This window comes from Ruegeria sp. BHSB058, assembly GCF_059613285.1.
In genome coordinates, this window is sequence record NZ_JBXWSF010000023.1 from 1 (window position 1) to 51,706 (window position 51,706).

Annotated in this window: 51 protein-coding genes and 1 riboswitch; of the genes, 23 read left to right on the plus strand and 28 right to left on the minus strand. The window is 58.2% G+C overall.

The window, feature by feature from the left end; genetic code table 11:
• Positions 1-84: 84 nt before the first annotated feature.
• Positions 85-3,498 carry an indolepyruvate ferredoxin oxidoreductase family protein gene (locus AC2FNB_RS08165; RefSeq protein WP_496745594.1) on the minus strand — a complete coding sequence of 1,138 codons (3,414 nt, stop codon included), beginning with the start codon at positions 3,496-3,498 and terminating at the stop codon, positions 85-87.
• A gap of 133 nt (positions 3,499-3,631) precedes the next feature.
• On the opposite strand from AC2FNB_RS08165, the gene AC2FNB_RS08170 reads away from it, so the two are divergent.
• Complete coding sequence (locus AC2FNB_RS08170; protein ID WP_496745596.1) at positions 3,632-4,102, plus strand: Lrp/AsnC family transcriptional regulator; 471 nt, start codon at positions 3,632-3,634, stop codon at positions 4,100-4,102.
• A gap of 10 nt (positions 4,103-4,112) precedes the next feature.
• Here AC2FNB_RS08170 and AC2FNB_RS08175 read toward each other — a convergent pair whose 3' ends face one another.
• Positions 4,113-4,493, minus strand: a complete 381-nt coding sequence (locus AC2FNB_RS08175; protein WP_480748089.1) for a DUF3307 domain-containing protein — start codon at positions 4,491-4,493, stop codon at positions 4,113-4,115.
• Positions 4,494-4,670: 177 nt separating this feature from the next.
• On the opposite strand from AC2FNB_RS08175, the gene AC2FNB_RS08180 reads away from it, so the two are divergent.
• Positions 4,671-7,715 carry a cyclic nucleotide-binding domain-containing protein gene (locus tag AC2FNB_RS08180; protein WP_496745652.1) on the plus strand — a complete coding sequence of 1,015 codons (3,045 nt, stop codon included), beginning with the start codon at positions 4,671-4,673 and terminating at the stop codon, positions 7,713-7,715.
• Positions 7,716-7,731: 16 nt separating this feature from the next.
• Here AC2FNB_RS08180 and AC2FNB_RS08185 read toward each other — a convergent pair whose 3' ends face one another.
• The 9 genes from AC2FNB_RS08185 to AC2FNB_RS08225 all read right to left on the minus strand — a co-directional run bounded on the left by AC2FNB_RS08185 (position 7,732) and on the right by AC2FNB_RS08225 (position 16,063).
• Positions 7,732-8,013 carry an ArsR/SmtB family transcription factor gene (locus tag AC2FNB_RS08185; RefSeq protein ID WP_480748087.1) on the minus strand — a complete coding sequence of 94 codons (282 nt, stop codon included), beginning with the start codon at positions 8,011-8,013 and terminating at the stop codon, positions 7,732-7,734.
• A gap of 109 nt (positions 8,014-8,122) precedes the next feature.
• Positions 8,123-9,355, minus strand: a complete 1,233-nt coding sequence (locus tag AC2FNB_RS08190; RefSeq protein WP_496745598.1) for a mandelate racemase/muconate lactonizing enzyme family protein — start codon at positions 9,353-9,355, stop codon at positions 8,123-8,125.
• A 20-nt stretch (positions 9,356-9,375) separates the two neighbouring features.
• On the minus strand, positions 9,376-10,479 hold the full coding sequence (locus tag AC2FNB_RS08195) for a Zn-dependent alcohol dehydrogenase (protein ID WP_496745599.1): 1,104 nt from the start codon (positions 10,477-10,479) through the stop codon (positions 9,376-9,378).
• Between the two features lie 153 nt (positions 10,480-10,632).
• The gene (locus tag AC2FNB_RS08200; protein ID WP_496745601.1) at positions 10,633-11,970 is read right to left on the minus strand and encodes a class-II fumarase/aspartase family protein; all 1,338 of its coding nucleotides are present in this window, start codon (positions 11,968-11,970) and stop codon (positions 10,633-10,635) included.
• The gene (locus AC2FNB_RS08205; RefSeq protein WP_496745603.1) at positions 11,970-12,683 is read right to left on the minus strand and encodes an alpha/beta fold hydrolase; all 714 of its coding nucleotides are present in this window, start codon (positions 12,681-12,683) and stop codon (positions 11,970-11,972) included. Before AC2FNB_RS08205 ends, AC2FNB_RS08200 begins: the two co-directional genes overlap by 1 nt.
• Complete coding sequence (gene pcaD, locus AC2FNB_RS08210) at positions 12,676-13,482, minus strand: 3-oxoadipate enol-lactonase (protein WP_496745605.1); 807 nt, start codon at positions 13,480-13,482, stop codon at positions 12,676-12,678. The genes AC2FNB_RS08205 and pcaD overlap by 8 nt, the downstream gene beginning before the upstream one ends.
• A gap of 96 nt (positions 13,483-13,578) precedes the next feature.
• Positions 13,579-14,553: a threonine ammonia-lyase gene (locus AC2FNB_RS08215; protein ID WP_496745607.1), complete on the minus strand. Its 975-nt coding sequence runs from the start codon at positions 14,551-14,553 to the stop codon at positions 13,579-13,581.
• Positions 14,550-15,377: an alpha/beta fold hydrolase gene (locus AC2FNB_RS08220; RefSeq protein ID WP_496745608.1), complete on the minus strand. Its 828-nt coding sequence runs from the start codon at positions 15,375-15,377 to the stop codon at positions 14,550-14,552. The genes AC2FNB_RS08215 and AC2FNB_RS08220 overlap by 4 nt, the downstream gene beginning before the upstream one ends.
• Positions 15,377-16,063: a haloacid dehalogenase type II gene (locus AC2FNB_RS08225; RefSeq protein WP_480747913.1), complete on the minus strand. Its 687-nt coding sequence runs from the start codon at positions 16,061-16,063 to the stop codon at positions 15,377-15,379. The genes AC2FNB_RS08220 and AC2FNB_RS08225 overlap by 1 nt, the downstream gene beginning before the upstream one ends.
• A gap of 126 nt (positions 16,064-16,189) precedes the next feature.
• Here AC2FNB_RS08225 and AC2FNB_RS08230 point away from each other — a divergent pair, with 126 nt between their 5' ends.
• A complete protein-coding gene (locus AC2FNB_RS08230; RefSeq protein WP_496745609.1) occupies positions 16,190-16,618 on the plus strand; it encodes an FKBP-type peptidyl-prolyl cis-trans isomerase in 429 nt (142 codons plus the stop codon).
• A gap of 57 nt (positions 16,619-16,675) precedes the next feature.
• On the opposite strand, the gene AC2FNB_RS08235 is transcribed toward AC2FNB_RS08230, so the two are convergent.
• The 4 genes from AC2FNB_RS08235 to fabA are packed head-to-tail and all read right to left on the minus strand — an operon-like array spanning position 16,676 to position 19,517.
• On the minus strand, positions 16,676-16,873 hold the full coding sequence (locus AC2FNB_RS08235; RefSeq protein WP_480747911.1) for a hypothetical protein: 198 nt from the start codon (positions 16,871-16,873) through the stop codon (positions 16,676-16,678).
• A gap of 59 nt (positions 16,874-16,932) precedes the next feature.
• On the minus strand, positions 16,933-17,724 hold the full coding sequence (locus AC2FNB_RS08240; protein WP_480747910.1) for an enoyl-ACP reductase FabI: 792 nt from the start codon (positions 17,722-17,724) through the stop codon (positions 16,933-16,935).
• Between the two features lie 5 nt (positions 17,725-17,729).
• On the minus strand, positions 17,730-18,959 hold the full coding sequence (fabB, locus tag AC2FNB_RS08245) for a beta-ketoacyl-ACP synthase I (protein ID WP_496745612.1): 1,230 nt from the start codon (positions 18,957-18,959) through the stop codon (positions 17,730-17,732).
• 48 nt (positions 18,960-19,007) lie between these two features.
• Positions 19,008-19,517, minus strand: a complete 510-nt coding sequence (gene fabA / locus AC2FNB_RS08250) for a bifunctional 3-hydroxydecanoyl-ACP dehydratase/trans-2-decenoyl-ACP isomerase (RefSeq protein ID WP_480747908.1) — start codon at positions 19,515-19,517, stop codon at positions 19,008-19,010.
• A 188-nt stretch (positions 19,518-19,705) separates the two neighbouring features.
• Here fabA and irrA point away from each other — a divergent pair, with 188 nt between their 5' ends.
• Complete coding sequence (gene irrA, locus AC2FNB_RS08255) at positions 19,706-20,125, plus strand: iron response transcriptional regulator IrrA (RefSeq protein ID WP_480747907.1); 420 nt, start codon at positions 19,706-19,708, stop codon at positions 20,123-20,125.
• On the opposite strand, the gene AC2FNB_RS08260 is transcribed toward irrA, so the two are convergent.
• Positions 20,126-21,022: a LysR family transcriptional regulator gene (locus AC2FNB_RS08260; RefSeq protein ID WP_496745614.1), complete on the minus strand. Its 897-nt coding sequence runs from the start codon at positions 21,020-21,022 to the stop codon at positions 20,126-20,128. It abuts the gene before it with no gap.
• An 89-nt stretch (positions 21,023-21,111) separates the two neighbouring features.
• Here AC2FNB_RS08260 and AC2FNB_RS08265 point away from each other — a divergent pair, with 89 nt between their 5' ends.
• Positions 21,112-21,909, plus strand: a complete 798-nt coding sequence (locus AC2FNB_RS08265; RefSeq protein WP_480747905.1) for a phytanoyl-CoA dioxygenase family protein — start codon at positions 21,112-21,114, stop codon at positions 21,907-21,909.
• A 37-nt stretch (positions 21,910-21,946) separates the two neighbouring features.
• On the opposite strand, the gene AC2FNB_RS08270 is transcribed toward AC2FNB_RS08265, so the two are convergent.
• Positions 21,947-22,813, minus strand: a complete 867-nt coding sequence (locus AC2FNB_RS08270; RefSeq protein WP_480747904.1) for a hypothetical protein — start codon at positions 22,811-22,813, stop codon at positions 21,947-21,949.
• 121 nt (positions 22,814-22,934) lie between these two features.
• On the opposite strand from AC2FNB_RS08270, the gene miaB reads away from it, so the two are divergent.
• The 9 genes from miaB (at position 22,935) to aroA (ending at position 32,900) form a co-directional block, all read left to right on the plus strand.
• Positions 22,935-24,254: a tRNA (N6-isopentenyl adenosine(37)-C2)-methylthiotransferase MiaB gene (miaB, locus tag AC2FNB_RS08275; RefSeq protein ID WP_496745617.1), complete on the plus strand. Its 1,320-nt coding sequence runs from the start codon at positions 22,935-22,937 to the stop codon at positions 24,252-24,254.
• A gap of 195 nt (positions 24,255-24,449) precedes the next feature.
• Positions 24,450-25,205, plus strand: coding sequence for an outer membrane protein (locus AC2FNB_RS08280; protein ID WP_496745619.1), 756 nt, complete (start codon positions 24,450-24,452; stop codon positions 25,203-25,205).
• A 157-nt stretch (positions 25,206-25,362) separates the two neighbouring features.
• Entirely contained in the window at positions 25,363-26,388 is a 1,026-nt protein-coding gene (locus tag AC2FNB_RS08285) for a PhoH family protein (protein ID WP_480747901.1), read from the plus strand.
• Between the two features lie 56 nt (positions 26,389-26,444).
• The gene (gene ybeY / locus AC2FNB_RS08290; protein WP_480747900.1) at positions 26,445-26,939 is read left to right on the plus strand and encodes an rRNA maturation RNase YbeY; all 495 of its coding nucleotides are present in this window, start codon (positions 26,445-26,447) and stop codon (positions 26,937-26,939) included.
• 37 nt (positions 26,940-26,976) lie between these two features.
• The gene (locus tag AC2FNB_RS08295; protein WP_480747899.1) at positions 26,977-27,864 is read left to right on the plus strand and encodes a hemolysin family protein; all 888 of its coding nucleotides are present in this window, start codon (positions 26,977-26,979) and stop codon (positions 27,862-27,864) included.
• Positions 27,861-29,375 carry an apolipoprotein N-acyltransferase gene (lnt, locus tag AC2FNB_RS08300; protein ID WP_496745621.1) on the plus strand — a complete coding sequence of 505 codons (1,515 nt, stop codon included), beginning with the start codon at positions 27,861-27,863 and terminating at the stop codon, positions 29,373-29,375. The genes AC2FNB_RS08295 and lnt overlap by 4 nt, the downstream gene beginning before the upstream one ends.
• Before the next feature lie 30 nt (positions 29,376-29,405).
• Positions 29,406-29,457, plus strand: a riboswitch (SAM-SAH riboswitch).
• Positions 29,458-29,462: 5 nt separating this feature from the next.
• Entirely contained in the window at positions 29,463-30,644 is a 1,182-nt protein-coding gene (gene metK, locus AC2FNB_RS08305) for a methionine adenosyltransferase (protein WP_496745623.1), read from the plus strand.
• 132 nt (positions 30,645-30,776) lie between these two features.
• Positions 30,777-31,487: a tRNA (guanosine(46)-N7)-methyltransferase TrmB gene (trmB, locus tag AC2FNB_RS08310; RefSeq protein WP_496745624.1), complete on the plus strand. Its 711-nt coding sequence runs from the start codon at positions 30,777-30,779 to the stop codon at positions 31,485-31,487.
• 66 nt (positions 31,488-31,553) lie between these two features.
• Positions 31,554-32,900, plus strand: coding sequence for a 3-phosphoshikimate 1-carboxyvinyltransferase (gene aroA, locus AC2FNB_RS08315; RefSeq protein ID WP_496745626.1), 1,347 nt, complete (start codon positions 31,554-31,556; stop codon positions 32,898-32,900).
• A 3-nt stretch (positions 32,901-32,903) separates the two neighbouring features.
• On the opposite strand, the gene bchE is transcribed toward aroA, so the two are convergent.
• On the minus strand, positions 32,904-34,412 hold the full coding sequence (gene bchE, locus AC2FNB_RS08320) for a magnesium-protoporphyrin IX monomethyl ester anaerobic oxidative cyclase (protein ID WP_496745628.1): 1,509 nt from the start codon (positions 34,410-34,412) through the stop codon (positions 32,904-32,906).
• Positions 34,413-34,534: 122 nt separating this feature from the next.
• On the opposite strand from bchE, the gene AC2FNB_RS08325 reads away from it, so the two are divergent.
• Positions 34,535-35,152 (plus strand): (d)CMP kinase, encoded by a 618-nt coding sequence (locus AC2FNB_RS08325; protein ID WP_496745630.1) that lies wholly within the window; start codon positions 34,535-34,537, stop codon positions 35,150-35,152.
• A gap of 52 nt (positions 35,153-35,204) precedes the next feature.
• Here the strand turns inward: AC2FNB_RS08325 and AC2FNB_RS08330 are convergent, their stop codons facing one another.
• On the minus strand, positions 35,205-35,684 hold the full coding sequence (locus AC2FNB_RS08330; RefSeq protein ID WP_496745632.1) for a YHS domain-containing (seleno)protein: 480 nt from the start codon (positions 35,682-35,684) through the stop codon (positions 35,205-35,207).
• Positions 35,685-35,904: 220 nt separating this feature from the next.
• Here AC2FNB_RS08330 and AC2FNB_RS08335 point away from each other — a divergent pair, with 220 nt between their 5' ends.
• Entirely contained in the window at positions 35,905-36,435 is a 531-nt protein-coding gene (locus AC2FNB_RS08335) for a polysaccharide deacetylase family protein (RefSeq protein ID WP_480747890.1), read from the plus strand.
• A gap of 1 nt (position 36,436) precedes the next feature.
• Here AC2FNB_RS08335 and AC2FNB_RS08340 read toward each other — a convergent pair whose 3' ends face one another.
• Complete coding sequence (locus tag AC2FNB_RS08340) at positions 36,437-37,912, minus strand: sulfatase family protein (protein WP_496745634.1); 1,476 nt, start codon at positions 37,910-37,912, stop codon at positions 36,437-36,439.
• A 288-nt stretch (positions 37,913-38,200) separates the two neighbouring features.
• Between AC2FNB_RS08340 and rpsA the strand changes: the two genes are divergently transcribed.
• The 5 genes from rpsA to trpB all read left to right on the plus strand — a co-directional run bounded on the left by rpsA (position 38,201) and on the right by trpB (position 42,856).
• Positions 38,201-39,877, plus strand: a complete 1,677-nt coding sequence (rpsA, locus tag AC2FNB_RS08345) for a 30S ribosomal protein S1 (RefSeq protein ID WP_480747888.1) — start codon at positions 38,201-38,203, stop codon at positions 39,875-39,877.
• Positions 39,878-40,148: 271 nt separating this feature from the next.
• Complete coding sequence (gene ihfB / locus AC2FNB_RS08350) at positions 40,149-40,433, plus strand: integration host factor subunit beta (protein WP_480747887.1); 285 nt, start codon at positions 40,149-40,151, stop codon at positions 40,431-40,433.
• Between the two features lie 7 nt (positions 40,434-40,440).
• Positions 40,441-40,791, plus strand: coding sequence for a lipopolysaccharide assembly protein LapA domain-containing protein (locus AC2FNB_RS08355; protein ID WP_480748086.1), 351 nt, complete (start codon positions 40,441-40,443; stop codon positions 40,789-40,791).
• Positions 40,792-40,800: 9 nt separating this feature from the next.
• The gene (locus tag AC2FNB_RS08360; protein WP_496745635.1) at positions 40,801-41,448 is read left to right on the plus strand and encodes a phosphoribosylanthranilate isomerase; all 648 of its coding nucleotides are present in this window, start codon (positions 40,801-40,803) and stop codon (positions 41,446-41,448) included.
• Positions 41,449-41,608: 160 nt separating this feature from the next.
• Positions 41,609-42,856 carry a tryptophan synthase subunit beta gene (gene trpB, locus AC2FNB_RS08365; protein ID WP_496745637.1) on the plus strand — a complete coding sequence of 416 codons (1,248 nt, stop codon included), beginning with the start codon at positions 41,609-41,611 and terminating at the stop codon, positions 42,854-42,856.
• Between the two features lie 97 nt (positions 42,857-42,953).
• Here the strand turns inward: trpB and AC2FNB_RS08370 are convergent, their stop codons facing one another.
• The 8 genes from AC2FNB_RS08370 to AC2FNB_RS08405 form a co-directional block, all read right to left on the minus strand.
• Positions 42,954-43,328 carry a DUF2237 family protein gene (locus AC2FNB_RS08370; RefSeq protein WP_496745639.1) on the minus strand — a complete coding sequence of 125 codons (375 nt, stop codon included), beginning with the start codon at positions 43,326-43,328 and terminating at the stop codon, positions 42,954-42,956.
• 9 nt (positions 43,329-43,337) lie between these two features.
• Positions 43,338-44,501, minus strand: a complete 1,164-nt coding sequence (locus tag AC2FNB_RS08375) for a serine hydrolase domain-containing protein (protein ID WP_496745640.1) — start codon at positions 44,499-44,501, stop codon at positions 43,338-43,340.
• A gap of 78 nt (positions 44,502-44,579) precedes the next feature.
• Complete coding sequence (gene pth / locus AC2FNB_RS08380; RefSeq protein ID WP_480747882.1) at positions 44,580-45,266, minus strand: aminoacyl-tRNA hydrolase; 687 nt, start codon at positions 45,264-45,266, stop codon at positions 44,580-44,582.
• 139 nt (positions 45,267-45,405) lie between these two features.
• Positions 45,406-46,056 carry a 50S ribosomal protein L25/general stress protein Ctc gene (locus AC2FNB_RS08385; RefSeq protein ID WP_496745642.1) on the minus strand — a complete coding sequence of 217 codons (651 nt, stop codon included), beginning with the start codon at positions 46,054-46,056 and terminating at the stop codon, positions 45,406-45,408.
• A 138-nt stretch (positions 46,057-46,194) separates the two neighbouring features.
• Complete coding sequence (locus AC2FNB_RS08390; protein ID WP_480747880.1) at positions 46,195-46,785, minus strand: hypothetical protein; 591 nt, start codon at positions 46,783-46,785, stop codon at positions 46,195-46,197.
• Positions 46,786-46,890: 105 nt separating this feature from the next.
• Positions 46,891-48,057 carry an alpha-hydroxy acid oxidase gene (locus AC2FNB_RS08395; RefSeq protein ID WP_496745644.1) on the minus strand — a complete coding sequence of 389 codons (1,167 nt, stop codon included), beginning with the start codon at positions 48,055-48,057 and terminating at the stop codon, positions 46,891-46,893.
• A gap of 160 nt (positions 48,058-48,217) precedes the next feature.
• The gene (trpA, locus tag AC2FNB_RS08400) at positions 48,218-49,009 is read right to left on the minus strand and encodes a tryptophan synthase subunit alpha (RefSeq protein ID WP_496745646.1); all 792 of its coding nucleotides are present in this window, start codon (positions 49,007-49,009) and stop codon (positions 48,218-48,220) included.
• A 79-nt stretch (positions 49,010-49,088) separates the two neighbouring features.
• The gene (locus tag AC2FNB_RS08405) at positions 49,089-49,574 is read right to left on the minus strand and encodes an acyloxyacyl hydrolase (protein WP_480747877.1); all 486 of its coding nucleotides are present in this window, start codon (positions 49,572-49,574) and stop codon (positions 49,089-49,091) included.
• 201 nt (positions 49,575-49,775) lie between these two features.
• Here AC2FNB_RS08405 and ychF point away from each other — a divergent pair, with 201 nt between their 5' ends.
• Positions 49,776-50,873 (plus strand): redox-regulated ATPase YchF, encoded by a 1,098-nt coding sequence (gene ychF / locus AC2FNB_RS08410; RefSeq protein ID WP_496745648.1) that lies wholly within the window; start codon positions 49,776-49,778, stop codon positions 50,871-50,873.
• A 175-nt stretch (positions 50,874-51,048) separates the two neighbouring features.
• Positions 51,049-51,706: hypothetical protein (locus AC2FNB_RS08415; protein WP_496745650.1), on the plus strand; the 658-nt coding region annotated here is incomplete at its 3' end.

The window sequence follows — 51,706 nt, forward strand, 5'->3', positions numbered from 1 at the left end:
GTTGGGTTCTATTCCCGCAAGCGCCCGATCAACGAGGACAGCAGTTTCTCTGTCCTGGGCTGACAGTTTGTCCCGAGCAGGGGGTTAGAATCCGGCCAGCGCCGCGTCGGCTGCCACGTGCGCCTTTCGGATGGCAACTTCGCGTACCGGGCCATATCCACGGATCTCATCGGCGCAAGTCAGAACTGCGGTCCAATCCTCGGCCCGCTCCGGCGAATAACCGGCCTGCGCCCGGTCGAGCAGGTCAAGATACCATGCCAGCGTTTCACGGTGCATCCGGGCCTCGGAATGATAGCGGAACGGGTTGAGAGGCGTCGGCCGCAGCGGTTTCATGCGGCCCAGTACACCCAGAGCAGCCTTCAGCCACGGCCCATAGCAGCGTTTTGCGGGCCGCCCGCGATTGTCGGTGCGCCGGTTCAGGAAAGGCGGGGCCATGTGGTATCGGAGTTTGAAGTCACCCTCGAACTGTTCGCCGAGTTCGCGAGCGAAAGCCTGACCCGACATCAGACGGGCCACTTCAAATTCGTCCTTATAGGCCATGAAGCGAAAAAGGTTGTGCACAGCGGCGCGGATCAGGGGATCAGGCGCGTCAGAGAGGGCGGCGCGTAAATCCGTGATACGGGCAGTGTATTTTCTTGCGTAGGCGGCGTCTTGATAATCGGTGAGAAATTCGGCGCGGCGGGCGATCATCTGATCCAGTGTATCCGGTTCGGGCTGAGGATCGGAATAGCCGTTCAGCCGCGTGGGATCGGCGGCCATGCAACGACCGATTGCAAAGGCAAGCCGGTTCTTTTCGACCGCGACCCCGTTCAACAGGATGGCCTGCGACAGCGCCACTTCGGTCACCGGCACCAGCCCTTTCTGCCAGGCAAAGCCCAACATCATTACGTTGGCAAAGACCGCATCTCCCAGCAGCGTTTCGGCTGCGGCGTTGGCGTCAAATCCAGTGACGTGATCTGCGCCAACCGCTGCGCGGATGGCGGCCTCGCGATGGCCGACGTTGAGCTGCGCATCGCGGCGCAAGACCAGATCGCCTGTCGGCATCTCGGCGCGGTTCAGCACCACCTGCGTACCCGGACGGTAATGCGCCGAGGCCTTTGGGGCGGAACTGACCACGATATCGCAACCGATAACCGCGTCGGCCGCACCCTGATCAATGCGAACCTGATTGAGCGCATCGGGTGTCGTGCCCAAGCGGATATAGCTGAGCACGGTTCCGAATTTCTGCGCAAACCCGGTGAAGTCGAGAACGGATGAACCTTTGGCTTCGAGATGCGCGGCCATGGTGACCAAGGCGCCGACAGTGACCACTCCTGTTCCGCCGACACCGGTGACAAGCAGGTCAAAGGGTTGGGCGAGGGAAGGCAGGTCGGGGGTTGGCAAGCCGGTTTCCAGCGCCGCGAGATCTAGCGAAACCGTACGTTTCCGACGCGTGGCGCCTTCGACGGTTACAAAGCTGGGGCAGAACCCGTTCAGGCACGAGAAATCCTTGTTGCAGGTGCTGAGGTTGATCTTGCGCTTGCGACCAAAGGGGGTTTCGCGCGGCTCGACGCTCAGGCAGTTCGACTCGACTGAACAATCGCCGCAGCCCTCGCAGACCAAATCGTTGATATACGCGAACCTCCTGGGATCTTCCATCGTGCCGCGCTTGCGGCGGCGACGTTTTTCGGTGGCGCAGGTCTGTTCATAGATCAGGACAGTAACGCCGGGGATGTCGCGCAACTCGCGTTGCAACCAGTCCAGATCGGAGCGGTCGTGAAACGAGGTTTGCGACGGGAAATCGGCGTGGTGGAACTTGGAAATGTCATCCGAAACGATGGCGATCCGTTCCACACCTTCGGCGCGGCAGGTCTGAGCGATGCCATGCACACTGACTGGCCCGTCGACCGGCTGACCTCCGGTCATGGCGACGGCGTCATTGAACAGGATCTTGTAGGTGATGTTGGTGCCTGCGGCGACCGCTTGCCGGATGGCGAGGCTGCCGGAGTGATACCATGTACCCTCGCCGAGATTCTGGAAGATGTGCTTGCCGCCGTTGAATTTCGACGCCACCACATGCGGCACCCCTTCGCCGCCCATTTGCGCATAGCCCACGGTCTGGCGGTCCATCCAAGACGCCATGACATGGCAACCGATGCCGCTGGCAGCCGTCGATCCTTCGGGCACCTTGGTCGAGCTGTTATGAGGGCAGCCCGAACAGAAATAGGGCGTTCGGGTTGCGCCAGGGATGTTAACTAGTTGTGGGGGCTGAGCTGTCAGCGCATTGGCTTTGGCCGGCAGGCCTTCCTCGGGGAAGAAGGTGTGCAGGCGCGCGGCGACGATGGGGGCCAGCATCAGAGGGCTGAGTTCACCGGTCCAGGGGATCAGTGGTTCGCCATGGCTGTCGTACTTGCCGACCATCTTGTGCGGCTTGTCACCCGGCCAGTCATAGAAATACTCCTTGAACTGGCTTTCGATGATGCCGCGCTTTTCCTCGACCACCAGAACTTCGGCCTTGCCCCTGACAAAGCGCAGCGCATTGCGACGGGCGAGCGGCCAGACCATGCCGACCTTATAGATGTCTATTCCCAGTTCCCGGCATTTTGCTTCATCAAGGCCCAGTAGTCGCAATGCCTCCATCAGGTCGAGATGGCCTTTGCCGGTGGTGACAAAGCCGAACTTGGCGTTCTTGATGCCATAGATGCTTCGGTCGATCGGATTGGCCTCGGCAAAGGCGCGCACGGCGCGCAGTTTTGCTTGAATACGGGTCTCGATCTCGGGGCTGGGCAGGTCGGCAGAACGCACGTGCAGGCCTTTTGCGGGCAACTCGATCTCAGGCAGGGCGAACTGCCGGTCCGGGCGAAGCTCAACCGAACGGGCACTTTCGACCGTTTCTGAAACGGCCTTGAAACCGACCCATGTGCCGGAAAAACGTGACAGGGCCAGCCCGTATTCGCCGAATTCCAGGTATTCCTCGACCGAGGCCGGGTTCAGCGTCGGCATGAACCAGGCCATGAACGCCACGTCGGATTGATGGGGCATAGAGGAACTGACGCAGCCATGGTCGTCACCTGCAACTACAAGCACACCGCCTTTGGGGGCCGAGCCATAGGCGTTGCCATGTTTCAGCGCGTCGCCGGAACGGTCCACGCCGGGGCCTTTGCCATACCACATGGAAAACACGCCCTCGACCTCGCACTGCGGATCCAGGCTGGCCTGCTGCGCGCCCAATACCGCGGTGGCGCCCAGATCTTCGTTAACGGCTGGCATGAAGGTGATGCGGTCGTGTTTCAGCCGTTCCTTGGCGCGCCACATTTCCAGATCCAATGCGCCAAGCGGTGAGCCCCGATATCCGGACACGAAACCGGCAGTTTCCAGCCCTGCCTCCCGATCCCGGCGGGCCTGATCCATCATGATCCGGACAAGCGCCTGGGTGCCGGTCAGAAAGACGCGGCCTTTTGTGAGGTCATAGCGGTCCTGGAGTCGATATGTTTGGAACTCGGGAATGTGGCGAGTCATCCATGAAGTCCTGTCAATTTTCGCGCGTTCTGGAAATTTTATCCCGATTGCAATGGAAATTTGATCCAGAAACAGTCAATTATGGACAGGTATTCGGAGGAAATAATCGAAAAATGATGAAAGTTCGAACAAAATGACCGTTTCATTTCAGCTCGATGAAAGAGACAGCCGCATTTTGACATTGTTGCAGAAGGACAGTCGAATCTCGAACGCGGATCTGGCCGAAGCGGTCGGTATGTCTGCATCTGCGCTTTGGCGGCGGGTGCGAATGCTGGAGGAAGCCGGGATTATCGAACGCTACGGTGCCGTCGTTAATCCGTCGGCAATGGGTTTGTCATTCGAAGCGATTGTGCATGTGCACCTGACGCGGCATGACCCGGAAAGAATCGTCGAATTCATTCGGGCGATCGAAAACAGCCCCGAAGTTCAGGAATGTTATGCAACCACGGGGCAGGCGGATTATCATCTGAGGGTGCTGTTTGCCGATCTGGCTGCCTACAACAAGTTTCTGGAGGGGTTTCTGTTCCGGCTTCCCGCCGTCGCCAGTGCCCAGACCAATGTCGTATTGCGCACAATCAAGCGCAACAAACCGGTTCAGAAATAGCGGAGGGGCCTTAGCACGCGCAGACGATCCAGGCCCAGGCCATGGCGATATAGGTCAGGTTGTGCATGCACTGATCCAGACCCGCAGCGCGCCAGAACGCGGCCTGATTGGGTTGCAGTTCTTTCTTGTCCGAGTAATAGGCCTTGGCAAAATCGATGTTGAAATGGATGAACCATTCGAGAGCGGATATCGCTATCGCAAAGATAATAGGTGCGCCGAGAAGAAGAAAAATCGCAGCAGACAAGATGGCATGTACACCCGCATGTTGCGCACGACCCGAATGCAAATACTCTGCCCGGCCCTCCAGCATCTTGGGGGTTTGTAGATAATAATCAGCAAACATATGCTTGATCTGCAATAGGCAGAGTAACAAAAGTACCGTGCCAGTCATTTCAGGCAAGGCGGTCCTCCTAATATCAATCTGCACCCAAGCTTAAGACGTTAATACGTATCGCGCAAACACTCTCGTGCAAATGGTGCGTGTATTGGAATGGGGGGATTCCATTTGCGTTGCGGCGTTCGGTTGCGATAGCGTGAATATGTGAACGGTTGGCGACCGTCTCACTGGGTGGTTTCAATAGGTTTGTCATCGGGGGCAGGACCCATAGAACGTACGCTATTTCGGTTCATCTGGAAGTATTCGAAGCGGGATCAGCTGATTTTGCTGGCCGTGACGTCCACGTTGTTCCCGCTGCTTTATCTGACACTCGAATTGCCCAAACGGATAATCAACGACGCGATCGGGGCGGCCAGTTCCACCGTCGAGTATTTTGGGATCACCTTCGATCAGACAACGTTTCTGATGATCCTGTGTTTTGCCTTTCTGCTGTCGGTGTTGGCGCATGGTCTGATGAAAATGCGGATCAACACGATGAAGGGCGTGTTGAGCGAGCGCATGCTGAGGCGGTTCCGCTATCAGCTCATCAGCCGGATTTTGAGGTTTCCGCAACCCTATTTCGAACGCGTGAGCCAAGGTGAACTTGTGTCCATGGTCACCGCCGAAAGCGAGCCGATGGGCGGTCTGATGGGTGATGCGATCAGCCAGCCAGTGCTGCAGGCCGGGCAGATGCTGACCATCCTGTCCTTTCTGTTTCTGCAAAGCTTCTGGTTCGGGCTTGCGGCCATTGCGCTGATCCCGTTGCAGGCCTGGCTGATCCCCAAGCTGCAACGCCAGATCAACCTGCTCAACAAGAAGCGCATACAGGAGGTGCGGGTTCTGGCAGCCCAGATCGGAGAGAACGCGGCCGGTGCATCGACCCTGCGCGGCAATGCGGGCTGGCGGTATCGACGGGCCATGATTTCGGACCAGCTTGGGCGGCTGTTCAGCATACGGTTCGACATCTATCAGAAAAAATTCTTCATGAAGTTTCTCAATAACTTCATTTCGCAATTGACCCCGTTCCTGTTCTACTCGGTAGGCGGTTTTCTGGTATTGCAGGGCCAGGTGTCGCTGGGGGCGCTGGTCGCGGCACTGGCGGCTTACAAGGATCTGTCCAGCCCGTGGAAGGAGTTGCTGACCTATTACAACCAGACGCAGGACATGGCGATACGCTGGGAAGTTGTGATCGAACGTTTCGCCCCCGCAGGCATGATTGACGAGGAATTGTTCGAGAACGAACCCAAGGAGAGCGTGCGCCTGAATGGCGATATCGTGCTCGACCATGTCTCGGTGCGGGATGCGGACGGCAATCACGTTTTGGATGATATGAATGCGGTACTGCCGGGGGCTGGCGTGATTGGCATATCGGCCCCCAGCGAGGAGGACCGTCTGGCCCTCAGCGAATTGTTGACGCGTGAGGTTCTGCCGGGATCAGGCAAGGTCATGATCGGCGGGCACGAACTGTCCAAGGTGCATCAGGTGGATGTGGCGGCGCGCATCGGCTATGCCAGTTCGCGCCCGGTCATGTTTCAGGGCACGTTCGGCGATAATGTGATGATGCCGATGCGGTTTCAGCCGACCGAACCCGCGCCAGAGAATCCGGACTTTGCCGAAACACTGCGGGCGGGCAACAGCGCCGATCCGTTTCACGCCGAATGGCTGGACCCGGCGCGCGCCGGTTTCCAGGACGAAGCGAGCCTTCGCGCGTGGTGGTTGCGACTGGTCGAAGGGATGGGGTCGGGGGCGGCCTTGTTCAGACGGGGCGCAGACCAGGTCTTTGACCACGGCGCGCATCCGGAACTGGCGGCAAAGCTGGTCGAGTTGCGCCCGATCGTAAGACGGGAAATCGGCAAAGCCGGGCTGGATCAACAGGCGTTTATCTTTGACCGCGACGCCTATAATCCCGCATTGCCGGTTGCCGAGAACTTGCTGTTTGCAACGCCGCGCGTGCCTGTCACACAGGAACTTCTGGCGCGCCAGGCGGTGTTTCTGGCACAGTTGCGGGATCTGGGGCTGGACGAAATACTTGTCGATCTGACCCGCGATGTGATCGACATGTTGCGTCAGATCTTTGGATTGGACGGCACCGACCATCCCCTGTTCCGAAAGCTGGGGTTGGAGGTGAACACTTATGAGGCGGCGTTGGATCTGGTCGAAAAGACGCGCAGCGCCGGGGCGCGGGCCCTGGACGATACCGAGTTGGCCAGCCTGCTGGCCGTTCCGTTCCGAATTTCGGCGGAACAGATAGGGCCGGCCTTTTCGGACGGTTTGAAATCCCGGATTCTGGAATTGCGGCACAGCCATTCCGACAAGCTTCTGGAAAGCTTGCGCGATGTCTTTGTGCCGTTACGGGTGGATGAGTTTGCGCCCGGATTGACCGTGCTGGAAAACGCCATGTTCGGCAAGGTCAGTCAGGTGGGTGGCGCGCGCACCGACGAATTGCGCAAACTGATCACCGACGTGCTTTCGGGTAACGGTGCGCGCCCGCTGGTGGTTGAGCTGATCTATGACATGCCGGTGAGCCTTGGGGGGCAGAACCTGCCCGCCGCCTTTGCCGAACCTTTGGCCTTTACACGGGCGGCAATCAAGAAGCCCGACATTCTGGTTCTGAACAGCGCGTTGGCGAGTTTCGACATGGATACTCAGGTATCGGTATACAAAAACCTGCGCGAGTTGCTGCCTGATACCACTGTGATCTACATCAACGACCATTTCAAATCGCCCGAGGCGTTTGATTTGCACATTGAGATTCGGCAAGGCCGGATCATCAGCGAGGAGGCTCCGATGGATGTTGAAGAGGATGGTGCCGCCTCGGCCGACCTGACGCGCAAGCTAAGGGCATTGGAGCAGACCCCGCTGTTTTCCGAGCTTGACCGGCGACAGCTGCGCCTGCTGGCCTTTGGTGCGCGCTGGTTCGAGGCCAAGGCGGGCGAGGTCGTTTTCCTGAAGGACGACGACCCGACCGACGGTGCCTATATGATCATCGAAGGCGAGGCAGGTCTGTACCTGCCCCAGAAATCCGGCGACGATCAGCTGATCACGCGCGTCGGGCCTGGAACGCTGGTCGGAGAGCTGGGACTGATCCGCAAAGAGCCGCGCGCGCTCAGCATGGTGGCCGAAACCAATCTGACCTGTCTGCGGATCGGTGAGGAGGAGTTTCTGGCCGTGGTCGAAAACGACGCGGCAACCGCGTTCAAGCTTTTGCAGGTTGTGGCGGGTTACGTTTCGAACTGACGAACAGAGCGAAAAATCACGTTTTGCAGAACAGTTTGTATAGCAGTTCGATCACCTGCGCGGTGTTTCCATCGCTGAGTGAATAGTGGATGGTTTTGCCATCCCGTCGTGTCGATACCAGCCCCTCTTCCCGCAGTCGGGCCAGCATCTGGCTGACGGCAGCCTGACGGATACCCAACAGGGTTTCCAGTTGCCCAACCGACTTTTCGCCGTCGCCGAGATGGCACAGGATCATCAGCCGACCCTCGTGGGCAAGCGTCTTGAGAAAGTTTGCGGCATCCGAAGCGCTTTGCTTCATGTCGACGGCGGTTTCGGGCTGAAATGCCTGATCTGATGTATTCTGAACTGTCACGGGTTGCTCGTAATCCTTTTGTCCAAACTACAACACAGCGTTGTGGCATGCAATCTCATGCATCCTGTGCTGGTGCACCACCCTGAAACGCGTTGCCGTTGACATAGTCACATGGTTCTTCCTGCATCTGCAAATGAAGCCCATCGCCGGTATAAGGATGGGCTCGCGCCAGATCTTCGTCAACTTCAATGCCCAAACCGGGCGCCTCGGGTGGCGTGACAAAGCCTAATTCGACTTTGATCGATCCTTTGATCAACTTGTCGTGAAAAGGTGTCTCTATGCTTTCAAGCAACAGGATATTGGGGATTGAGGCGGCGAGATGAATGTTGGCGGCCCACTCGATCGGTCCTGCGTACAGGTGGGGGGCCATCTGGGCGTTGAATATTTCTGCCATCGCGGCCACTTTCTTCATCTCCCAGATGCCGCCGGCACGTCCCAATGCGGGTTGCAGGATTTCCGCCGCGCCTGCCCGCAGGACTGCGCCGAACTCTGCCTTGGTGGTCATCCGCTCGCCGGTTGCGACCGGAATGCGGACGTTGCGGGCGACGCGCGCCATATCTTCGATATTGTCAGGAGGCGTCGGTTCCTCGAACCAGAGCGGCGAATAGGGCTCCAATGCCTGACCCAGACGGATCGCCCCTGCGGTGTTGAACTGACCGTGGGTTCCGAAAAGCAGGTCGGCCTTGTCGCCGACCGCTTCGCGGATCGCTTTGCAGAAAGCGACCGACATCGAGATATCGCTCATCGCAGGCATGTGGCCGCCCCGGATCGTGTAGGGGCCTGCGGGATCGAACTTGACCGCAGTATAGCCCCGCCCGACCATCGCAGCGGCGCATTCGGCCGCCTGTTCCGGTGAGGTCCAGAAATCGGTCAGGTCATGCTGCGGCAGCGGGTAGAGATAGGTGTAGGCGCGAATGCGGTCATTCATCCGCCCGCCGATCAGGGCGTGAACCGGTCGGTCGCGATCCTTGCCCAGAATGTCCCAGCAAGCGATTTCCAGCCCGGAAAACGCGCCCATGACGCTCAGATCGGGGCGCTGTGTGAAGCCGCTGGAATACACCCGGCGAAACATCAGCTCTATGTTTTCGGGGTTTTCATCCGCCATATGCCGCTTGAACACGTCGTGGATGATGTGTTTCATCGCCTCGGGACCGACCGACGAGGCATAGCATTCGCCCCAACCGGTGATGCCCGTGTCGGTGGTGAGCTTGACCAGTATCCAGTATCGCCCGCCCCAACCCGGTGCAGGCGGCGCGGTCACGATGATATCGAGATCCTGAAGCTTCATCGCATGTCCTCCTGTTCGGGTTATTCCACCGATTTGCGGTCAAACACGATCACGTTGCGCTTGGCGCCACCGGTCTTGGTGTCGGCGATTGCCTCGTTGATCTGGTCAAGCGACCAGCGCCCCGAAATCAGCTCGTCGAGCTTGAGACGCCCTTGCTGATAAAGATCGATCATCCAAGGGATGTCACGCTGAATGACTACGTCGCCCATCTTGGAGCCGATCAGACCCTGCCCGACAGCGGCAAGGATGACCGGTTCGTAACTGGCCATCGCCCCCGAATGAGGCATCCCGATCATGATGGCCTTGCCGCCGCGCCCCAGATAACGAGGAGCCTGTTCATAGGCCGGTATCGCGCCGACGGTGATCAGAACCGCGTCGGCTCCGCGCCCGCCAAGAGCCTTGTATGCGGCTTTCCAGGGTGCATCCAACGTGGCAAGGACCCCATGCGTTGCGCCGAATTCCCTGGCGATCTCCAGCTTTTCCTCGGTCATGTCGACCGCCACGATTCTGCGGGCCCCCGCAATGCGCGCGCCCTGGATTGCGTTCAGGCCCACACCGCCCGCGCCGATCACGACGACATCCTGACCGGGGCGCAGCCCGGCGGCATTGACGGCCGCGCCGACGCCAGTGATCACGCCACAGCTGAGCAGGCTGGCGACATCCTTGGCCATGGTGTCGGGGATCTTGACGATCTGGCGGTGGCTGACGACCACCTTTTCGGCAAAGGCACCGCAGGCCATCGCCTGTTCCAGGGGGCCGCCATCGGCGGTTTTCAGCGGACCCTTGACCGTGTCATAAGGTGTCTCGCAGATCGTCGGCTTGCCGCTGGCGCAGGACGGGCACGATCCGCAGGCGCGGATCAGCGTGGCCACAACGGATTCACCCACCTTGAAATCGCCAGCAGCGTCGCCGACTGCGGTTATGACACCGGCGGCTTCGTGGCCGTAAACAGCGGGCAGAAACCCACCCCAGGCTCCGCTGGCATAGGTGATGTCGGAATGACAGATCGCCACCGCATCCAGCGTGACTTCGACCTCGCCCATCCCCGGGGGAGCGATCTGGATGTCTTCGATAACAAGTGGCTTGTCGAACTCGCGGCATACGGCCGCCTTGATGGTTTGCATGGTCTCCTCCCCTTGATTGCCGGGCACGGTGGCCCGGCAGATCGCCGTCTGCAAGGTGGAAACCGGCAAAACAATGTCGTTCTTACGTCACGACACGATTTAAGCACAGGTGAAAACCGATCCGTTCGCGAAATGGGGAGGCGCGATGGCGCGTCAGTCGCTCAGGAATTCGGTCGTACTGCGCGCAAAGGCTTCGGCTTCGGACGGGGCAAGTCCAAGCTGATGCATAGGGTCAAACAGTTTGTGCGTGTCCAGTTGCGGCCAGGTCCGGGCAACGATTTCCTTCAGAGGGGTGCCTGTTGCGGCGGATTCCCGGCACAGTTCCTTGGTTGCGGCCTGTGCCTTGGGGCGCGGTAAGTGTTCGGCCAGCGCGAAACTCAGCGCTTCGGCATGGATCATGCCGAGATGTGATTCCAGCGCTGTGCGCATCGCGTCAAGTTCGGGCGAAATCTTCTGAGCCATGGACGAGGCGACCCGGGAAGAAGAACCCGCCCCCAAAACGATTTGTGGCAGGCACATCCATTCGGTGAACCACGCGGCGCCGTCGCGCTGATGGCGATGCATCGCCGCCCCCTGCAAAACACTCATCAACCCGGTCTGCTGGCGGGCCAGCGCCACCAGAACCGACGGAGCCACAGGGTTCTGCTTTTGCGGCATGGTCGAAGATGACCCGGCCCCGCCCAAGCCAATCTCGGCTATCCCGGTCTGGGTTAGCTCCACGCCGTCCTCTCCGATCTTGCCCAAGGCCAGCACAAAGCGGGTGAACCAATCGCAAAGGCGTAGAACGGAGGTTCGGTCGGTATGCCAGCTTCGCCCGGGGTCGTGCAGGTTCAAGAGTTTTGCAAGCTCTGCGCGGGTTGTGGCTGATTGCGCCCCCAGGGCTGCGCTGGTGCCAGCCGCGCCGGACAGGGACACAAGCAGGCAGTCTTGCCGCAGCGCAGGCAATTCCTGCATAAGCCCTAACAGGGGCCAGCCCCATGACGCGACCACGGCGCCAAAGCTGGTTGGGGTCGCGTGCTGCCCATAGGTGCGGGCTGGCATTGGCAGGCGGGCATGATCAAGGGCCAGCCGCGCAAGGTGGCCAAGAGTATCTTTAACATCGGTTTCGATCAGACCGATCGCCTGCCGCAGCCGCAGCATCAGCCCGGTGTCGATAATGTCCTGTGAAGTCGCGCCCCAATGAACATAGGCGGCATGTTCGGGGGCCTGCATCTCGGCCCGGAAGGCCGAGACCAGCGCCGGGACGCTGACGCCGTTTTCGCCGGTCGCGGCGGACAAGGCACCGGGATCAAGCTGAATCTCCATCGCGGCGCGCGAAATGGCCTGTGCGCTTTCCAATGGTATGATGCCCTGATCGCCCTGAACTTTGGCCAGCATCCCCTCGACCAGCAGCATTGCCCTCAACTCGGCACTGTCAGTGAAGAGGCGACCAACATCGCCAGACGGGAACAGCCTGGAAAACAGCACGCTGTCGAAAACGGATCCAGCCATCAGAATTTTCTTTCGATCTGCGACAGCATCAGCGCCAGTTCCTTGGGATGGGAAAAGAACGGAGAATGGGAGCTGTCGATTGTGAATTTCATATCTGGCGGAAAACCACTGCACATCTCGGCCTGATATTCGGTGGGTACAGTTCGGTCGTCGAGCGTTCGGATATAGGCCTTGGGCAAATTGGCAAAACCTTCACCAAGTACCAAGGGCGTTTCCTGCGGCCTGATTGCTTGCGGGCAAAGGCGTTGGGCGGCGAATTCGGCGGTCTCTTCGGCGCAGTCGTGATAGAACAGCGCCCTGACCTGATCCGGAACTACGGTATAGGAGAGGCCATCGGGCGATTTCTGGACGGACGAAATCAGGGGCTGGCGGGCCGCGCGCTTGCGCATCTGTGCCATGCTCTTGCCCGAAATGGGGACATAGGCGCAGAGATAGATCAGGGCGCGCATCTTGCCCGGAGCTGTCCCGGCCGCTGCCGAGATTGGATAGCCGCCCCAGGAATGACCTACAACTACAGTATCGGGGGTCGATGCCGACAAGACGGCATCGCGGCACCTAACCAGAGTGACATCGGCGACAGGAGTTTGGTCATCCCCGTGGCTGGGCATATCTATGGCGCGGGCAGAATGCCCCAGAGCGGTCAGTTCAGGGATCAGATCACGCCAACACCACGCCCCATGGCATGAGCCGTGAACCAGAAGGAAATCAGCCATTCCCGCCCTCCTTACCATGCCCTATACCGCGTAGGAATTCTGAAAGGATGGCAGCGTATTCTTCGGGTTTTTCAACGCATGGCAGATGGCCTGCCCTGCGGATGAGTTCAAATTTTGAGCCGGGGATCAGGTCGACCGTTTCACGCACCAGATCGGGTGGCGTCGCCCCGTCCTCGCTGCCCGCGATGCCCAGCGTTGGAAGTCGCAGGCCACTTGTCGGAGTATAGAAGTCGGTGCCGGAAATGGCCGCGCAACATCCCGCATAACCTTCGACCGGTTGCCGGACCAGCATGTTACGCCACAGGGTGAGGTTGGGCGAGGCGCGGAAATCCTTGGAAAACCAGCGTTCCATGATGTTGTCGGCCAGCGCTTCTATTCCACCGGCATTGACGGCGGCAATGCGCTTGTCCCACATGTCAGCGGTGCCGATCTTGGCACCAGTGTTTGACAGAACCAACGCGCGGATCTGATCCATCCGTTTGACCGCCAGTCCCTGCGCGATCATCCCGCCAATGGAGAGGCCGACAAAAGCGCAATCGCGGACCTCCAGCATATCCAGCAGAGCCTCGGCATCCTGCACCAGCGCACCCATCGAATAGGGGGCGGGCGGCAGAGACGACAGGCCGTGGCCGCGTATGTCGTAGCGGATGAACTTCAGCCCCTTGGGAAGCAAAGGCAAAACCGCATCCCAAAGCCGATAGTCGGTGCCCAGCGAATTGGCAAATACCACGGGCGCCCCGTCGGGGTCGCCGTCGATGCGATAGTAGAGCTGGACATGACCCAGATCGGCAATGTTCATGGGATACCCCTGTGTCAGCTTGGCTATGTTTCGCGAAGGTATAGGGCAGGATTGCCGCGTGATCCATGCTTCGGATCGGCAGCAGGTACCCCGGCATCAGGTGTGATCTGCCAGTGCCCGGGCAAAGAGAGCCGGTTCGACGTTGCCGCCCGAGGCGACGACGATCACGGTGTCGCCCTCGATCTCGTCCTGCCGGTACAGGGCCGAGGCCAGCGCCACGGCTCCGCCGGGTTCCAGAACGATCTTGAGGCGCAGAAAAGCCAAAGCCATGGCGCGCATGGCTTCGGTCTCGGTAACGCTCAGACCCGGGCCGCACAGGCGTTTCAGAATCGGGAAGGTGATCTGACCCGGTTCGGGCGTCAGGATTGCGTCGCAGATATTCCCCGAAGTCCGGTTGTTCCGTTCGATCCCGCCCGAGACCAACGAACGTTTCACGTCGTCAAAGCCTTCGGGCTCGCAGGTTCTGGCGCGCAGGCCGGGCGCGTGGCCCTCCAGCGCCAAGGCGATCCCGGAGGTCAGTCCGCCACCTCCACAACAAACCAGAACGTCGGCCATATGAACGCCGAAATCAGCGACTTGTTCGGCAACCTCCAACCCGACGGTGCCCTGACCTGCGATTACCTGTGGGTCGTCATAGGGGCGGATCAGGGTCAGGCCGCGCTCATTCGACAATGCCGCGCCGATATCCTCGCGGCTTTCGGTTTCCCTGTCATACAAAACGACTTCGGCCCCCAGTGCGCGCGTGTTTTCGATCTTCAGTTGCGGCGCATCCGACGGCATGACGATGACCGATGCGATTCCGTGTTTTGTCGCCGCCATCGCTACGCCCTGCGCGTGATTACCCGAAGAATAGGCGATGACTCCGCGTTGCCGCATGTTCGGGTCCAGCGCCGAAATCGCAGACCATGCCCCGCGGAACTTGAAGCTGCCGGTGTGTTGCAGGCATTCCGGTTTGACCAGCACCCTGCGCCCGGCAATGTCATCAAGGAAAGGAGAGCTTAGAAATGGGGTTCGCCTTGCATGGCCTTGCAGCCGTTTGGCGGCGGCTTTTATCAGGGGCAGGGTACTCATGCGGCCTCCAGGATATTGCGAATGACTGCGAGGGACTGCGGTTCGTCCAGGAACGGGGCATGGCCCCGATCAGGGACTTCTTCCGCGACGAGGGCAGGATGACGCTTGCGCATTTCCGCCAGCGTGCCCGGGCTGAGTATGTCGGAGTTCATGCCCCGGATAACACCAGTAGGGATGGTGCGCAACGCGTCGAACAGGGGCCATAGGTCGGGTGGTGGTCCGGCCGCGGCCTGTTCCAACAGGGCCTGCCGCAAGTTTACATCATAGCTCAGGGCCAGTCCTGTGGGCGTTTCAAGATATTGGTTTTCTGCCTGCTTTCGCCAAATCGAAAGGGGGACACCGGGGAATTGCGGTTCCATCGAGTCTTTCAGAACCTGCGCGGCATCTTCAAAAGTCTGGAATGTGGGTGGCTTGCCGACATACTCGAAAATCCGGGCAATCCCTGTCGGCTCCACAATCGGGCCCACATCGTTCAAGATTACGCCTGCCAGCCGGTCCTGGTGACAGTCAGCCAGCACCATCGCGATCAGACCGCCTCGAGACGTGCCCAGCACGGTGACTTTGCCAAGTCCCAGATGATCAAGAAGCTCGATGACATCCTGACCCTCTCGATTGACGTTGTAATTCATATAGTTCGGGTCATGGTCCGATTGCCCCCGGCCACGATAGTCGATCGCAATCAGACGCAGGTCGGGTACGTGCGGGGCGAGGAATGTGAAATCCCGGCTGGATCTGGTCAGACCGGCAAGGCAAACCAGTGGTTTACCTTTGCCGTTGTCCTCAAAGTAGATTTTTTTTCCGTCGCTTGAGGTGAAGTGCGCCATCAGGCTCCTGCCAGTTGGGGAATCGTGGTCAGGTCGGACAGTACATGCGCGGGCCGCCACGGCAAGCGGTCCATGGGTTCGGCAGCGCGGTTGACCCATGCGGTGACAAATCCGAATCCGCTGGCCGCAGCCGCATCCCAGCCGTTCGAGCTGACAAAAAGAACTTCGTCGCGGGCGCAAGCAAAGCGCTTGGTCACCAGTTCATAGACGCGGGCATCGGGCTTGAAGATGCCCACGCTTTCCACCGACAGCACATCATCCAGCACGTCGCCGATGCCTGCCGATTGCACCGCACCATCCAGCATCGCAGGCGAGCCGTTGGACAGGATTGCCGTTTGCATCCCAGCGTCCTTCAATGCCCCCAACATTGCGGGAACTTCGGGAAAGGCCTGCAGTTCCCAATAGAGATCGAGCAACCGCTGGCGAAGCCCGCCTTCTCCGTCCAGCCCGACCGCTTCGAGCGCCCAGTCAAGACCGTCCTGTGTCACCTCCCAGAAATCGGTATGGGCGCCGGTCACCGCCCTCAGCCAGGAGTACTGCAACTGCTTCAATCGCCAGAAATTGGCCAACTCCGGCCATTTGCCACTGAGCTGGGTATGCTCGGGCTCGGCTGCGGCCAGACGCGCGGCGGCTGCGACGTCGAACAGTGTTCCGTAGGCGTCAAAGACGCAGGTGGTGATTGGCATGTGCTCCTCCCTCTTCGCGGGCAGGTTCGCACAGGAATTCAGCGCGCGAAAGAGGGGCGGGTTTACAATGGTGTGACAGACATTAGGGTGGGCCGTTCAACCAAAACCCAACCGATCGGAGACCTCATGACCGAAATCAAGCAAGGCGACACGGTGCGCATTCACTATACCGGTACCCTGCTGGACGGGAGCACATTCGACAGTTCCGAAGGCCGCGACCCGCTGCAATTCGAAGTGGGGTCGGGACAGATCATCGTTGGGCTGGACAATGCCTTGCCGGGCATGATTGTCGGTGAAAGGAAAAAGGTCGAGGTGACCTGTGTCGAAGCCTATGGTCCGATCAATCCGGCGATGCGGCAGTCCATCCCGCGCGAAGGCATTCCCGACGATATACCGCTCGACATCGGCACACAGTTGCAGATGCAGACGCCCGATGGTCAGGCCCTTCCGGTAACGGTGGTCGAAGTTGACGATGCCACCGTGACACTGGATGCGAACCACCCCTTGGCGGGGCAGGACCTGATCTTTGACATCGAGGTCGTGTCGATCAATTGAACCGAAATGACGGCTGGGCCCGCGAATGCGCCTGACCTGGCCTGTTTGGCAGGCGTACTACCTGGTGGCGATCGTGAGGCCCATCATCGCCTGTGTCTGGGGCTGCGACAAGATCACCAGCGCCGCAAGCGAGAAACACAGGCTCACCAACAACAAGCGTATCAGGTTGCCCGATTGCCTTACTGGCGGTTCCGGCTTTTTCAGCGCCTTTTCGCGTTGCGCGGCGGCGGAGAGGATCATGTCAATTTTGCTCATGCCCGAATTCCTGCGCGCCAAGTGTGGTCAAAACTTGGCAAGCGCAGGGAAAGTTCGGGTCACATGAAGTCGGGTTGAGGCATTCCCAGGACGTGGAAACCGCCATCGACACGGATAATCTCACCCGAGGTGCAGGCGCCGGCATCGGACGTCAGATAAACAGCAGTACCGCCAACGGCTTCGAGCGTTGCATTCGAACGCATCGGCGCATTCTGGTCGCAGAATTTGTAGGTTTTGCGCGCGCCACCGATGGCCGCGCCGGCCAGAGTCTTCATCGGACCAGGCGAGATAGCATTGACGCGGATACCGTCAGGTCCGAGATCGTTGGCGAGATAGCGGGTCGCCGATTCCAGCGCGGCCTTGGCCACACCCATGACGTTATAGTTCGGAACCACCCGGTTCGAACCTTGATAGGTCAGCGTCAGCAGCGAGCCGCCATTTTCTTTCATCAGCGGATAGGCGCGGCGCGCCACCTCGATGAAGGAATAGGCCGATACATCCATCGAATGCTTGAAATTGGCCCGTGTAGTGTTCAGAAACCGCCCCGTCAATTCCGACTTGTCGGAATAGGCTATGGCGTGAACAACAAAGTCGACGGTGGGCCAACGGTTGGCCAGTTCGTCAAAGGCGCGGTCTAGCGACTCGTCATCGGTGACATCGGCGTCGACCATGAAATCACTGCCGACGCTTTGCGCAAGCGGTTCCAACCGCTTGCCGAAAGCTTCGCCCTGATAGGTGAATGCCAGTTCGGCACCGGCCTCGTGCATGGCCTTGGCGATGCCCCACGCGATGGAGCGGTCGTTGGCCACGCCCATGATCAGGCCGCGTTTGCCTTTGAGAAGATCCGACATTTCACTCATCCATTATACTTGGACAGAATCATGGACCCGTTTGTGCCGCCAAAGCCGAAGCTGTTGGTCATGACACTGTCCAGTCCTGCGTTTTCAACGACTTGCGTCGCAATTTCGCCGGGCAGAATGCCCTCGGCCAGGTTATCGACGTTGATCGAAGGGGTAATGAAGTCGTTGTCCAGCATCAGCAGGCAGAAGATCGCCTCGAGCGCGCCCGCCGCGCCTTGTGCATGGCCGGTCATCGACTTGGTCGATGAAATCGGCGGCACGTTGCCCTCGCCGAAAATTCGGCGTACTGCTTCGACCTCGCCCACGTCGCCAACCGGGGTCGAGGTGCCGTGTGCGTTGATATAGCTGACCTTGCGCCCCTCGGGCACGGTCTGCAGTGCCAGGCGCATCGCGCGTTCGCCGCCTTCGCCCGATGGGGCCACCATGTCATGACCATCCGAAGTGGCGGCAAATCCGGTCACTTCGGCATAGATCCTGGCGCCGCGTGCCTTGGCGTGTTCCAGTTCTTCCAGAACCACGATCCCGCCACCACCCGAGATCACGAACCCGTCGCGGTCCTGATCGAAAGCGCGTGAGGCGCGTGCGGGGGTGTCGTTGTATTTTGACGACATCGCGCCCATCGCGTCAAACAGGCAGCTGAGCGTCCAGTCCAGTTCCTCGCCGCCACCCGCGAACATCACGTCCTGCTTGCCCATCATAATCTGTTCAGCAGCGTTTCCGATGCAGTGCAGCGAAGTGGAGCAGGCCGAAGTGATCGAATAGTTGATGCCCTTGATCCTGTAGGCTGTCGCCAGGTTAGCCGAGATGGTCGAGCACATGCACTTTGGCACCGCAAACGGGCCGATACGCTTTGTCGCACCCGATTTCAGCACGGTCTGATGTGCGGTCAGCATTGCACTGGTCGAAGGACCGCCCGACCCGGCCACCAGCCCGGTGCGGGGGTTTACTACCTGATCATCGGTCAGACCGGAATCGGCAATGGCCTGACCCATCGCGATGTGGGCGTAGGCCGCGCCCGGGCCCATGAACCTGAGTGCGCGCTTGTCCACGTGTTCAGCCACATCGATTTTGAGCGTTCCAGCTACCTGACTGCGAAAGCCGTGCTCGACCATCTGTTCGTTGGCCTCGATGCCGGACCTGCCCGCTTTCAGCGATGAAAGCACTTCCTCGGCATTGTTCCCGATCGAGGAAACGATCCCCAATCCGGTGACGACGACGCGACGCATAAGCGTACTCCTGTGTTCCGTTCTCTGTTGCCTGGTCTTCAGCTGGGGTCAGCTTTCGGACAATGCAACCTTCATGTCCTTGACTTGATAAATCAATTCCCCATCTGCTTCGACCCGGCCATCCGCCACACCCATGGTCAGGCGGCGGGTCTGAACGGCCTTGGTGAAATCGACGTAGTAGGTCAGCTTCTTGCGGTCGGGGCGCACCATACCGGTCAACTTGATTTCGCCTGTGCCGATAGCATAGCCGCGCCCCTGCCAACCACGCCAGCCGAGGTTGAATCCGGTCAGTTGCCACAGCCCATCCAGACCAAGGCAGCCAGGCATGATTGGGTTGCCCGGAAAATGGCAGTCAAAGAACCAAAGATCCGGCGTGATATCGAATTCGGCCACCACATGCCCCTTGCCATGTGCGCCACCATCCGCCGAAATGTCGGTGATCCGGTCCATCATGAGCATTGGAGGTTCGGGCAACTGTGCGTTGCCTGGGCCGAAAAGTTCGCCGCGCGCGCACTTCAGCAGATCGTCTTTGTCAAAGCTGCTCGGGAATTGGGCCATTCTGCCGCCTCTCCTGCCAGAGTCTGTTGGTCACATCTGGCCTCCTCTAACACCCGTGTGCAAGGTCCTGCAAGAGCGGGTGCGCCGCAAGTTTCAAGCGAATGGCCCTGTTTGCGAATGAATTTCATTTGAAATTTCATCTGGGCACGACTTATATATATTGTCAAACCCATGCAGGTATCGACATCATGACGCCAGACAGTCTGGAAAACGCCACGCAGTGGTTGGCCAAGGCCGGTCTCAGACCGACGCGGCAGCGCGTTGCGCTGGCCGAGCTTCTGGTGGGTGACGGTAAACACCGGCACGTCACGGCGGAAAGTCTGTTCGAGGCGGCAAAGTCCAACAGTGCTGCCGTTTCTCTGGCCACCGTGTATAACACACTGCGCGCCTTTTGCGATGCAGGTGTGCTACAGGAAATCACGGTGGACGGATCGAAAAGCTATTTCGACACCAATACCCATGACCATCCCCATTTTTTTTGGGAGGATGAGGGGCGTCTGTCCGACGCTCCGTCGGATCAGCTGGTGATCCAGCGCTTGCCAAATGCACCCGAAGGGGTTGAAATTGCTTCCGTGGATGTGGTCATCCGCCTGCGCCGCAAGGCCTGATCAATTCTTTTCGAACAGAACGGCCAACACCCGTTGGGCCGCGTCAAACAGCGGGTCGGCCGGGCCGATGCCATGCCGAGCGATTACGACGGATTCGCGGGCTTCGGGATCGCGGACAGGCCGGCTTGCAATGGGAAGCCCGTCATAGCTCAGGGCGCCAACGGGGTTGGCGTAACTGATGCCGACACCCTCGCCATGCGCGGCGAGGCTGCGAAGGATTTCCAGTGAAGTTGCCCGATGCGCCACATGCGGCGACAGGCCCTTGCGTCTGAACAGTTCCAGAACATATTGCGCGGAAAGTCCCTCTTCGGACAGGATCAGCGGAAATTCGGCCAGCCGGTCCAAGGTCACGACCTCATGTGTCGCAAGCGGATGATCGGGTGGTATCAGCGCGTTGGGGCGGCAGACATACAGCAACCGCCGCGAGAATCCGGCATCCATTCCCAGATCATAGGTCAACGCGATATCTATCTGCCCCTTGAGCAATGCCGCGAGCAGGGCTTCGAAGCCATCGGCCCGATAGGTCACTTCGACATCCGGCAACTCAGAGCGCAGACGGCGGATGGCAGGGGCCAGAAGGAACGGAGCAAGGTCGACGAAACACCCTAGCCGAAGCCGTTTTGCGGGTATTGGAGGATGGGACGGGTCTTGCAACCGGGCGGCGTGGTCAAGCAGGCTTTTTGCGCCTTCGATAAAGGTCCGCCCTTGCGGGGTTACGGCCATGGCCGAACCGCGTTTTCGGATGAACAAGGGATAACCCAGATGTTGTTCGATTCTGGCCAGGGCGGCGGACAAGGCAGGTTGCGACACATTGAGATGCTCGGCCGCTGCGGTAAGGCTGCCGTGGTGGCCGATGGCGCAGACATATTCGTACTGGCGGAGTGAAATAAATAACATGAGATTATTTATTAGTTTCGAAGATATGATTTGAACAGAGGTTCGGGACCTGCACATATCTTGGCAAACACGGATTTACGGAGGATCCCTTGCCTCACCCATTGGTTACACAGGACATGATCGACACCTTTCAGCGGGACGGTGTCGTCTTTGTGCCCGGATTGTTTGCCGATCAGGTCGATACCTTGCGCGCAGGGGTCGAGGCGAACATGTCGAACCCAGGACCGTATGCATCGGAAAACAAGAAAGAAGGCCAAACCGGCAGGTTCTTTGACGACTACTGCAACTGGGACCGAATCCCACAGTTTCGCGAGGTGATCGAAACCTCACCCGTGGCCGAAGTCGCAGCGGATTTGATGGCATCCGAATCGGTGCAGATGTTCCACGACCATGTGCTGGTGAAAGAGCCCGGCACCTCGATGGCGACGCCATGGCATCAGGACGGGCCGTATTATTTCGTTGACGGACGGCAAACCATCAGTTTCTGGTCACCGCTCGATCCGGTGAAAGAGGCGACGCTGCGCTGTGTCGCAGGGTCCCACCTGTGGGAAAAGGAAGTGCTGCCGACGCGCTGGGTTTCGGAAGAGGGTTTTTTCCCTGACGAAGGTCAGTACATGCCGATCCCCGATCCCGAGGCTGAAGGTATGAAGATTGTCGAGTTTGAAATGCAACCCGGGGATGCGGTGGCGTTCAACTATCGCGTGCTGCATGGCGCGCGCGGCAATACTTCGGCGTCACGCCGCCGGGCATTTTCCCTGCGCCTGGTCGGAGACGATGCGCGTTACGTCGAGCGCCCGGGCCGAACATCGCCACCCTATCCGGGCCATGACATGCAACCAGGCCAGCGTTTGCGCGAGGACTGGTTTCCGGTTCTGTTCAGGCGCTGAGTTTGGAGTGTTCTCGGCGCGAAGGCTGGACCTCGTTTCAGAACCACTGCCCCGGTTCAATCAGGCCAAGATCGAGCAACTGGCCCGAGGACCATTCGAACGGTACGGAATTGCGCCATTTGAAGGTGTTGATCCGCGCCGCTGACACCGGATTTCGTTTCAGCGCCTTTGCAGCGCGAAAGGAACAGATAGCTGCAGTCAGATTGTGATGCCACGGGCAGGAATAGGTATTGTATTCAGCATCATTGAACGTGTGGTTCGAAAACAGCTCTAGCCCGGGTTTGGCTCTAAAAAGTGCGATGCGATCCATTCTCCGGCTTTCCTTTGGTATGAACTCGTCAAACCGCCAGCGCAGCCCGCCGGAAAAATCGAGTTGCCGTTCAAGCGGGTCCTCGGTTGTTGGGTCTATGCGCACTTCGGCAAAGTACCCCGATTTGTCGAGCATCGCAGTCGCGGGCGAAACCGCCGAGGGGCAAGTGTTCAGGTCTTCGGCGTACAGGTCGATCACGTAGGTCAGCATCGCGCTGCGGCGTTCCTCGGCGTGAAAAGACAGCATCTCGCCCACGCTGCGCGTTTCGCAGAACGGAAAGAACAGGTATTCGGCGTTGTAGCCGTAGTACATCCAGACATTGGGCAACGCGGCGACGATCCGGTTGACCGCCGCAAAGACCAAATGTCTGGGCCTACAAGTATAGGTGATCCGGTGCACCTGGTCGCCGAGATCCGTCGGCAGTTCGAAGTCATCCGGCATCAATGCGATCACCGTTTTGAACCCGAGATTCAAATGATGCAGCAATGTTCCTGCTATCTCGACGGCGTCTTCGGCAAAGATCATCGCCACCGGTCCTTTGACTGGCGATTTCGCGACCGAGTTCAGAAAACTGTCGAGTGATGGATACTGCATGCGATGTACTTGTCCTGCTCTGCTGGCATTTGCCGTCAAACTCGGGTAAATGCGCGCGCATTGCAAGCCGCGTCCGTTCCGTATAGACGGCGCCGATCCAGCGAAATCAAAGGCACGTTTCATGTCCGAACCGAAAAAGCTCTTCATCAAGACCTACGGGTGTCAGATGAACGTTTATGACAGCGAGCGCATGGCCGAGGCGCTGGGCGGGCAAGGTTATGTCGAGACGCAAAGCCCGGATGATGCGGACATGATCCTGCTCAACACCTGCCATATCCGGGAAAAGGCTGCGGAGAAGGTCTATTCCGAGCTTGGCCGATTCAAGGGACTCAAAGCGGAAAAACCCGATCTCAAGATCGGAGTCGCAGGCTGCGTCGCGCAGGCCGAAGGCGAAGAGATTATGCGCCGCCAGCCTCTTGTCGATCTGGTGGTCGGCCCGCAAAGCTATCACCGTCTGCCCGAGATGGAGGCGAAAACGCGCGAAGGCCAAAAGGCGCTGGACACGGATTTCCCGGAAGAGGACAAATTCGAAAAGCTGAAGAACCGTCCCAAGGCCAAGCGCGGCCCGACGGCGTTTCTGACCGTTCAGGAAGGCTGCGACAAGTTCTGCGCCTTTTGTGTGGTACCCTATACTCGCGGGGCCGAGGTCAGCCGGCCTGCGGATCGTATTCTGCTTGAGGCTCGCGAACTGGTGGAGCGGGGCGTGCGCGAAATCACGTTGCTGGGTCAGAACGTGAACGCCTATCACGGGGCCGGTCAGAACGGCGATATGACGCTTGCCGGGTTGATCTGGGAGTTGAACAAGGTCGACGGACTGGAACGCATCCGGTTTACCACATCGCACCCCAACGACATGAGCGACGATCTGATCGAAGCGCACGCTACCTGCGACAAGCTGATGCCCTATCTGCACCTGCCGGTGCAGTCCGGCTCGGACAAGATTCTGAAGCGGATGAACCGCAGCCATACGGCGGAAAGCTATTTGCGACTGATTGAGCGTATTCGTGCCGCACGCCCCGATATTCTGATGTCGGGTGATTTCATTGTCGGTTTTCCGGAAGAGACCGAAGAGGATTTCCAGGCCACGCTCGATCTGGTCGAAGAGGTAAAGTACGGTTATGCCTATTCGTTCAAGTATTCCACACGACCGGGTACACCGGCGGCGGAACGGCCACAGGTTCCGGGAAAGGAAGCCGATGACCGGCTGCAACGGCTTCAAGCACTGATTACCAAGCATCAGCGCAGCGTGCAGGACAGCATGGTCGGGCGTGACGTGCATGTGTTGTTTGAAAAGCCCGGGCGGCTCGACGGGCAGATGGTCGGAAAATCAGAGTATCTGCATGCGGTCCACGTAAATCGGGCTGATGTAGTTCCTGGTGATCTGCGTCGTGTGCGCATCACGTCCTCCGGTTCCAACTCTCTCGCCGGAGGGTTGACATAATCTTGAGGGGAAAAGCCGAAAAATAGCCAGATTTGGGGTGCTATTGGCATTTCGATAACAAAGATTCACTTTGCCGAAACCTGTTTCTGGTTTAGGTCATCGAAATCGCACCATCTGGGCAACGGTGCGAATGGTCTTTGGGGCCGGATAGTTTGTGAGGCTCCGTAAGGAGTTGGTACGAGGAGGGAGCAGAATTTGAAACGCTTGAACGGACTGTTGTCCCTAAAAGGGTGGGCACTTTCGCTGGTGTTCGGCATTGGGGCATTGAACGGAGTCCCGGTAGTCGCTGGGAATACTGAGGCTCCTTTTGTAGAACCAGAGGTCATCGAGCCAGCCAAGCGTCATGCCGATTGGCGCGGTTTTTATGCCGGGGGAACGCTGGGGTACGCATTCGGAGGCTCGGATGACGTGGGGCAGCGCGCTCCGAACGGCGATCTGGTGGCGAGCGTGGGCGAACTGAAGCCGGGTGGGTTTAATTATGGCCTCAGGCTCGGGTGGCGAAACAACATCGCATTTCGCAGCCGGTATTATGTTTACGGGGTCGAGTTGGGCTATGAGGCGGGCAGCATCGACGATGATCTGACCACAAACACGCATCAGGCATCAGTCGATGTCAAAAACATACTGTCCCTGCGGCTCAAGGGCGGCATCACCAGCGCGTCTGGAAAGATGCAGTATTACGGTATCGTAGGATATGCGAGAGGCGATATCGACTATGCACTGGCGGGGACGGCTGGCGGTGATACGATTGCCGTGTCGGACAACTCCGATTATGACGGCTACACTCTGGGTCTTGGGATGGAACGCATCGTGGCGGAAAAGGTTCGCCTGACGCTGGAGTATGAATTCACGCAATTCGATTCGATGCGACTGATTGATTCTTCAGGATCCTCGACAGTGGCCACGCCGAGTTATGGCAATCTCAGAGTCGGTCTGAATTACGCATTCTGAGGCCGATTGCTCGAGACCCGCGATTTGAATAAATCGCGGGCTTGTTCAGCCGGGGGGCGGCAAATTTGCGTTCTCGTGCAATTTTTTTTCGTCGGTGCTTGCGCAGTTGCGAGCAATCTGACTACGCTCAAATCAAATGCCAAAACAGGAGAACCTATTGGCCATTGGTGCCCTTACCCCACCGCAAGATGACATGCCCCCGCACGAGGTGCTTGTTGAATTTCCAGACAACAGATTGTTGATTGACCTGTGCGGTGAATATGACCGCAACCTGGCCGAGATCGAGCGAAAACTGTCGATCCAAATCCTTCGCCGCGGGAACCAGCTTGCCATCATGGGCGAGGAAGAAGCTCAGAAGCGGGCGGTGGAAGTGCTGGAGGCGCTTTATGACCGGCTGCAGGCCGGTCGTTCTGTCGAAGCGGCGGATATAGACCGTGAACTGCGCATGGGCGGGTCCGAGACCGGGACTGGCGTTCGCGATGGCGATCAGCTTGAAATGTTCAAGGGCGGCACGGTCGAAATCAAGACTCGAAAGAAGCTGGTTGAGCCACGCACAGATGCGCAAAAGGCTTATGTGCAATCGCTGTTCAACAACGAACTGGCCTTTGGTATTGGCCCGGCGGGGACGGGTAAGACCTATCTGGCCGTGGCTGTCGGCGTGTCGATGTTCATCGGCGGCCATGTTGACCGTATCATCCTCAGCCGTCCCGCCGTCGAGGCGGGGGAGAAGCTGGGATATCTGCCCGGCGACATGAAGGACAAGGTCGACCCCTACATGCAGCCGCTCTATGACGCGCTGAACGACTTTTTGCCTGGCAAGCAGCTCGCCAAGTTGATCGAAGAAAAACGTATAGAAATTGCACCGCTGGCTTTCATGCGCGGTCGTACGCTTTCGAACGCCTTTGTAGTTTTGGACGAGGCGCAGAATGCCACGACCATGCAGATGAAGATGTTCCTGACCCGCTTGGGCGAAGGAAGCCGCATGGTCATTACAGGCGACCGGTCTCAGGTCGACCTGCCGCGTGGGGTACCATCGGGGTTGGCAGATGCGGAACGATTGCTGAAAATCATTCCCAAAATCGGATTCAACTATTTTACCTCCAAGGATGTTGTGCGTCATCCGCTTGTCGCCGCCATTATTGAGGCTTATGAGGCCGACGCCGGGCGAACGACCTCATCCTGATCGGGCAAGGTTTGGCTGGGCCGAAAATGAGGGCATGTGCTGCCAAGGGGGCAGATTTGACGATCGAAGTCACATTGGAAGACCCGCGTTGGGACAATCTCGTGGCTGTCGGCAGCCGCGCCGTCTCGGCTGTTCTGGCGCATCGGGGGCTTGATCCGGAGATTTGCGAAGTCAGCCTGCTGGGATGTGACGACGTCCGGATCCAGGAACTCAACGCCGAATTCCGCGACAAGCCAAGTGCGACTAATGTTCTGAGCTGGCCGGCCGCGGAACTGGCTGCCGAGACACCCGGGGCGGAGCCCGCTGAACCCAGCCCCGACTTTGGTGGCGACATCGCGCTGGGCGATATCGCTATTTCGTACGATACCTGCGCACGCGAGGCGCAGGATGCTGGAAAATCGTTTGAGGATCACGTAACCCATCTGGTGGTACATGGCGTGCTCCATCTTCTGGGATACGACCATGTCCGTGACCCTGATGCCACCTTGATGGAAGGTCTTGAAATCGAAATACTTGGCAAAATGGGCTTGGATAACCCATATACTGGGTAATTAAGGGCTTTGCGGTCCGGTTAATTGGAACGAGAAAATGGGCGATACAGACGGCGGTTCTATGGCGGCGCAAGGCGCGCAATCCGGGAACGGCGACGACATGAGCGAAGAGAAACAGGGGTTTTTGTCCCGCATTATTGATGTGTTCTCTTCCGGCGAAAATATCAGTGACCCCCAAATGAACGGGCAGGCCGCATCAAACTCGCAACCTCGCGGAATGATCAATCTTCGCCGTATGCGGGTCGAGGATGTTGCGATTCCGACTGCGGAAATCGTTTCGGTGCCCAGCACCATCCCGAAAGACGAACTGGTGCAGGTTTTCCGCGACAGCGGTATGACTCGGATACCGGTCTATGAGGGCACGTTGGATACTCCACTTGGGTTCATTCACCTCAAAGATTTTGCCCTGACCCACGGATTCAACGGCGATACGGTCGATTTCGATCTGGCTACGATGCTTCGCCAGTTGCTATTTGTGCCGCCTTCGATGCCAATCGGAGTTCTGTTGACCAAAATGCAGACGGAACGGCGGCACATGGCACTGGTGATCGACGAATACGGCGGCGTCGACGGGCTAGTCACCATCGAGGATCTGATCGAGCAAGTGGTGGGCGAAATTGCTGACGAACACGATGCCGACGAAGATCAACTTTGGTTGCAGGAAAAACCGGGCTGCTATGTCGTTCAGGCCAAGGTTCCGCTTGAGGATTTCGAGGCTGAAATCGGGCGTTCCCTGACCAGTCACGAAGATGTGGACGAAGAAGAAATAGACACACTTGGCGGGCTCGTATTCATGTTGTCCGGCCGGGTCCCGGCGCGGGGCGAGGTGGTCATTCACCCGGAAGGTCCGGAATTCGAGGTGCTTGAGGCCGATCCGCGCAGGATAAAACGACTGCGTGTGATGCTGCCGGACCGCGCCGCATGATCCAAATCGTTCGCTGGCCAATCTGGCTGCGCTATCTGCTGGCCGCCCTCCTCGGGGCGGTCGCTGCGTATGGGCTGGCGCCTTTCGGGTTTTGGGCCGCGACGCTGATGTCGCTTGTAGCCACCTCGGCGCTCTTTTTGTCCGCACGGTCCAAGTGGCAGGCCGCGTTGCTAGGGTGGTTTTATGCCAGCGGTTATTTTGCCCATGCTCTCTTGTGGATCGTCGAGCCGTTCCTGGTGGATGCTGAACGCTATGCCTGGATGGCTCCGTTTGCCTTAATCTTCATGGCGGGCGGCATGGCTTTGTTCTGGGCACCTGCTTTCTGGTTTGCAATGCGTCCGGGCTGGTCCGTGCCTGGTCGGATCTGGTTGCTGGTGATCTACCTGTCGGTCGGAGAGTTCGTGCGCGGCTATTTGTTTACCGGGTTTCCCTGGGCAGGGTTGGCACAGGTCTGGGTGGATACGCCGGTTGCTCAACTTTTGTCCATTGTCGGCCCTTATGGGCTGGGCGCGCTTACATTTGCGGTCACGCTGCCATTGGCACTCCTATTCAAACCGGGCTTTTCCTTTCGCTGCTTGTTTTTTCGCGTGATACCGCTTTTCGCCTTTGTAGTAGTTGCTTTCGTTCACGCGGGAACCCGACCCGAGGTCGTCGCGACGGGTCAGACGGTGCGCATCAATCAACCCAACGCGCCGCAGCATCAGAAATGGGATCCCAACTACGCCCCCATATTCTTCAATCGTCAGATCGAGTTTACGGCCGCTGATCCAAAGCCGGATTTGGTCGTTTGGCCCGAAACCTCGGTCCCGGTCTGGCTGGAAAACGCCGAACCCACCTTGCAGCTTATCGCGGATACAGCAAGAGGTGTTCCGGTTGTTCTGGGCATACAGCGAAGCAAAGACCTGCGTATCTATAACTCAATGGTCGTTGTTGACGAAACCGGCGTTTTGACCGGTGTTTATGACAAGCATCATCTGGTTCCATTTGGCGAATACGTGCCTTTTGGCGATCTTCTGGCGCAAGTCGGGATCTATGGATTCGCCGCCACGACGGGCCAGGGGTTCAGCTCTGGGCCGGGGGCTGCACTGTTGTCGCTGGGCAAACTCGGATCCGCCTTGCCGCTGATCTGTTACGAGGCGGTGTTCCCGCAGGACGTTCTTGCCGCGCCGGAGCGTCCCGCGCTCCTTTTGCAGATAACCAATGACGCGTGGTTCGGAACTCGGTCGGGTCCGCATCAGCATCTGGCGCAAGCAAGGATGCGTGCGATCGAGCAGGGTTTGCCAATGGTCAGATCGGCAAACACGGGCATCTCCGCAATGATTGATCCATTGGGGAAGGTAACAGGTTCTTTGCCCCTGGGCGTTGAAGGATATTTCGACGAAGGACTGGCGGTTGCCTTGGGCCCGACATTCTACTCCCGTTTCGGGAACAGTGTATTCTTTATTCTTTGTCTTGCGCTATTCGCGCTGATTTATCGACGCGAAAGGTCGCGCATGTGCAAAACCGATTGACCACGCAGTCATCGGCGCTTATCTGATGCAGGTCTGTTACAACGGCTTCCTGGCGTGACAGAGTTATTGTCTTAATGGAGCACCTTTATGTCCCGACAGAACTACACATTTACTTCGGAATCGGTTTCCGAAGGGCATCCCGACAAGGTCTGTGACCGCATTTCGGATGCCGTACTTGATGCATTCTTGAACGAAGAACCCGAAGCGCGCGTGGCGTGCGAAACCTTTGCCACCACGAACCGGGTGGTTATCGGCGGCGAGGTCGGTCTGTCGGATCAGGAAAAGTTACATGACTATATGGGCCGCATCGACGAAATCGCGCGCGCCTGTATCAAGGATATCGGCTATGAGCAGGATAAGTTCCATTGGAACACCTGCGAAATTACCAACCTGCTGCATGAACAGTCGGCGCATATTGCGCAGGGTGTGAATGCCTCGGACAACAAAGACGAGGGCGCGGGCGATCAAGGAATCATGTTTGGCTTTGCGACCAACGAAACTTCGGCGCTGATGCCGGCACCCATCCAGTATTCGCACGCGATCCTGCGACGGCTGGCCGAAGTGCGCAAGAACGGTACCGAGCCGGCCCTGGGGCCTGATGCCAAATCTCAGCTTTCGGTTGTCTATCGCGACGGCAAACCGGTCGGGATCAGTTCGCTTGTGCTTTCCACCCAGCACCTTGACGAGTCGCTGACGTCGGATGACATTCGCGACATCGTCGAACCCTATATCACCGAAATCCTTCCCGAAGGTTGGCTGAACGGCAAGACCGCATGGCATGTCAATCCGACAGGAAAGTTCGTCATTGGCGGGCCGGATGGCGACGCGGGCCTGACCGGGCGCAAGATCATAGTTGACACCTATGGCGGCGCGGCTCCGCATGGGGGCGGCGCATTCTCCGGTAAGGATCCGACCAAGGTCGACCGGTCGGCAGCCTATGCAGCACGCTATCTGGCCAAGAACGTGGTTGCCGCCGGCATGGCCGAACGCTGCACAATCCAGCTCAGCTATGCCATCGGCGTCAGCAAGCCGCTGTCGATATACGCCGAAACCTACGGCACTGGCGAAGTCGCGCCCGAAGCCATCGAAAAGGCGATCGATCAGGTCATGGACCTGACCCCGCGCGGGATCCGCCAGCACCTGGGCCTGAACCGGCCCATCTATCAGCGCACCGCGGCCTACGGTCACTTTGGCCGCGAACCAGAGGCTGATGGCGGGTTCAGTTGGGAGCGCACCGATCTGGTGGACGCGCTGACAAAGGCCGTCTGAGCCACCGCACGACAATCAGCGCCCCAACAATGGGGCGCTCTTCAGTTCGATACAAATAATGCGGGGGGCGGGTCTGTCTGGCACTGTATCCCGTCCTTGCATCACGATCAGCGCCACAGTATGGCCAGCGACATGAGCACTGACCATCCCCAACGCCCCCGACGCAATTTCTATGGGCGCTTCAAGGGCAAGACCCTGAAGCCCAGCCAGAAGACCTATCTGAACGAGGATCTGTCCCCGCTCTCGCCCGGCGCGGTGGATTGGGACAGCAATCCCGAACGCTTGCCGCTGGATCTGGATGCCCTGTTTGGCGGCAAACCGGTATGGCTTGAGGTGGGATTTGGCGGTGGCGAGCATCTGGTGCATCAGGCAGAACAGAACCCGGATATCGGTATCATTGGCGCAGAGCCTTTCATCAATGGCGTCGCCATGCTGTTGGGCAAGATCCGTCGTGCGGATGTGTCAAACCTGGCAGTGCATCCCGGCGATGCACGAGACCTGTTCGACGTTTTGCCGAATCAAAGCCTTTCCCGCGCCTTCCTGCTTTATCCCGACCCTTGGCCCAAGAAGCGTCATCACCGCCGCCGGTTCGTTACGCTCGAGCACCTCGAGCCGCTGGCACGTGTGATGAAACCCGGCGCGATCTTCCGGGTCGCGACCGACATTCCAGACTATGTGCGTCAGACATTGGAAGAAGTGCCTAAGGCCGGATTTGAATGGCTGGCGGAACGACCCGAGGATTGGCGCAAGCCATGGGGCGACTGGATTTCCACCCGGTACGAGCAAAAGGCGCTGCGCGAGGGGCGAGTGCCGCACTACCTGACCTTCCGACGCAAAGGGTGATTGTCGCTGGACCCGGTGACATCAATTCGCTAATCCGCAGGGAATGATAGCGCAAAAGGAGCACCCATGTCCGGACACGGCACGCCCATCCCGATGACCTCGCGTCCCTGCGGTCCGTTGACCGGTACCGCCGAGGTGCCTGGCGACAAGTCGATTTCGCACCGGTCGCTGATCCTGGGCGCGATGGCGGTGGGTGAGACAAAGATTTCGGGTCTGCTGGAAGGCGAGGATGTGCTGGACACCGCCAAGGCCATGCGCGCATTCGGGGCCGAGGTGGTCAATCACGGCGGTGGTAACTGGTCGGTGCATGGTGTCGGCGTCGGTGGTTTTGCCGAACCGGATCAGGTGATCGATTGCGGAAATTCCGGCACCGGCGTGCGCCTGATCATGGGCGCGATGGCGACGTGCCCGATCACTGCGACGTTTACCGGCGATGCCAGCCTGAATGGGCGACCGATGGCGCGGGTCACCGACCCGCTGGCGCTGTTCGGAACGCGTGCCGTTGGCCGCGAGGGAGGGCGCTTGCCGATGACCCTCGTCGGGGCCGCTTATCCCGTACCCGTCCGCTATGTGGTTCCGGTGCCGTCGGCTCAGGTCAAATCCGCCGTTTTGCTGGCCGGGCTGAATGCGCCGGGCAAGACGGTCGTGATCGAAAAGGAAGCAACCCGGGACCATTCCGAACGAATGCTGGCTGGCTTCGGGGCCGAGATTACCGTCGAGGACACTGACGAAGGCCGGGTCATCACGCTGACTGGGCGGCCTGAACTGAAACCACAGGTCATCGCGGTACCGCGCGATCCGTCAAGCGCTGCCTTCCCTGTATGCTCCGCACTGATCACACCGGGGTCGGATGTGCTGGTGCCGAATATCGGCCTCAACCCAACCCGCGCCGGTCTTTATTACACATTGCAGGAGATGGGCGCGAACCTGACCTTTGAGAATGAAAGGGAAGAGGGCGGCGAGCCAGTGGCTGATCTGCGCGCGCGCTACTCGCCCGATATGAAAGGCGTCACGGTGCCGCCTGAACGTGCGGCCTCGATGATCGACGAATATCCGGTTTTGTCGGTTGTTGCGGCCAATGCGACCGGGACCACGATGATGGGCGGCGTCAAGGAGCTGCGCGTCAAGGAAAGCGACCGCATCGACGCCATGGCGCGTGGATTGCGAGCCAATGGTGTAACGGTCGAAGAAGGCGACGATTGGTGGACCGTCGAAGGATTGGGCATCGGCGGTGTTCCCGGCGGCAGCACTTGTGAGAGCTTCCTGGATCACCGCATCGCCATGTCCTTCATGGTTCTGGGCATGGGGGCGCAGAACCCCGTCTCGATCGATGACGGCGGGCCGATTGCAACTTCCTTCCCGATTTTCGAACCTTTGATGGCCGATCTGGGCGCCAGGTTGGAACGGGTATGAATTTCAACTGATCTTTCGTTTTGGCCGTTCCATAGCTTCTTCCGGAAATTTTTGGTTATCGCCCCAGAATGTGGCGACTGTGCACCCGGTTTGATTGCGTCGTCGAAATACAAACTCGCGACCTTCATGAAGCAGGACACGCAACCCCATTTTCGAATACCAGCGCATCGCGTGACGCAATTCTGGATCAACCTCTCTAAATTGTCTCATCAGATGCGTCGGGCGAAGAGAGATCAGAATCTCGATGGTCTTGACCCAAAGGAAAACGCGCCAAGGCGGAACGAACGGAGTGTCCAACACCTGATGCTTGTAGTCCCAATTGCGTAGATCGGTTTCTACAACTTTTTTGTCCCTGACGTCTTCGAAAAAAGGTGTCCACCGGTGAGGGGTTGCATAGATGGACATGATTTGATCAGGGTCATACCTCAGTAATTGCCTGAACAATCGCAGGTAGTCTCTATCTCGCTCATCTGCAAAGCCCACGGCAAAGGTGCATAAGCCAATCATGCCGTGAGAACGCAACAGGCGGATCGCCTGCATGTCCTTTTGCGTATTTGCCCCCTTGTTGATCGACAACAAGGTCGCTTCGTCGGTGCTTTCCAGACCCAATAGGAACCGCAAGACACCAGCTTTTTTGTATAACGGCAACAAGTCCCTGTCCCGTACAATATCATCCGCACGAGTGGACCCGATCAACGTAACTTGTACATTCTCGGCGATCAGAGCCTCAAGAAACCTTTTCCATTGCCGGCGGGAAGAGGTCGGATTCTCGTCGGCAAGATTGACCAGTTCGACACCATGTTCACGAGCAAGCCAACCAATTTCCTTGGCTAATTTTTCTGGATCCCGATGGCGCCACTGGGTCCAGAAACCCCTCTGTCCGCAATAGCTACAAAGATGTGGGCAACCACGCGAGAATTGAAGGATGACCGACCTGCGCCCTCCCCAATATGAGTAATCATCGAAATTGATCAGTTCCCATCCAATTCGGTTCGAGTCCAAATCATTGATCATCGGAGCAGGGCGTGTAGACACGGGCTGATTGGAGTTATCACGAAAGGCGATTCCGGCCACCTGTTCCAGATCAGTTCTCAGTTGGATTGCAGCGATCAAGTTAGAAGTGGTCTCTTCGCCTTCACCACGAACAACAAAGTCGATTTGCGGGCACTCGGATAAGACCGAACGCCAATGATACGTGGGATATACACCGCCATAAACGATGACTAGCCCCGGTTTTTGGCGCTTCAACAGCATCGAAAGGGTTTTTACAGTCGGATGTGCGGAACTTGACCCGGAATGGCCGATCAGAACGATGTCTGGCTTGGTCTCGAGCGTACGTTCTACGCATTCATCAAAGCCTAATGGGGCAAGATCGCCGTTAATCAACGTGACGTCGTGCCCGCGGTCAATAAGTGGACCGCCAATACACAATAATCCGAACGGGGGCAGGTTTTCCTTGGGAATTCGGCTTCCAATTGCGGTATGGGGCGGGTGAAGAAGTGTAATGCGCAATTTATCAATGCTCTGCTTTTGGTTGAAACTGTTTCACCTCGTTCCAGGACTTTCAATCGGTTTTTTGCTGTCGGAAAGTTCGAACATGAACTATGCCCATGGCAGGTAGAACGGGATAGAAGATGAGCTTTACAATTGCCATCGACGGCCCCGCTGCGGCGGGAAAGGGTACGATCTCCAAGGGTGTTGCGGCACATTACGGGTTCGCGCATCTCGACACCGGGTTGCTGTATCGGGCTGTTGGACGGCGTGTGCTGACCGGTGAAGACGCTGTTGAAGCAGCACAAACGCTGCGGCCCGAAGACTTGCGGCGCGATGATCTGCGTAGCGCGTATGTGGCCCAGGCGGCATCAAAGGTGGCAGTCATGCCCGAAGTGCGCGCAGCTTTGGTCGAATTTCAACGACACTTTTCCCACCAAGAGGGTGGCGCCGTTCTGGATGGGCGCGACATTGGGACGGTGATCTGCCCGGGAGCTGACGTAAAGCTCTTCGTCACCGCCAGCCCCGAGGTGCGCGCCGAGCGCCGGTATCTTGAACTAACCGCGAAAGGCGAAAATATCACTCGCGAACAGGTGCTTGCGGATGTCAGGGAACGTGATGCGCGGGACATGGGGCGCAGCGAAGCGCCGATGAAACCTGCCGATGATGCCGTGCTGCTGGACACATCCGAGTTGAGCATCGAAGAGGCTCTGGAGCGCGCCATTGCGGTGATCGACAAAAAGATGCCCGCGAAAACCTAGGCTTTCGCGGGCAATTGCCGGAGTGAGTGGAACTGGCACCGGCAGCGCGGGATTACAGTTCGCCCACGGCGACGTGCTTGATCTGCGCCCATTGATTGTCGGCTGTCGTTGCCGTGGCTGCCACGTCTTCGAGGAACTTCTCACGGGTTGCGGTGTTCAGGAACAGAAAGAGCTTGCCGTCAGCCAGAACATATTGATCCGGATCGCCGTCGAACTTCTTGCCAACCGAGACACCGTAAGAGCAGAACCCGCCATGCTGCGGCAAGTAGGCTGCCGGGTTTGCCTGGAACGCGTCGAGGTTTTCTTCGGAGGTGAAATAATAGGACGCGCCGTCATATGTGGCGGAATGGGTGGCGAAGCCTTCGACCGGGTTGCCACTGGTGACCAGCGCAACCAGGTCCACACCATGCGCCGCAAGCGGGGCGCCACCTGCCGAGATGCCGTTTGAGACGTTGATCTCGTCTGCGGCAAATGCGGGTGCGGCGGCCAAGGGCAGGGCGGCGATGAGGGCGATGAGTACGAGCGATTTCATTGTTGATTTTCCTTGTTGATGAATGTGTTTCCGGGCCGGTTCTGGCCGGTATGACGAAGGTAGGGACAAAAAATCGGACGTGTTATCGCAGATAGACCGCAAGACATTGCCGATCGTTCGGGAAATGGGACGATCCTGTCGTGAATTTGATCACCAAGCTTTGAATCGTTTGATCGGGCATGCCGGCCTAGACTGTACGGAAATGAACCGGAGTTCCCGAATGATCCGCCTTGCCGCCATCCTGATATGCCTTGCCAGATTCTGTGTCGCACAGGAGGAAACCGCCCCAAACACGGAACCACCCATGACTTATGAAGAACTGGGACGCATCATCTTTACGCTGGACCCGGAGGCAAAACCGCAAGGCCCCGGGTTTCAGATGATGGTCGCCGATGTTCCGGTTTTGGTGATTACCGACATAAATGCGGACCGGATGCGCGCAATGGTTCCGATCCGCAACGCGGCGGACGTATCGCCCGACGATATGCGCCGCATGATGCAGGCCAATTTCGACAGCGCCCTTGATGCCCGCTATGCCATCGCAAACGGAACCTTGTGGGCGGTGTTCATTCACCCGCTTTCCCCGCTTGAAAAGAATCAGTTTATCTCGGGCCTTGGGCAGACGGTGAATATCGCCAAGACCTATGGCACACTCTACACCGGGGGTGCTGTGCAGTTTGGCGGCGGCGACAGCAACGATCTTCAGCGCACTCTGATCGACGAACTCCTGAAAAAGGGAGAAGAACTCTGATCTACAACGCAGATCCCTCACGCAGTTTGTCCTGCTCGTCGGGCGTGGGGGTGTGGTTGAAGACAAAGGCGGTGCGACAGGCCTCTTCGCCGCCCAGTGCCTCGATCTTGCGACGTTGATCGGCAAAAGCGCGGGCGTTGACGTCGTCCGGATCGCAGATAATGCGCAAACGGCGCTCGCCTTCGGCCAGCGCGGCGCGGACGTTTGGGTCATTTTCCCCGTCCATGGCGCGGTTCACCAATTCATGCGGGTCATATTTCAGATCAAAAAGTTGGGGCGGATGGCCGACATAGTGGACGTATTTCCACCGGTCCCAGCGCACCATGAAGGTGCCGGTCTTTGACCCGCCATCATGGTATTCGCTGAACCCGGTTCGATCCGGATCGTAAGGCGTATTGGCAATGTGGCGCAGGGATTTGCCGGGTTGGGTCACGTTGTTCTCGTCGTCAGCGATGCCACAGACCTCGCGAGCGGTTGCGGCGATATCGGTCAGGTTGGTGCAGGTAGAGACCCTGTGGCCAGCTGGCACTCCCGGCCCCGCCGCGATCATCGGGACCCCCGCGCTGGCTTCGTACATCACCTGTTTGGTCCAGAACCCCTGATCTCCCATCATGTCACCGTGATCCGAGACATAGACCACAACGGTCTTGTCAGTCTGCCCGCTGTCTTCCAGCGCCTTCAGTACATGGCCTGCGCAATCATCCATGAACGAAGTCAGCCCGTAATAGGCCGCCTTGGCCTCACGTACTTTCTGTTCATCGAAATAGTCTCCGTAATTGAAGAACCCGGCAATATTTTGCAGCTCTTCGTGGTCCACCGGGCGGGCTTCATATCCTACAGGCATGTCCATTCGCGCTGGATCATAAAGCGCATACCATTCCTCGGGGCAGGTCAGGGGATAGTGTGGGCTGACCAGTGACACGAAAGCGGCCCAGGGCTGTTGATGACGATTGGGATCCTTCAGCCAGCGTTCTGCTGCGGCTGTGATATCGCGGTCATAGTCGGTATAGGTGCTTGTGCCGACACCCACATCTGCCGCCAATTCGGCGGCAGAGTCGTAGGGAGGAGGGTTTTCGCGCAACAGCCCGACAGCCCAACCTACGCCACCCACCACATGCATCGGCAGGATCTCCTGTGAAAACCCGTTGTCATCCTCGCCTGAGCGGAAGTGAAGCTTGCCAATGGAAATAACTTCTCTTCCGCAATCGCGCAGCTGTCGCATCCAACTGCGTGGCTCCCCGGCATAGGGCGTGGCGCTGTCCCAGTGGCCCGTCCTGTGCACCCAGTCGCCAGTGGCCAATGCCGCGCGGGTCGGCACACACATCGGAGAAGGGGTATAGGCCGCCTCGAACATCGTGCCCCGCGACGCAAGTGCATCAAGATTTGGGGTTTGCACGAACGGATGACAGGCGCATCCCATTGCGTCCTTGCGATGCTCATCCGAAATGATGACGAGAAAGTTCAGGTTATCGGGCATCCCATTTCCTTGTTAATCGTGAAAGCATTCCGGCCAAGACACAGTGTTGCGCGACCAACCGCGTCACGAAAGCCGTTTTTGGCTTTTTCCTTGCGGGGTGCGGACAGACCCGTTATAGAGCGCGCGTCGACAAGGCGATTTGAGCCATAGAAAAAAGAGACGAGCAGGGTCGGGACAACCGGCCCTCTTTGTTTTATGGCACGAAACCGGGTCGCCTGACCAACTCCAAGACCGGCGGAGACAACCGCTCGGCCAGAAAAATCGATGTGAAAAGGAAAACAACGCCACATGGCTAACGCAACCATGGAGGAATTCGAAGCCCTCCTGAACGAAAGCTTCGAAATGGACACCCCCGAAGAGGGTTCGGTTGTCAAAGGCAAGGTTCTGGCGATCGAAGCCGGCCAGGCCATCATCGACGTAGGCTACAAGATGGAAGGCCGCGTCGATCTGAAAGAATTCGCAAATCCCGGCGAAGCCCCTGAAATCACGGTTGGCGACGAGGTCGAAGTCTTCCTGCGCGCCGCCGAAAACGCCCGCGGCGAGGCCGTCATCTCGCGCGAGATGGCCCGCCGTGAAGAGGCATGGGACCGCCTGGAAAAAGCATATGCCGACGATGCACGCGTCGAAGGCGCGATCTTTGGCCGCGTCAAAGGTGGCTTTACCGTCGACCTGGGTGGCGCAGTTGCGTTCCTGCCCGGCTCGCAGGTTGATGTCCGCCCCGTGCGTGATGCCGGCCCGCTGATGGGTCTCAAGCAGCCGTTCCAGATTCTGAAGATGGACCGCCGCCGTGGCAACATCGTCGTGTCGCGCCGCGCCATCCTGGAAGAATCGCGTGCCGAACAGCGCGCTGAAGTCATCGGCAATCTGTCCGAAGGCCAGAACGTGGACGGCGTCGTCAAGAACATCACCGAATACGGTGCGTTTGTTGACCTGGGCGGTGTTGACGGGCTGCTGCACGTCACCGACATGGCGTGGCGCCGTGTTAACCACCCGTCCGAGATCCTGACGATCGGCGAAACCATCAAGGTTCAGGTCATCAAGATCAACAAGGAAACCCACCGCATCAGCCTGGGCATGAAGCAGCTGCAGGAAGATCCGTGGGATCTGGTTGGCGCCAAATACCCGCTGGGCTCGGTTCACAAAGGCCGTGTCACCAATATCACCGATTACGGCGCGTTCGTCGAACTCGAAGCTGGTGTCGAAGGTCTGGTGCACGTCTCGGAAATGTCCTGGACCAAGAAAAACGTCCATCCTGGCAAGATCGTTTCGACCAGCCAGGAAGTCGACGTCATGGTTCTGGAAATCGACGGCGCCAAGCGCCGCGTGTCCCTGGGCCTCAAGCAGACGATGCGCAACCCGTGGGAAGTGTTCGCGGAAACTCACCCCGAGGGAACTCAGGTCGAGGGCGAAGTCAAGAACATCACCGAATTCGGTCTGTTCATCGGCCTCGAAGGCGACATCGACGGCATGGTCCATTTGTCGGATCTCAGCTGGGACGAGCGTGGCGAGGATGCCATCCAGAACTATCGCAAGGGCGATGTCGTTCAGGCGGTCGTCTCGGAAGTGGATGTTGAGAAAGAGCGTATCTCGCTGTCGATCAAAGCCCTGGGTGGTGACAAGTTCGCCGAAGCCGTTGGCGGCGTGAAGCGTGGCTCGGTTATCACCGTGAACGTTACCGCGATCGAAGATGGCGGCATCGAGGTGGAATACGAAGGCATGAAGTCCTTCATCCGCCGTTCCGACCTGAGCCGTGACCGCGCCGAACAGCGCCCCGAGCGCTTCTCGGTAGGTGACAAGGTTGATGTTCGCGTCACCAACGTCGACAGCAAGACCCGTCGTCTGGGTCTGTCGATCAAGGCACGCGAGATCGCCGAAGAGAAAGAAGCCGTGGAGCAGTACGGTTCGTCGGACTCGGGCGCGTCGCTGGGCGATATCCTGGGTGCAGCGCTAAAGTCGGGCGACTAAGCCCGCAACGCCTGACGGTTATCAAATTGCGGCCCCGTGCATCTGTGCGGGGCCGTTTTTGTTGCGAATCAACGCGTTCCGTTTCTGCATGTGCAAAGGCCCCACTATCGGGAAACAGGTGTTAATTCGCTGATGGATGGCGAAAATTTGTGTTTTCGGGCCTCAAATTGAAGCGTCCGCGCAAAGACTCTGCGTTCCCCCGCCACAGGTTTTTCCCTATACTCCCAACCAAATAGAACAAAACAACCCGTGACCTGGGAGGGTATTCCGAATGATCCGTTCCGAACTGATTCAAAAAATCGCCGATGCAAACCCGCATCTTTATCAGCGTGATGTCGAGCGGATCGTGAATACTATCTTTGAAGAAGTGACTGACGCCATGGCCCGCGGCGACCGGGTTGAACTGCGCGGGTTCGGCGCGTTTTCGGTGAAAAAACGGGACGCGCGGATTGGTCGCAATCCCAGAACCGGCGAAACCGTGCAAGTGGAAGAAAAGCACGTGCCCTTCTTCAAGACCGGCAAGCTGCTTCGCGATCGATTGAACGGAAAAGCCTGAACATATGATGCGTTACATTCGCTATGCCTTTTTGGCCGCACTTGGGATCGTTTTGATTTCTGTGTCGCTGGCCAACCGGGCACCTGTCACCCTGAAACTCATCCCCGATGATCTGGCTGATCTGTTGGGTTTCAACTTTACGCTGTCGTTGCCGCTGTTTCTTGTGGTTCTGGGCGGCGTTGTTGCCGGGCTGGTGATCGGATTCATCTGGGAATGGCTGCGCGAGCACAAACACCGCCGTCAAGCCGATGTGAAGCACCGCGAAGTGCGCAAGCTTGAGCGTGAGGTCTCCAAGCTCAAGAAGCAGAAGAACGAAGGCAAGGACGAAGTTCTGGCCCTGTTAGAAGAGACCAGTTAAGGGTCATTCATGCCCGACCAAGTCAGCGTGAAAATCTGCGGTCTGACCGCGCCCGAACATGTGCGCGCCGCCGTTACGGCTGGTGCGCGCTATGTCGGCTTCGTGTTCTTCGAAAAATCGCCACGTCACCTGATGTCAGAAAAAGCGGCGAAGCTTGCCGCCGAAGTACCTGCTGGTGTGGCCAAGGTGGCATTGGTGGTAAATGCCTCGGATGAGGAACTGGACCGGATCACCGGCGCTGTGCCGCTCGACATGTTGCAGCTGCATGGCAAGGAAAGCCCCGACCGGGTGACCGAGATCAAAGGCAGGTATGGCCTGCCGGTCATGAAGGCGATCGGCATCGGGGACGAGACGGATTTGTCGCAAATTGATCTGTACTCGGATGTAGTCGACCAACTGCTTATAGACGCCAGGCCGCCGAAGAATGCGGTGTTGCCCGGCGGCAATGGACTGGCATTTGATTGGCGGCTGTTGGCGGGGCGTAAATATTGGCGGCGCCCCTGGATGCTGGCGGGTGGTCTGTCGCCCGAAAATGTGGGCGAGGCGGTGCGGATGACAGGTGCGCGTCAGGTCGATGTGTCCTCCGGGGTGGAATCTGCCCCAGGCGTCAAGGATGCGGGCCTGATTCAATCCTTTATCAAGGCAGCCCACCGTTAATACCTGCGCAAATGTCGTGACATCGGGTGTCGCTGTTTGACAACCTGATTGGCTTCATCGCCTGACAAACCCGGTTTTGGATAGCAATTCGAATTGCCTTGGCTTGCTCTCATCGCGCTGGCGCTCTAGGACAGGTAAAACCCAACAGAGGGCGCGACACATGGCAAACGATCTTTTCAATTCCTTCATGTCCGGTCCGGATGAAAACGGCCGCTTTGGTATCTTTGGCGGTCGCTTTGTCAGCGAAACCCTGATGCCGCTGATCCTGTCGCTGGAAGAGGAATATGAAAAGGCCAAGGTCGACCCCGGTTTCTGGGCCGAGATGGATGATCTCTGGGCCAACTACGTGGGCCGTCCGTCACCGCTCTATTTCGCCGAGCGACTGACCGAAGAACTTGGCGGCGCAAAGATCTATATGAAACGCGACGAATTGAACCACACCGGTGCGCACAAGATCAACAACGTGCTGGGTCAGATCATTCTGGCGCGCCGCATGGGCAAGACCCGGATCATCGCGGAAACCGGCGCGGGGCAGCACGGCGTGGCCACTGCCACGGTCTGCGCCAAGTTTGGACTGAAATGCATCGTCTATATGGGTGCGCATGATGTGCGCCGTCAGGCACCAAACGTGTTCCGCATGCGCCTGCTTGGGGCCGAAGTGATTCCGGTGACATCAGGCCGCGGCACTCTGAAAGACGCGATGAACGACGCCCTGCGCGATTGGGTGACAAACGTGCGCGATACGTTTTATTGCATCGGCACCGTGGCCGGACCACACCCCTATCCGGCGATGGTCCGCGACTTCCAGTCGATCATCGGAAAGGAAGCCAAGGAGCAGATGATGAAGGCCGAGGGCCGTCTGCCCGACACAATCATTGCCGCCATCGGTGGTGGTTCGAACGCGATGGGCCTGTTCTATCCGTTCCTCGACGACAAATCGGTCAGCATCATCGGGGTCGAGGCGGGCGGCAAAGGTGTCGACGAAAAGATGGAGCATTGCGCCTCGCTAACCGGCGGCCGTCCGGGCGTATTACACGGCAACAGAACCTATCTGCTGCAGGATGACGACGGCCAGATCCTCGAAGGTTATTCGATTTCTGCCGGTCTCGACTATCCCGGCATCGGGCCGGAGCATTCCTGGCTGCATGAGGTCGGCCGCGCCCAATATGTCTCGATCACCGACAAGGAGGCGCTTGACGCGTTCCAGCTGTGCTGTGCCACCGAAGGCATCATTCCCGCGCTGGAACCCAGCCACGCCTTGGGCCACGTGATCAAGATCGCGCCTGATCTGCCCAAGGATCACATCATCTGCATGAACATGTGTGGCCGGGGCGACAAGGATATCTTTACTGTCGCCAAATACCTGGGCTTCGATATGTCCGACACCGAAGGCCGCGACGCGGATTGATCGGTCAAACCACGCGTAATACGCGACAAATGGAACTTCGGAACCGAGGTTCCGTTTGTTTTGTCCGGGCCGTTGCTGCCTTGCGAACCCGTGATGACTACACCGGTGCCCGTTGCGCGATCAGTATCGACAGGGGCACAATGTCCAGTGCCCGTTTGTGCGTGGCTTCCAGATTGACTCTGGGGGCACAGCCCTCGTCATAGGCTTGCAGGAACCGCGCGGCGCACAAACACCAGCTGTCGCCCGCTTTCAGCCCCGGAAAGTGGAACTCTGGCCGGGGCGTGCTCAGATCGTTGCCTACGTATTTGGAATAGGCCAGAAACTCGACCGTCATCACTGCACACACGGTATGGCTGCCATGGTCTTCGGTGCAGGTATTGCAGACACCATCCCTGAAAAAACCCGTCAGGGGATCATCCGAACACGGGGCCAGTTCGCCATCGAGAACGTTGATGCTTTCGCTTTTGATCATACGCCCAGTCTACAGGCTTTCAGCGATCTTGCGGAACATTTCGATATTTTCTTCGTTCACACCTTTGTCACGAAACTTGCGATCAGCTCCGGTAGTGACGATCACGACATCCCGCGCCTGATCGATATACAGGTATTGCCCGTAAACCCCACGTCCCAGAAACTCGCCTTCGTGTGCGCCGACGGGAATCCACCATTGATACCCATAGCCGATTTTTCCCGGTTCAGTGGGTGCGGTCGGAACTGTGGAGGCCTTGATCCATTCGGCGGGAACGATCTGCTGTCCGTTGTATTGCCCGTCTTGAAGGATCATCTGCCCGAATCGGGCAAAATCGCGAGTGGTAAAATTCAATCCGCCCAACACAAAGGCGGTGCCGGAACCATCGGTGATGTAATAGCCGTCATGTTCCAGCCCAAGCGGCGCGATGATCCTTTCAGCCATCAATTCGCCAATGCTGCGACCCGTTGCGCCCCGGATTACCATGCCGATGACATGGGTATCGATGGACACGTATTGCCAGGTCTCGCCCGGCTCTGCGAAGCGTTCCGTGAAGCTTGCCGTGAAATCGTCCAAAGTGCCGCCCAACGCCACCACGCGCCCCATCCGGTTGATGTCCGAGCTTTTGTCCAGATAGTCCTCATCAAACGTGACGCCGCTTGCCATATTCAGAACGTTGCGGATCGTGGTGCCGTCATAGGCGGTGTCGACCAGATCGGGCACGTATTTGGTAACCGGATCGTCGATCGAGGCAATGGCGCCTTCCTCCAGCAGAATGCCGAACAAGGCAGAGAGATAGCTTTTTGCAATTGACCAGGAAATTCGCCGGTCCTCGGCGCTGGTACCCAGATAATACTCTTCGAACCGCACCTTGCCGCCCTGCAGCACCAGCAGCGACGTCACCGCCCGTTCATCAATCCAATTCTCCGCGCCTTGCGGCAGTTCATATTCATCGCCATGAGGCAGCTCGACAGTCGGTCCGTCGCCGCGCGGCAAAGGCGCCGTCAGAAACGCCGCATCCATATGAGAGAAATTGTCAACGATTTTTTCCTCGGAGAACAGTGAATTCACCGCCATCAGCCGCAGAATTTCTTCCCGCTTCCAAAATCCCACGACTGTAGCCGCCAGAACGAGCGCCAGCAAAACGCGGCCTAGCCATTTTCCGATATTGCGCATCTCGAATTCTCCCTCAAGTGACCATTGCATCGCCATCTTGCGCGTGAGGCAATCGCAACGTTGCGGAAGGCAGGGAACTTACCTGAACTTGTTCAGCAGCCTTTGCATCGGTGACAAAGCTTCGTCCTGCTTTTCGTCCTGCGATTCGACTTGCTGCCGTGGATCGGTCTTTGGTTTGGGTGTCGTCGACGAGCGTGGCGGTGCAGAGCGCAGAGACACCGCATTCATGAACTTGCCGCCATCTTCTTCGGCCAGATGGTGCGCCCCGTCCGATACCCCACGCAGGACGTTCTCCAACCAGTCCTGATCGGCCTTGGCAAAATCGTGCAGGACATAGCCCGACACCAGTTCCTTGCGCCCCGGATGACCGATGCCCAGACGGACGCGGTCATAGGCCGCTCCTATATGGTCATGGATCGAGCGTAGGCCATTGTGCCCTGCATGCCCGCCGCCTGCCTTGACCCGCACCTTGCCGGGAGCCAGATCCAGCTCGTCATGCAGCACGGTCACATCTGTCGAGTCCAGCTTGTAGAAACGCATGGCCTCGCCCACCGACTGGCCCGAACGGTTCATGTAAGTTTCCGGCTTGAGCAGAATGACCTTTTCGTTGCCCAGCCGCCCCTCGGCAATCTGGCCCTGAAACTTTGACTTCCACGGCCCGAAAGCATGATCCTCGGCAATGCGATCCACCGCCATGAAACCGATATTGTGCCGGTTCCGGGCGTATTTCTGTCCCGGATTTCCCAATCCGACAAAAAGTTTCATTCCGGCACCCCACATGATTGTCGTGTTTGCCGGTCTAGATGCCCCGAAATACGTCGAGAATCCAGATCGAAAGCAGGCCAAAAGAAAACGGGGCTCCAAAGGAGCCCCGTTTCACATTCCGGATCAGTGAGTTCCGGGTTTATTCTTCGTCTTCGCCGATGACTTCAACTTTATCAGCTGCGACCTCTTCACCGTCTTCTTCGTCATCGCTCGTCGACAGACCTGTCGGGGCCGAGATGTTGGCAATCACGAAGTCACGGCTGATGGTCGGCTTGGTGCCTTCGGGCAGATCAACCGACGAAATGGTGACCACGTCGTTGATGTTCAGTCCGGACAGATCGACGGTGATCTTTTCCGGAATGTCACCGGCGGTGCACACCAGCTCCACCTCGGGGCGAACAACGGTTAGCACGCCGCCCTTCTTGATGCCGGGTGCAGCACCTTCGTTGATGAATTCGACCGGGATGAACAGGTTGATCTTGGTGGTCCGGCGCAGACGCATCAGGTCGAGGTGCGTGGGCAGGTCCTTGACAACATCGCGCTGAACGTCGCGGCAGATCACTCGCACGTCGTCGTGGCCATCGACCTTCAGGTTGAACAGGGTCGATTTGAAGCGGCCTGCTTTCAGCATCTTCAGCAGCTTGTTGAACGGGATGTTGATCGGCAGAGGCTCTTTGTCGCCACCGAATACAATGCCCGGAACCATGCCGTCGCGGCGTGCCTGACGAGCGGCGCCCTTGCCTGTCCCCGTCCGTTCCAGAGCTTCGAGATCAGGAATCTCACCAGCCATGTTTAATCTCCAATGTTAGGGCAGGGTGCCTCCAAGGCTGTCACCCCGCATGAAGCGCTGCCCATACAGCGGATTTGCGGATTTGAAAAGGGCGATTCGGGCCGAAAGCGCCAATTGGCGGCCATTTCTCCGCCGCGATCACTCCAGGGGGCGTAAATATCCCCCGGCTTCGCGCAGTCGATCAAAAAGCGCGAAATCTCGGGCGTGTACCTTGCGCAAGCTTTGTTCGGCCTCGTCCGACAATGGCGTTGGAACAAAGGGCGAGACGTTGCGGACGGGAAATTCGATGTCTTCGTGAAACCGGTCAGAGAAAAATGTCTGAATCCGTTCGTGTTCGTCATAGTCGAACAGGTGGTGGACCGGGACGCTCTCATCTTTGAGCATCAGATAGTGGGATTGGTTGCGGATCGCGGCAAAAACGGGTTGCGGGTCTTGCGTCGTTCCAATGGCAAAGGATTCGAAGCTGATGTTCTTAAGAGTCCTTGGGTTTTCAGGGTCCGTCAACCGTGACCTATAGCGATACCAGCTTCGGATGTACTCGATTGGATCGCGCATCAAGGCCACGATTTCGGGTCGGGCACCGCTGAACTGGCGCAAAAACGGCGCGACGCTGTTTTGATATTGCGCGGCTGTCGTGTGTTTTCGCATATTTGCAAAGACAATATCGGCATGAGTTCTCAGCGCCGCCTCTATGGCGGTCGTACCGGTTTTCGGCACTGCGAGAAACACGAGGTTCTGTTTCAGATAGACTTGCAGGACGGGTTGCCTTGTATTTTTTGCGAATATCCTGTGGTTTATCCGGATTGTCAAAACAGGGGCAGGATCGCCAATCCGTCACGCCTGCCAGCGCCCACCGAAGTCCTCGGGTATCAGCAGGTTGTGGCGCCCAAGCGCCGCTACTGATTTTTCACCGCACAGCGCCATGGTCGTGTCCAGCTCCTTCCGGATCACTTCCAGCGCGGTGCTCACCCCTTTTTGGCCCATGGCGCCCAGACCATAGACGAAAGCCCGCCCGATATAGGTACCCCTGGCCCCCAAAGCCAAAGCCTTGAGCACGTCCTGACCCGAACGGATACCACTGTCCAGATGCACTTCGATATCGCTTCCGACTGCATCCATGATTTCCGGTAGAACGCGAATCGAACTCAATGCGCCATCCAACTGGCGTCCGCCATGGTTTGATACAACTATGGCATCGGCCCCGATCTTTGCGGCCATTTTGGCATCCTCGGCATCCAAGATACCCTTAAGGATCACCTTGCCGCCCCATTGCTCCATCAGCTTCTCGACCTTGCCCCAGTCGAGGCTTGGGTCGAATTGTTCCGCAGTCCACGCACCCAGTGACGAGGTGTCGGATATGCCGTGCACATGGCCCACGATGTTGCCAAACTCGCGCCGCTTGGCGCCCAGCATCTCGATACCCCATGCCCATTTCGTCATCAGGTTCGCGATGGTTTTCGCGGTCAGTTTCGGCGGAGCTGACAGGCCGTTCTTCAGATCCTTGTGCCGCTGACCGAGAATTTGCAGATCCAGCGTGATTACCAGCGCCGAGCATTTGGCATCCTTGGCCCGCTGGATCAGACGGCGGACATAGTCCTCGTCCTTCATCGTATAAAGCTGAAACCAGAAGGGCTTGGAGGTGTATTCGGCCACGTCCTCGATCGAGTTGATCGACATGGTGGACAGGGTGAATGGTACACCGAATTCTTCCGCTGCCTTTGCCGCCTTCATCTCGCCGTCCGCATGCTGCATCCCGGTTAACCCGACCGGAGCCAGTGCAACCGGCATCGTAACGTCCTGCCCGATCATCTGTGACGCAATGGATCGGCCCGACATGTCAACCGCCACGCGCTGGCGCAGCCGGATCTGCTCGAAATCCGAGGAGTTCTCTCGGAACGTCTGCTCTGTCCAGCTGCCACTTTCGGCATAGTCATAAAACATCCGTGGCACACGGCGCTCATAGATACGTCTAAGGTCGTCGATATTGGTGATGACGGGCATCCGTCCAAACTCCCGGTGAGGTGGTAAAAAGTTTTTACCAATTTATCTCTCCGCGCGCAATACACCCATGTGCGCAGGAATGACGCAGCATAAACGGCACGAAAAAACAGACACCCGGCAAGGTGTCCGTACATGATTTATCAGCCAGAAAAATGCCGTGTCAGACCGAGTGCGCCCCGTCTGCCAGAGATTTGACGAACGCCAGTACGTCAGCAACTGGCTTTCCCGCCCCGATCTGGCCGACGATGGCAGAGCCCACAACTGCGCCATCCGCAATAGATGCGATTGCACGCGATTTTTCCGGCGTATTGATGCCAAAGCCGACGATAACCGGCAGGTCGGTCGCCGACTTGATCCGTGCCACTTCGGGGCCAACATCGCCAGCCTCTGCCTCGGCGGCACCGGTGATGCCTGTAATCGAAACGTAATAGACGAAACCGGAGGTGTTCTGCAGCACACGCGGCAGGCGCTTGTCGTCCGTGGTGGGGGTCGCAAGCCGAATGAAATTCAGACCGGCTTTTTGCGCGGGAATGCACAGCTCGTCATCTTCCTCGGGCGGAAGGTCCACGACGATCAGGCCGTCGATCCCGGCAGCCCTGGCTTTTTCCAGAAAGGCATCGACGCCGCAACTGTAGATCGGATTGTAATAACCCATGAGCACGATCGGCGTCGTATCGTCGGTTTCGCGAAAACTGCGCGCCAGCTCCAGCGTCTTGTCCAGCGTCATGCCGCCGTCCAGCGCCCGCTGACCAGCTGCCTGAATGGTCGGTCCGTCCGCCATTGGATCGGTAAAGGGAAGTCCCAGTTCGATCACATCGACGCCCGCACCCGGCAGCCCCTTGACCACCTGCAGCGAGGTTTCATAGTCGGGATCACCCGCCATGATATAGGCGACAAAGGCTTTCTTGCCCTCGGCTTTCAGGGCAGCGAATTTGGCGTCGATACGGGTCATCGGAAGTCCTTGCACTCGGGTTTCGACCTGATGTGCAGAAACTTGGCGGGAAAATCAATCCCGCCTCGTCCCAGGACGCCTAGAAAGATTTGTGAAACCGGATCAGGGCCGAGTTCACACCGGGATTGAAGTCGTTGGTACTGGCATTCGATTTGTGTGTGATGGCCAACGACAACCGATTGCCACTGTCAAAGCGGTAACCGACCGCAAACAGACTACGGATCTGGAATTCACCGCCCAGATCATTCAACTCGTCGGATTCCGAGAAGAATCCGGGCATCACGCTGCCTTCCAGAAACCAGTTGCTGTCGAAATCATAGATACCGTAAAGACCCACGCCGACATGAACATCGCCGTTTTCGTGAACCGACAACGCACCGCCCCAGCCCGCACCGAAATGCGTGGCTTGGTGAAAGGGTTTATGCTGATATTCTAAAGAGATTACACCCTGATCCAGGGATCGGCTGTCGGAAAAATCTGCATAACCGGCGCCAAATATCACAGATTGGGCCTGTGCCGCGCCAGCGCCGACGACCAGGAAGATTGAGACAACAAGAGATTTCATCCGCGTGTTCCGCTACTTATTACCTGTTTCAAGGTTAACTGATCATTACACCCTGTCAATTTCAATGTTCAAGGATGCACAATGCTTTCGCAACGTGTTGACCTGTCAAAACCCACACGCAATTTCTATCTGTGAATGTCAGCTTGCGCATTGTCCGGGACCCGCCTAAAAGCGCCCGTCGAATGGCATCAGGAGGCCGGTATGGGCTTTAAAATGGGAATCGTGGGGCTGCCTAACGTGGGCAAGTCGACCCTGTTCAACGCGCTGACGAAAACGGCTGCGGCGCAGGCGGCGAATTTCCCGTTCTGCACCATCGAACCCAATGTGGGCGATGTGGCGGTGCCGGATGACCGCCTGGACAATCTGGCGGCCATTGCCAAGTCGCGTCAGATCATCCCGACCCGGATGACCTTTGTCGACATTGCCGGTCTGGTGAAAGGCGCGTCGAAGGGCGAAGGGTTGGGCAACCAGTTTCTGGCCAACATTCGTGAAACCGACGCCATTGCCCATGTGCTGCGCTGCTTCGAAGATGGCGACGTGACCCATGTGGATGGCCGGGTCGACCCTGTGGCCGATGCCGAGACCATCGAAACCGAACTGATGCTGGCCGATCTCGAAAGCATCGAAAAACGACGTGCCAACCTGGTGCGCAAGCTCAAGGGCAACGACAAGGAAGCCCAGCAGCAGGATCGCCTGTTGGCAGCCGCGCAAGCGATGCTTGAAGACGGCAAGCCCGCCCGCATGGTCGAGGTCAGCGACGAAGACGCCAAGGCGTGGAAAACGCTGCAATTGCTGACCACCAAGCCGGTGCTTTATGTCTGCAACGTGTCCGAGGAAGAGGCCGCCGAAGGCAACGACTATTCACGAGCTGTGGCTGAAATGGCCGCGGCGCAAGGCAATGCGCATGTGATCATCTCGGCCAAGATCGAAGAAGAGATCAGCCTGCTGGAACCGGACGAGGCGGAAATGTTCCTGTCTGAGATGGGCCTGTCCGAGCCGGGTCTCGACCGCCTGATCCGCGCCGGATATGACCTGCTCAAGCTGGAAACCTATTTCACCGTCGGCCCGAAAGAGGCCCGCGCATGGACCATCCGAAAAGGTACCGCAGCGCCGCAGGCTGCCGGGGTCATTCATGGCGATTTCGAAAAAGGGTTCATCCGCGCCGAGACCATCGCTTTTGACGACTATATCGCCTGCAACGGCGAAACTGGCGCCAAGGATGCGGGCAAAATGCGGGCCGAGGGCAAGGGGTACATCGTCAAGGATGGCGATGTAATGCATTTCCTGTTCAATACCTAGACAAGAAACTGACGGACACTACCGCCACAATTCGCCTCGGCGCGGCGGGTTGCGGGTAGTTCTTGGCACTGACGCAAACTGTTTGACGACAGCGATTGGAACCAAACCAATGCGCTCCGGGCAGATTTGTGCTAGATAGCCAAATGTGACTTTGGATCAGATTATGAGGTCGGCAGTGACCATCAGGCGAGTAAAGCCGCGCTATTTTTTCATAGCGTTGGTGCCGGTGTGCATCTTTTTGATCAACAAGCTGATCACTGGTCAGTTGATGGCCACCGATTTGAACGTGCCGTCAAATATCCTGCAGGATGACCGCCCCTGGCTGGAGGGAGTAGGGCGATTCAGATTCCTCGCCACTTCTTGGTTCTTCGCATCCCTCGCAGTGCTTGCCGTGTCAATACTGGTCCGCACTCTGGCGCGCCCGACAGCGAGAGAGACAAGGATTTTGGCCGCAGGAACGGTTTTCGTCATATTCTTGTTGGCCATCATTCCACCCATTCAGCAAAACATGTCGCCTGACACGCCACGGGCCTACTACCGCCTTGGCGCCGCGTTTTTCGAAACGGCCCTGTCGCGAGGCACGCTGCCAGCGTGTCTGGAACCGGATGACAAATGGTTGCTCGGGCGGTGTGGCGAAGTACCGGTCATTTCCTTGTTCAATCGCGTGTTGGACATAATAACCGCACTTGCCGGTCTTGCGGTGGGTGCTCTGATCGTTGGAATGATCCTGTGCCTCGACACCTGCGAGGCCGACGACCTGGAACAGGAGGCTGCGCGGCTGGCCAAAAACATGCTTCAGATGCGGCATCAGCTGTACCTGTCCAGTTTGGTAC

Excerpts from the sequence above, each read along its gene's own strand:
- AC2FNB_RS08165 (WP_496745594.1), bottom strand. The coding sequence starts at position 3,498 with ATGACTCGCCACATTCCCGAGTTCCAAACATATCGACTCCAGGACCGC.
- AC2FNB_RS08170 (WP_496745596.1), top strand. The coding sequence starts at position 3,632 with ATGACCGTTTCATTTCAGCTCGATGAAAGAGACAGCCGCATTTTGACA.
- AC2FNB_RS08175 (WP_480748089.1), bottom strand. The coding sequence starts at position 4,493 with ATGACTGGCACGGTACTTTTGTTACTCTGCCTATTGCAGATCAAGCAT.
- AC2FNB_RS08185 (WP_480748087.1), bottom strand. The coding sequence starts at position 8,013 with ATGAAGCAAAGCGCTTCGGATGCCGCAAACTTTCTCAAGACGCTTGCC.
- AC2FNB_RS08190 (WP_496745598.1), bottom strand. The coding sequence starts at position 9,355 with ATGAAGCTTCAGGATCTCGATATCATCGTGACCGCGCCGCCTGCACCG.
- AC2FNB_RS08195 (WP_496745599.1), bottom strand. The coding sequence starts at position 10,479 with ATGCAAACCATCAAGGCGGCCGTATGCCGCGAGTTCGACAAGCCACTT.
- AC2FNB_RS08200 (WP_496745601.1), bottom strand. The coding sequence starts at position 11,970 with ATGGCTGGATCCGTTTTCGACAGCGTGCTGTTTTCCAGGCTGTTCCCG.
- AC2FNB_RS08205 (WP_496745603.1), bottom strand. The coding sequence starts at position 12,683 with ATGGCTGATTTCCTTCTGGTTCACGGCTCATGCCATGGGGCGTGGTGT.
- pcaD (WP_496745605.1), bottom strand. The coding sequence starts at position 13,482 with ATGAACATTGCCGATCTGGGTCATGTCCAGCTCTACTATCGCATCGAC.
- AC2FNB_RS08215 (WP_496745607.1), bottom strand. The coding sequence starts at position 14,553 with ATGAGTACCCTGCCCCTGATAAAAGCCGCCGCCAAACGGCTGCAAGGC.
- AC2FNB_RS08220 (WP_496745608.1), bottom strand. The coding sequence starts at position 15,377 with ATGGCGCACTTCACCTCAAGCGACGGAAAAAAAATCTACTTTGAGGAC.
- AC2FNB_RS08225 (WP_480747913.1), bottom strand. The coding sequence starts at position 16,063 with ATGCCAATCACCACCTGCGTCTTTGACGCCTACGGAACACTGTTCGAC.
- AC2FNB_RS08230 (WP_496745609.1), top strand. The coding sequence starts at position 16,190 with ATGACCGAAATCAAGCAAGGCGACACGGTGCGCATTCACTATACCGGT.
- AC2FNB_RS08235 (WP_480747911.1), bottom strand. The coding sequence starts at position 16,873 with ATGAGCAAAATTGACATGATCCTCTCCGCCGCCGCGCAACGCGAAAAG.
- AC2FNB_RS08240 (WP_480747910.1), bottom strand. The coding sequence starts at position 17,724 with ATGTCGGATCTTCTCAAAGGCAAACGCGGCCTGATCATGGGCGTGGCC.
- fabB (WP_496745612.1), bottom strand. The coding sequence starts at position 18,959 with ATGCGTCGCGTCGTCGTCACCGGATTGGGGATCGTTTCCTCGATCGGG.
- fabA (WP_480747908.1), bottom strand. The coding sequence starts at position 19,517 with ATGGCCCAATTCCCGAGCAGCTTTGACAAAGACGATCTGCTGAAGTGC.
- irrA (WP_480747907.1), top strand. The coding sequence starts at position 19,706 with ATGACGCCAGACAGTCTGGAAAACGCCACGCAGTGGTTGGCCAAGGCC.
- AC2FNB_RS08260 (WP_496745614.1), bottom strand. The coding sequence starts at position 21,022 with ATGTTATTTATTTCACTCCGCCAGTACGAATATGTCTGCGCCATCGGC.
- AC2FNB_RS08270 (WP_480747904.1), bottom strand. The coding sequence starts at position 22,813 with ATGCAGTATCCATCACTCGACAGTTTTCTGAACTCGGTCGCGAAATCG.
- miaB (WP_496745617.1), top strand. The coding sequence starts at position 22,935 with ATGTCCGAACCGAAAAAGCTCTTCATCAAGACCTACGGGTGTCAGATG.
- AC2FNB_RS08295 (WP_480747899.1), top strand. The coding sequence starts at position 26,977 with ATGGGCGATACAGACGGCGGTTCTATGGCGGCGCAAGGCGCGCAATCC.
- lnt (WP_496745621.1), top strand. The coding sequence starts at position 27,861 with ATGATCCAAATCGTTCGCTGGCCAATCTGGCTGCGCTATCTGCTGGCC.
- metK (WP_496745623.1), top strand. The coding sequence starts at position 29,463 with ATGTCCCGACAGAACTACACATTTACTTCGGAATCGGTTTCCGAAGGG.
- trmB (WP_496745624.1), top strand. The coding sequence starts at position 30,777 with ATGAGCACTGACCATCCCCAACGCCCCCGACGCAATTTCTATGGGCGC.
- aroA (WP_496745626.1), top strand. The coding sequence starts at position 31,554 with ATGTCCGGACACGGCACGCCCATCCCGATGACCTCGCGTCCCTGCGGT.
- AC2FNB_RS08325 (WP_496745630.1), top strand. The coding sequence starts at position 34,535 with ATGAGCTTTACAATTGCCATCGACGGCCCCGCTGCGGCGGGAAAGGGT.
- AC2FNB_RS08330 (WP_496745632.1), bottom strand. The coding sequence starts at position 35,684 with ATGAAATCGCTCGTACTCATCGCCCTCATCGCCGCCCTGCCCTTGGCC.
- AC2FNB_RS08335 (WP_480747890.1), top strand. The coding sequence starts at position 35,905 with ATGATCCGCCTTGCCGCCATCCTGATATGCCTTGCCAGATTCTGTGTC.
- AC2FNB_RS08340 (WP_496745634.1), bottom strand. The coding sequence starts at position 37,912 with ATGCCCGATAACCTGAACTTTCTCGTCATCATTTCGGATGAGCATCGC.
- rpsA (WP_480747888.1), top strand. The coding sequence starts at position 38,201 with ATGGCTAACGCAACCATGGAGGAATTCGAAGCCCTCCTGAACGAAAGC.
- ihfB (WP_480747887.1), top strand. The coding sequence starts at position 40,149 with ATGATCCGTTCCGAACTGATTCAAAAAATCGCCGATGCAAACCCGCAT.
- AC2FNB_RS08355 (WP_480748086.1), top strand. The coding sequence starts at position 40,441 with ATGCGTTACATTCGCTATGCCTTTTTGGCCGCACTTGGGATCGTTTTG.
- AC2FNB_RS08360 (WP_496745635.1), top strand. The coding sequence starts at position 40,801 with ATGCCCGACCAAGTCAGCGTGAAAATCTGCGGTCTGACCGCGCCCGAA.
- trpB (WP_496745637.1), top strand. The coding sequence starts at position 41,609 with ATGGCAAACGATCTTTTCAATTCCTTCATGTCCGGTCCGGATGAAAAC.
- AC2FNB_RS08370 (WP_496745639.1), bottom strand. The coding sequence starts at position 43,328 with ATGATCAAAAGCGAAAGCATCAACGTTCTCGATGGCGAACTGGCCCCG.
- AC2FNB_RS08375 (WP_496745640.1), bottom strand. The coding sequence starts at position 44,501 with ATGCGCAATATCGGAAAATGGCTAGGCCGCGTTTTGCTGGCGCTCGTT.
- pth (WP_480747882.1), bottom strand. The coding sequence starts at position 45,266 with ATGAAACTTTTTGTCGGATTGGGAAATCCGGGACAGAAATACGCCCGG.
- AC2FNB_RS08385 (WP_496745642.1), bottom strand. The coding sequence starts at position 46,056 with ATGGCTGGTGAGATTCCTGATCTCGAAGCTCTGGAACGGACGGGGACA.
- AC2FNB_RS08395 (WP_496745644.1), bottom strand. The coding sequence starts at position 48,057 with ATGCCCGTCATCACCAATATCGACGACCTTAGACGTATCTATGAGCGC.
- trpA (WP_496745646.1), bottom strand. The coding sequence starts at position 49,009 with ATGACCCGTATCGACGCCAAATTCGCTGCCCTGAAAGCCGAGGGCAAG.
- AC2FNB_RS08405 (WP_480747877.1), bottom strand. The coding sequence starts at position 49,574 with ATGAAATCTCTTGTTGTCTCAATCTTCCTGGTCGTCGGCGCTGGCGCG.
- ychF (WP_496745648.1), top strand. The coding sequence starts at position 49,776 with ATGGGCTTTAAAATGGGAATCGTGGGGCTGCCTAACGTGGGCAAGTCG.